This window comes from Halanaerobium sp. MA284_MarDTE_T2 (genome assembly GCF_003337245.1).
Classification (GTDB): Bacteria; Bacillota; Halanaerobiia; order Halanaerobiales; family Halanaerobiaceae; genus QPJE01.
Genome location: NZ_QPJE01000001.1, coordinates 1 through 57,671 on the forward strand (window position 1 = coordinate 1; position 57,671 = coordinate 57,671).

The 57,671-nt window shown below is 32.6% G+C and carries 51 protein-coding genes, 1 tRNA gene, 2 pseudogenes and 1 other annotated feature (1 of these 55 running past the window's edge); of the genes and pseudogenes, 52 read left to right on the top strand and 2 right to left on the bottom strand.

Going from position 1 to position 57,671, the window contains the following annotated elements; all coding sequences use genetic code 11:
- Window positions 1-98 precede the first annotated feature (98 nt).
- From DFR78_RS00005 to rnhA, 17 genes and pseudogenes are all read left to right on the top strand, one after another.
- Window positions 99-174, top strand: a tRNA-Asn gene (locus DFR78_RS00005).
- Window positions 175-628: 454 nt separating this feature from the next.
- Entirely contained in the window at window positions 629-1,495 is an 867-nt protein-coding gene (locus tag DFR78_RS00010) for a hypothetical protein (protein ID WP_114456799.1), read from the top strand.
- A 63-nt stretch (window positions 1,496-1,558) separates the two neighbouring features.
- Entirely contained in the window at window positions 1,559-3,055 is a 1,497-nt protein-coding gene (gene glpK, locus DFR78_RS00015; protein WP_114456800.1) for a glycerol kinase GlpK, read from the top strand.
- Window positions 3,056-3,246: 191 nt separating this feature from the next.
- Window positions 3,247-4,725: an NAD(P)/FAD-dependent oxidoreductase gene (locus tag DFR78_RS00020; protein ID WP_114456801.1), complete on the top strand. Its 1,479-nt coding sequence runs from the start codon at window positions 3,247-3,249 to the stop codon at window positions 4,723-4,725.
- Window positions 4,718-5,998: an NAD(P)/FAD-dependent oxidoreductase gene (locus tag DFR78_RS00025; RefSeq protein ID WP_114456802.1), complete on the top strand. Its 1,281-nt coding sequence runs from the start codon at window positions 4,718-4,720 to the stop codon at window positions 5,996-5,998. Before DFR78_RS00020 ends, DFR78_RS00025 begins: the two co-directional genes overlap by 8 nt.
- The gene (locus tag DFR78_RS00030) at window positions 5,999-6,373 is read left to right on the top strand and encodes a DUF1667 domain-containing protein (protein WP_114456803.1); all 375 of its coding nucleotides are present in this window, start codon (window positions 5,999-6,001) and stop codon (window positions 6,371-6,373) included. It begins immediately after the preceding gene.
- Between the two features lie 13 nt (window positions 6,374-6,386).
- A complete protein-coding gene (locus DFR78_RS00035) occupies window positions 6,387-6,908 on the top strand; it encodes a type 1 glutamine amidotransferase domain-containing protein (protein WP_114456804.1) in 522 nt (173 codons plus the stop codon).
- 87 nt (window positions 6,909-6,995) lie between these two features.
- Complete coding sequence (gene phnD, locus DFR78_RS00040; RefSeq protein ID WP_114456805.1) at window positions 6,996-8,816, top strand: phosphate/phosphite/phosphonate ABC transporter substrate-binding protein; 1,821 nt, start codon at window positions 6,996-6,998, stop codon at window positions 8,814-8,816.
- A gap of 312 nt (window positions 8,817-9,128) precedes the next feature.
- Window positions 9,129-9,710: a glycerol-3-phosphate responsive antiterminator gene (locus tag DFR78_RS00045; RefSeq protein ID WP_114456806.1), complete on the top strand. Its 582-nt coding sequence runs from the start codon at window positions 9,129-9,131 to the stop codon at window positions 9,708-9,710.
- Window positions 9,711-9,728: 18 nt separating this feature from the next.
- Window positions 9,729-10,721, top strand: a complete 993-nt coding sequence (gene dhaK, locus DFR78_RS00050; protein WP_114456807.1) for a dihydroxyacetone kinase subunit DhaK — start codon at window positions 9,729-9,731, stop codon at window positions 10,719-10,721.
- 50 nt (window positions 10,722-10,771) lie between these two features.
- Window positions 10,772-11,365, top strand: a complete 594-nt coding sequence (gene dhaL / locus DFR78_RS00055; RefSeq protein ID WP_114457019.1) for a dihydroxyacetone kinase subunit DhaL — start codon at window positions 10,772-10,774, stop codon at window positions 11,363-11,365.
- A gap of 13 nt (window positions 11,366-11,378) precedes the next feature.
- Window positions 11,379-11,771, top strand: a complete 393-nt coding sequence (gene dhaM, locus DFR78_RS00060) for a dihydroxyacetone kinase phosphoryl donor subunit DhaM (RefSeq protein WP_114456808.1) — start codon at window positions 11,379-11,381, stop codon at window positions 11,769-11,771.
- Between the two features lie 132 nt (window positions 11,772-11,903).
- Window positions 11,904-12,185, top strand: a complete 282-nt coding sequence (locus DFR78_RS00065) for an HPr family phosphocarrier protein (protein WP_233486918.1) — start codon at window positions 11,904-11,906, stop codon at window positions 12,183-12,185.
- Between the two features lie 7 nt (window positions 12,186-12,192).
- Entirely contained in the window at window positions 12,193-13,899 is a 1,707-nt protein-coding gene (gene ptsP / locus DFR78_RS00070) for a phosphoenolpyruvate--protein phosphotransferase (RefSeq protein WP_114456809.1), read from the top strand.
- Between the two features lie 73 nt (window positions 13,900-13,972).
- A complete protein-coding gene (locus DFR78_RS00075) occupies window positions 13,973-14,851 on the top strand; it encodes a hypothetical protein (protein ID WP_114456810.1) in 879 nt (292 codons plus the stop codon).
- A gap of 166 nt (window positions 14,852-15,017) precedes the next feature.
- A pseudogene (locus tag DFR78_RS12350) lies at window positions 15,018-15,278 on the top strand (carboxymuconolactone decarboxylase family protein); the annotation flags it as partial.
- Between the two features lie 18 nt (window positions 15,279-15,296).
- Window positions 15,297-15,761 (top strand): ribonuclease HI, encoded by a 465-nt coding sequence (rnhA, locus tag DFR78_RS12355; RefSeq protein ID WP_369834872.1) that lies wholly within the window; start codon window positions 15,297-15,299, stop codon window positions 15,759-15,761.
- Window positions 15,762-15,824: 63 nt separating this feature from the next.
- On the opposite strand, the gene DFR78_RS00085 is transcribed toward rnhA, so the two are convergent.
- A complete protein-coding gene (locus DFR78_RS00085; RefSeq protein WP_114456812.1) occupies window positions 15,825-16,217 on the bottom strand; it encodes a transcriptional repressor in 393 nt (130 codons plus the stop codon).
- Window positions 16,218-16,616: 399 nt separating this feature from the next.
- Here DFR78_RS00085 and trpS point away from each other — a divergent pair, with 399 nt between their 5' ends.
- From trpS to lnt, 29 genes are all read left to right on the top strand, one after another.
- On the top strand, window positions 16,617-17,609 hold the full coding sequence (trpS, locus tag DFR78_RS00090; RefSeq protein WP_199505509.1) for a tryptophan--tRNA ligase: 993 nt from the start codon (window positions 16,617-16,619) through the stop codon (window positions 17,607-17,609).
- 48 nt (window positions 17,610-17,657) lie between these two features.
- The gene (locus DFR78_RS00095) at window positions 17,658-18,695 is read left to right on the top strand and encodes a D-alanine--D-alanine ligase family protein (protein ID WP_114456813.1); all 1,038 of its coding nucleotides are present in this window, start codon (window positions 17,658-17,660) and stop codon (window positions 18,693-18,695) included.
- A gap of 59 nt (window positions 18,696-18,754) precedes the next feature.
- Window positions 18,755-19,939, top strand: coding sequence for a DNA polymerase IV (locus tag DFR78_RS00100; protein ID WP_114456814.1), 1,185 nt, complete (start codon window positions 18,755-18,757; stop codon window positions 19,937-19,939).
- A 159-nt stretch (window positions 19,940-20,098) separates the two neighbouring features.
- On the top strand, window positions 20,099-20,530 hold the full coding sequence (gene mraZ, locus DFR78_RS00105) for a division/cell wall cluster transcriptional repressor MraZ (RefSeq protein WP_114456815.1): 432 nt from the start codon (window positions 20,099-20,101) through the stop codon (window positions 20,528-20,530).
- A gap of 11 nt (window positions 20,531-20,541) precedes the next feature.
- Window positions 20,542-21,474 carry a 16S rRNA (cytosine(1402)-N(4))-methyltransferase RsmH gene (gene rsmH / locus DFR78_RS00110; RefSeq protein WP_114456816.1) on the top strand — a complete coding sequence of 311 codons (933 nt, stop codon included), beginning with the start codon at window positions 20,542-20,544 and terminating at the stop codon, window positions 21,472-21,474.
- A 17-nt stretch (window positions 21,475-21,491) separates the two neighbouring features.
- Window positions 21,492-21,968, top strand: coding sequence for a septum formation initiator family protein (locus tag DFR78_RS00115; RefSeq protein WP_114456817.1), 477 nt, complete (start codon window positions 21,492-21,494; stop codon window positions 21,966-21,968).
- Between the two features lie 11 nt (window positions 21,969-21,979).
- Window positions 21,980-24,055 carry a PASTA domain-containing penicillin-binding protein gene (locus tag DFR78_RS00120; protein WP_114456818.1) on the top strand — a complete coding sequence of 692 codons (2,076 nt, stop codon included), beginning with the start codon at window positions 21,980-21,982 and terminating at the stop codon, window positions 24,053-24,055.
- A gap of 53 nt (window positions 24,056-24,108) precedes the next feature.
- Entirely contained in the window at window positions 24,109-25,581 is a 1,473-nt protein-coding gene (locus DFR78_RS00125) for a UDP-N-acetylmuramoyl-L-alanyl-D-glutamate--2,6-diaminopimelate ligase (protein WP_114456819.1), read from the top strand.
- A 1-nt stretch (window position 25,582) separates the two neighbouring features.
- Complete coding sequence (murF, locus tag DFR78_RS00130; RefSeq protein WP_114456820.1) at window positions 25,583-26,977, top strand: UDP-N-acetylmuramoyl-tripeptide--D-alanyl-D-alanine ligase; 1,395 nt, start codon at window positions 25,583-25,585, stop codon at window positions 26,975-26,977.
- Complete coding sequence (mraY, locus tag DFR78_RS00135; protein WP_114456821.1) at window positions 26,977-27,930, top strand: phospho-N-acetylmuramoyl-pentapeptide-transferase; 954 nt, start codon at window positions 26,977-26,979, stop codon at window positions 27,928-27,930. Before murF ends, mraY begins: the two co-directional genes overlap by 1 nt.
- 15 nt (window positions 27,931-27,945) lie before the next feature.
- Window positions 27,946-29,310 carry a UDP-N-acetylmuramoyl-L-alanine--D-glutamate ligase gene (gene murD, locus DFR78_RS00140; RefSeq protein WP_114456822.1) on the top strand — a complete coding sequence of 455 codons (1,365 nt, stop codon included), beginning with the start codon at window positions 27,946-27,948 and terminating at the stop codon, window positions 29,308-29,310.
- A gap of 33 nt (window positions 29,311-29,343) precedes the next feature.
- Window positions 29,344-30,441: a putative lipid II flippase FtsW gene (gene ftsW / locus DFR78_RS00145; protein ID WP_114456823.1), complete on the top strand. Its 1,098-nt coding sequence runs from the start codon at window positions 29,344-29,346 to the stop codon at window positions 30,439-30,441.
- 8 nt (window positions 30,442-30,449) lie between these two features.
- Window positions 30,450-31,565 (top strand): undecaprenyldiphospho-muramoylpentapeptide beta-N-acetylglucosaminyltransferase, encoded by a 1,116-nt coding sequence (gene murG / locus DFR78_RS00150; protein WP_114456824.1) that lies wholly within the window; start codon window positions 30,450-30,452, stop codon window positions 31,563-31,565.
- 11 nt (window positions 31,566-31,576) lie between these two features.
- Window positions 31,577-32,941, top strand: a complete 1,365-nt coding sequence (gene murC / locus DFR78_RS00155; protein ID WP_114456825.1) for a UDP-N-acetylmuramate--L-alanine ligase — start codon at window positions 31,577-31,579, stop codon at window positions 32,939-32,941.
- Window positions 32,941-33,651 carry a cell division protein FtsQ/DivIB gene (locus tag DFR78_RS00160; RefSeq protein ID WP_158531677.1) on the top strand — a complete coding sequence of 237 codons (711 nt, stop codon included), beginning with the start codon at window positions 32,941-32,943 and terminating at the stop codon, window positions 33,649-33,651. Before murC ends, DFR78_RS00160 begins: the two co-directional genes overlap by 1 nt.
- Window positions 33,652-33,772: 121 nt before the next feature.
- Window positions 33,773-35,050 carry a cell division protein FtsA gene (gene ftsA / locus DFR78_RS00165; RefSeq protein WP_114456827.1) on the top strand — a complete coding sequence of 426 codons (1,278 nt, stop codon included), beginning with the start codon at window positions 33,773-33,775 and terminating at the stop codon, window positions 35,048-35,050.
- 47 nt (window positions 35,051-35,097) lie between these two features.
- A complete protein-coding gene (gene ftsZ / locus DFR78_RS00170; RefSeq protein ID WP_114456828.1) occupies window positions 35,098-36,186 on the top strand; it encodes a cell division protein FtsZ in 1,089 nt (362 codons plus the stop codon).
- Window positions 36,187-36,317: 131 nt separating this feature from the next.
- Window positions 36,318-37,124 (top strand): peptidoglycan editing factor PgeF, encoded by an 807-nt coding sequence (pgeF, locus tag DFR78_RS00175; RefSeq protein WP_158531678.1) that lies wholly within the window; start codon window positions 36,318-36,320, stop codon window positions 37,122-37,124.
- A gap of 35 nt (window positions 37,125-37,159) precedes the next feature.
- Window positions 37,160-38,065 (top strand): HlyD family efflux transporter periplasmic adaptor subunit, encoded by a 906-nt coding sequence (locus DFR78_RS00180; protein ID WP_369834868.1) that lies wholly within the window; start codon window positions 37,160-37,162, stop codon window positions 38,063-38,065.
- A 3-nt stretch (window positions 38,066-38,068) separates the two neighbouring features.
- A complete protein-coding gene (locus tag DFR78_RS00185; protein WP_114456831.1) occupies window positions 38,069-38,776 on the top strand; it encodes a YggS family pyridoxal phosphate-dependent enzyme in 708 nt (235 codons plus the stop codon).
- A 17-nt stretch (window positions 38,777-38,793) separates the two neighbouring features.
- On the top strand, window positions 38,794-39,063 hold the full coding sequence (locus tag DFR78_RS00190) for a YggT family protein (RefSeq protein ID WP_114456832.1): 270 nt from the start codon (window positions 38,794-38,796) through the stop codon (window positions 39,061-39,063).
- Between the two features lie 12 nt (window positions 39,064-39,075).
- The gene (locus DFR78_RS00195; protein ID WP_114456833.1) at window positions 39,076-39,864 is read left to right on the top strand and encodes a photosystem II S4 domain protein; all 789 of its coding nucleotides are present in this window, start codon (window positions 39,076-39,078) and stop codon (window positions 39,862-39,864) included.
- A 13-nt stretch (window positions 39,865-39,877) separates the two neighbouring features.
- Window positions 39,878-40,378 carry a DivIVA domain-containing protein gene (locus DFR78_RS00200; RefSeq protein ID WP_114456834.1) on the top strand — a complete coding sequence of 167 codons (501 nt, stop codon included), beginning with the start codon at window positions 39,878-39,880 and terminating at the stop codon, window positions 40,376-40,378.
- A gap of 32 nt (window positions 40,379-40,410) precedes the next feature.
- Window positions 40,411-40,616, top strand: a binding site (T-box leader).
- A gap of 52 nt (window positions 40,617-40,668) precedes the next feature.
- The gene (gene ileS / locus DFR78_RS00205) at window positions 40,669-43,467 is read left to right on the top strand and encodes an isoleucine--tRNA ligase (RefSeq protein WP_114456835.1); all 2,799 of its coding nucleotides are present in this window, start codon (window positions 40,669-40,671) and stop codon (window positions 43,465-43,467) included.
- A gap of 304 nt (window positions 43,468-43,771) precedes the next feature.
- Entirely contained in the window at window positions 43,772-44,203 is a 432-nt protein-coding gene (gene lspA, locus DFR78_RS00210; RefSeq protein ID WP_158531679.1) for a signal peptidase II, read from the top strand.
- Between the two features lie 9 nt (window positions 44,204-44,212).
- The gene (locus DFR78_RS00215) at window positions 44,213-45,124 is read left to right on the top strand and encodes an RluA family pseudouridine synthase (protein WP_114456837.1); all 912 of its coding nucleotides are present in this window, start codon (window positions 44,213-44,215) and stop codon (window positions 45,122-45,124) included.
- 120 nt (window positions 45,125-45,244) lie between these two features.
- Window positions 45,245-46,447: an FprA family A-type flavoprotein gene (locus tag DFR78_RS00220; protein WP_114456838.1), complete on the top strand. Its 1,203-nt coding sequence runs from the start codon at window positions 45,245-45,247 to the stop codon at window positions 46,445-46,447.
- A gap of 164 nt (window positions 46,448-46,611) precedes the next feature.
- Window positions 46,612-48,669 (top strand): elongation factor G, encoded by a 2,058-nt coding sequence (gene fusA, locus DFR78_RS00225; RefSeq protein ID WP_114456839.1) that lies wholly within the window; start codon window positions 46,612-46,614, stop codon window positions 48,667-48,669.
- Window positions 48,670-48,753: 84 nt separating this feature from the next.
- The gene (lnt, locus tag DFR78_RS00230) at window positions 48,754-50,226 is read left to right on the top strand and encodes an apolipoprotein N-acyltransferase (protein WP_114456840.1); all 1,473 of its coding nucleotides are present in this window, start codon (window positions 48,754-48,756) and stop codon (window positions 50,224-50,226) included.
- On the opposite strand, the gene DFR78_RS00235 is transcribed toward lnt, so the two are convergent.
- Window positions 50,223-51,980, bottom strand: a complete 1,758-nt coding sequence (locus tag DFR78_RS00235) for an NFACT family protein (RefSeq protein WP_114456841.1) — start codon at window positions 51,978-51,980, stop codon at window positions 50,223-50,225. The two genes, lnt and DFR78_RS00235, sit on opposite strands and share 4 nt — an antisense overlap.
- Window positions 51,981-52,551: 571 nt before the next feature.
- On the opposite strand from DFR78_RS00235, the pseudogene DFR78_RS00245 reads away from it, so the two are divergent.
- From DFR78_RS00245 to DFR78_RS00270, 6 genes and pseudogenes are all read left to right on the top strand, one after another.
- Window positions 52,552-53,873 (top strand): annotated as a pseudogene (locus DFR78_RS00245) (transposase).
- 305 nt (window positions 53,874-54,178) lie between these two features.
- Entirely contained in the window at window positions 54,179-54,427 is a 249-nt protein-coding gene (remA, locus tag DFR78_RS00250) for an extracellular matrix/biofilm regulator RemA (protein WP_114456843.1), read from the top strand.
- A gap of 19 nt (window positions 54,428-54,446) precedes the next feature.
- The gene (gene gmk / locus DFR78_RS00255; RefSeq protein ID WP_199505519.1) at window positions 54,447-55,028 is read left to right on the top strand and encodes a guanylate kinase; all 582 of its coding nucleotides are present in this window, start codon (window positions 54,447-54,449) and stop codon (window positions 55,026-55,028) included.
- Window positions 55,018-55,233, top strand: coding sequence for a DNA-directed RNA polymerase subunit omega (gene rpoZ / locus DFR78_RS00260; RefSeq protein WP_114456845.1), 216 nt, complete (start codon window positions 55,018-55,020; stop codon window positions 55,231-55,233). The genes gmk and rpoZ overlap by 11 nt, the downstream gene beginning before the upstream one ends.
- Before the next feature lie 15 nt (window positions 55,234-55,248).
- Window positions 55,249-56,445, top strand: a complete 1,197-nt coding sequence (coaBC, locus tag DFR78_RS00265; protein ID WP_114456846.1) for a bifunctional phosphopantothenoylcysteine decarboxylase/phosphopantothenate--cysteine ligase CoaBC — start codon at window positions 55,249-55,251, stop codon at window positions 56,443-56,445.
- Between the two features lie 267 nt (window positions 56,446-56,712).
- A protein-coding gene (locus DFR78_RS00270; protein ID WP_114456847.1) for an ABC transporter substrate-binding protein crosses the window boundary here: on the top strand, window positions 56,713-57,671 show its 5' portion. It continues 613 nt past the right edge of the window; 959 of the gene's 1,572 nt are visible here — the first part of the coding sequence; it begins with the start codon at window positions 56,713-56,715; its stop codon lies off the right edge, out of view.

Sequence of the window (57,671 nt, forward strand, 5' to 3'; positions counted from 1 at the left end):
GGGCCCATTTCGAACACAAAAGTTAAGTCCTCAAGCGCCTATGGTACTGCACTGGTAACGGTGTGGGAGAGTAGGTCACTGCCGGATCCTTTTTTTGTTCCCCGATAGCTCAGTTGGTAGAGCAGATGGCTGTTAACCATCGAGTCGCAAGTTCGAGTCTTGCTCGGGGAGCCATTTTTATTTTAAGACCTTTATTGGTCTTTTTTTATTTAATATTATTTTTACTTCATTTTGTTCAAAATTTTACATATCTCTATTATATTTTATTACTATGTAATATTGCTTTGAATTATTCTCCTGAGTTACTTTTAGATGATCATATATATTAAATATACTAAATAGATGTTTTTGTGAAAATTGTTTGACAAATTTGAAAACTAATGATATAATTTTCTTGAAAAGAAGTTTAAAAAAGAATATAACAAGGTGGAGACTTGGAGAAAGCCTTATTGATGACTAAGGGGAATAACTATGCTATAATAAATATAAGTTATTTATTTTTAGTTTTCAATAGGGCTTTTTCTGTGTTTAAATCTAAAATATATGAAAGGAGGCAGTAGGTAAAGAAAGCAGGTAGTAGTTAGGTTAATCATTTTAAAATAAAATATTAACTAGGAGGAGACTAAAAATGGCTGGATTATTTAATTTAGGACTTATTTTATCAGCATTTGGTGGCGGTGTTTTTGGTGCAGCTTTAGGGGCTTTGAATTCATTTATCTTTTGTGGATTTTTAGTTATTGCTGGTGAAGCTATCTCTGTTGCGAGTGGAGTAGGATCTTTTACAAACGCAATTGGCTTTGGTACCTGGTTTGGACCTCACATTGGATTTGCCGCTGGTGCAGCTGCAGCAGCATATGCAGCTAGAAAAGGTTATGTAGAAGGAAGAGATATTATAACACCACTGATGAAATTTAAAGATCCCAGTGTACTTTTGGTAGGTGGACTTTTTGGTATATTAGGTTATTTTGTAAATGGTATTATAGCAGGTGTTGGGACTCCTACTGATACAATTGCTTTAACAGTTGTTATTTCTGCAATAATTAAACGTGTTATGTTCAGTGATACCGGGGTAATTGGTACATATAACCCCGAACATGGAGATTCCAGATGGTCACCAAGTGAAGATATTGCCTGGCTTCCTTTCCAGATGCATGCTGGAGAATTGTTAATGATAGGACTTGGCGTAGGATTAGTATCAAGTAAGATTTCATTAATTACAGGTAGTTCTTTTATTGGTTTTGGTATTGCAGCTGCTTCTCTAATTATATTATCTACTATTGGTGGATCTCCAGTAACCCACCATATTGCTTTACCTGCTGCTTTAGCGGCTATGGCTACAGGTAGTGTAATTGTAGGAGGTATTTTTGGCATTTTAGGAGCTTTTCTGGGTGAATTTTTTGCAAGGCTATTTTATGACTGGGGAGATACACATATTGATCCTCCTGCAGCCACTATAGCAACTTTAACTACTGTTGTTATGCTTTTCCTTCAGTAATTAATATCAAAATATATTAATATTAATATAGATCGACAAATATTAAAAAAGGAGTTGATCATTTTGGATAAGTATATTTTAGCTATTGATCAGGGGACCACCAGTTCGAGGGCAATGATTTTTAACCATGAAGGTGAAGTTGTTAATGCAGCTCAGAAAGAGTTTACACAGTATTATCCAAAGCCTGGCTGGGTGGAACATGATCCGGATGAAATCTGGGGTACTACTTTAGGTGTAATTGCTGATGCTTTAGGAAAAGCAAATATTAAGCCAGCACAAATTGCCGGTATTGGAATCACAAATCAGCGTGAAACTACAGTAGTCTGGGATGCTGAGACAGGCAAACCTATTCATAATGCAATAGTATGGCAGGATAGAAGAACAGCTTCTATCTGTGATGATCTAAAAGATAAAGGACTGGAAGAAAAGATCAAAAACAAAACAGGACTTGTTGTTGATGCATATTTTTCCGGCACAAAAATAAAGTGGCTTCTTGATAATGTGGAAGGAGCCAGAGAAAAGGCTGAGGCTGGTAAACTTCGTTTTGGTACTATAGATACCTGGTTGATCTGGAAACTTTCAGGAGGAGAAACACATGTAACAGATTATTCTAATGCTTCTCGTACTTTAGTTTATAATATATTTGACCTTAAGTGGGATGAGGAAATGTTAGAAATTTTAGATATACCAAAATCAATGCTGCCAGAAGTGAAAGCTTCCAGTGAAGTTTATGGTAAAACTATAGACTACCATTTTTTCGGAGAAAATGTACCGATAGCAGGTATTGCCGGTGACCAGCAGGCAGCAACATTTGGCCAGGTATGTTATGAAAGAGGTATGGCAAAAAACACTTATGGTACAGGCTGTTTTATGCTGATGAATACAGGAGAAGAAGCAGTAAAATCAGAACATGGGCTTTTAACAACAATTGCCTGGGGTCTTGATGGTAAAGTAAACTATGCGCTGGAAGGTTCAATCTTTATTGCTGGAGCTGCAATTCAGTGGTTAAGAGATGAACTGAATATTATTGATTCTTCACCTGATTCAGAATATTTTGCTCGTAAAGTAGATGATACAGGTGGAGTATATGTTGTACCTGCCTTTGCAGGTTTAGGTGCTCCATACTGGGATATGTATGCAAGAGGAACAATTGTTGGTCTAACAAGGGGATCATCAAAAGAACACTTAATTAGAGCGACACTTGAGTCAATAGCATATCAGACAAGGGATGTACTTGAAGCTATGGAAGCTGATTCAGGAATAGAACTGAAGACACTGCGTGTAGATGGTGGAGCAGCCATGAATGATTTCTTAATGGAATTTCAGGCTGATATACTTGGTGTGGAAGTAGAAAGGCCTGTTATAAATGAAACTACAGCTTTAGGAGCAGCCTATCTGGCCGGACTTGCAGTTGGTTACTGGGATAATTTAGATGAACTTGTAGCCAAATGGGATAGAGATAAACTGTTTGTACCAAGTATGGCAGAAGAAAAGAAAGAAAAGCTCTACTCAAATTGGAAGCGCGCTGTAGAAAGAGCTCAGGGTTGGTCAGAAGAATAAAATAGTTTAATATACAGCAAAATACATTAAATTAGAATAAAATACACTTAATTACGGTTTAGGCTGGAGAAATGGAGAAAGCTCAATCCGGATAGCATAGGATATCTATGTCTATCTGGTTGAGTTTTTTTTACTCTCAATTTTTAATAAATATAAAATAATTATGTAAGTAGTTTAAGGAGGTTATTTAATTGAGTAATAAAAAATATGATATAATAATTGTTGGAGGAGGTGTATCCGGGTGTGCAGTTGCCTGGAAACTTTCAAGATATAATTTGAATGTTTTACTTTTAGAAAAAGAACCTGATCTTGCATCCGGTACAACAAAGGCAAATACAGCAATAATACATGCTGGATACAATGCAGATCCGAATAAACTAAAGGGGCGTTTAAATGTTAAAGGAAATGTGGAAATCAAACAAATAGCTAAAGATTTAAGTATACCGTTTAAAGAAATTGGTTCACTTGTTGTAGGTGTTAAGGGTGATGATTTAAGCATACTTGATGAACTTTTAGAAAAAGGAAAGAAAAATAAAGTTGAAGGTTTAAAGATTGTAGATAAAGAATGGCTGCGGGAAAATGAGCCACATTTAACTAAAGATGCCGAAGCAGCTCTTTGGGCGCCAACTGCAGGAATAACTACTCCCTGGGAATTTGCACTTGCAATGGCTGAAAATGCTGTGGCAAATGGAGTTGAAATAGAATTAGAAACAGAAGTTTTAGATGTTTTAACAGAAGATGGTAATGTTGTTGGTGTAAAAACAAACAGAGGTAATTTTGGGGCTAATTATGTTATAAATGCTGCCGGTTTGTATGCAGATGATGTTGCCAGAATGGTTGGAATTGAAAAAATTGAAATACGCCCGCGCAAGGGTGAATATTATATTTATGATAAGGCTAAAGATTTTGATGTTAATCATGTTATTTTTCCAATACCAACACCTATTTCAAAGGGAATTGTTGTTACAAGGACAATAGAAAACAATTTATTAATTGGACCAACTTCAGATCCGATAGATGATAAAACTGATTTATCAACAACACCTGAAGGGCTGGAAAAAGTTTATAATGGTGCTAAAAAGCTGTTCCCTGATTTAACATTAAAAGATACTATACGGGTATTTGCAGGTCTAAGAGCTGCTGATAAAACTGAAGACTTTGTAATAGAAGCTGCTGACAATGTACATGGATTTATCAATGTGGCTGGAATTCAGTCTCCAGGTCTATCATCTGCTACTGCCATTGCTGATATGACTCTTGATATTCTGGAAGATGAAGGTCTTAAACTGGAAGAAAAGAAAAATGTTATAGAAAAAAGAGAAGAGCCAGTAAGATTTTACGAAATGAGCAATGAAGAAAGAGCTAAAATGGTAGAAAAAGATAAAAAGTATGGAAAAATAATCTGCCGCTGTGAAACAGTTTCATATAAGGAGATACTGGATGCAATACATGGTCCAATTGGTGCAAGAACAGTAAATGCTGTTAAAAGAAGAACAAGAGCCGGTGCAGGAAGATGTCAGGGTGGGTTTTGTGGCCCAAGAGTGTTAGAAATTCTGTCTGAAGAATTAGGAATCGACCCTACAGAGGTTAAACAGGAAGAAACTAATTCGCAAATTATTGAATATAAAATTAAAGAGCTACTTGGAAGCAAGGTGATGGATAATGCTTAAACTTAAAAAAGATGTTGTAGTAATTGGTGGAGGTCCAGCAGGACTGGCTGCAGCAGTTAAAGTGTTTGATAATGGTGTGGAAGATGTAATGATTTTGGAAAGAGATTTTGAGTTGGGAGGAATTTTACCCCAGTGTATTCATAATGGTTTTGGACTTCATCATTTTAAAGAAGAATTAACAGGGCCAGAATATGCCCAGAGATTTATAGATGATGTTGAGGACAGAGATATTGAGGTTAAATTAGATACCATGGTGCTGGATGTCAGTCCGGATAGAAAAGTATATGCCATGAATAGAGAAGATGGTTTTCTAGAGATTGAAGCTGGTGCAGTTATACTTGCCATGGGGTGTAGAGAAAGAACTGCTGGTGCGATTGGAATTCCTGGCACCAGACCTGCAGGTGTATTGACAGCCGGTACAGCACAGAGATATACAAATATAGAAGGTCTGCTGCCGGGTAAAGAAGTTGTAATACTTGGTTCTGGAGATATTGGATTAATCATGGCCCGAAGAATGCGATTAGAAGGAGCTGATGTAAAAGCAGTTTGCGAAATTCTTCCTTATACTGGTGGTTTAACCAGAAATGTTGTTCAGTGTTTACAGGATTATGATATACCACTTTTATTAAATCATACAGTAACCAGAATTGAAGGTAATGAAAGGTTAGAGGCAGTCGAAATATCAGAAGTAGATGAAAATTTGAAACCAATACCAGGTACTGAGGAGAGAATAGAAGCCGATACACTTCTGCTGTCTGTAGGTTTAATACCTGAAAATGAGCTTTCTAAAAAAGCTGATGTTGTTCTGGATGATAGAACAGGCGGAGCTATTGTCAATGAAGGTAGAGAGACTAATGTTGAAGGTATCTTTGCCTGTGGTAATGTTCTGCATGTACATGATTTAGTTGATTGGGTTACCCAGGAAGCAGAAATAGCCGGTGACTGGGCTGCAAAATATGTTAAAGGTGATATGAGAAGATCTGATAGTAAAATAAAAATAAATGCAGGAAAGAATGTTTCATATGTTATACCGCAAAATATTGAACTGGAAGATAAAGATAGAAAACGTATACCGCTCTATATGAGGGTAACAACTCCTCTTACTGCCTGTGAAATTAAATTATCAGCAGATGGAGAAGAGCTTTATTCTTTTAATGAACCATTTGCAAAACCTGGTGAAATGCTGAGTGTTCCATTAGCACAGAAAACACTTAATGATCTTGGAAAAATTGAAGAGATAACTGTAGATATAATTGAAAAGGAGGGAGAATAAATGAGTGAAACTAAAACTCTCACCTGTGTTGCCTGTCCAAAAGGATGTGAAGTGACAGTTAAATATGAAGGTAATGAAATATTAGATATACAAGGTAATGCCTGTCCCCAGGGAGCTGACTATGCAAGAGAAGAAATAATTGCACCAACGAGAATATTGCCGACAACAGTAGCTGTTAAAGATGGGGCTTTACCACTTGTTCCTGTCAAAACTACAAAACCTATTTCTCTGGAAATTATTCATGATGCAATGAAAATTATAGGTAAAACCAAAGTAAAGGCTCCTGTAAAGATTGGCCAGGTGATTATAGAAAATATTTTAGAAACAGGTGCTGATGTAGTAGCAACTAGAGATCTTCCTAAAAAAGCAGGTTGAGGAGGAAATAATAATGAAATTAAAAGGTAAGAAGCTTGCAATGATGGTAGGACCTGGATATGAAGATTTAGAATTTTGGGTTGTATATATGAGGATGATTGAAGAAGGTGCTGAAATAGATGTAATTGGTATGGAAAAGGGTGCTGAATATACAAGCAAACACGGATGTTTGAAAGCTAAAGCAGATTATACAGCTTCCGAAGTTATGGATAAAGATTATGATGGAGTTCTAATACCTGGCGGCTGGGCTCCTGATAAAATAAGAAGAGATGAAGATATTGTAAAGCTGGTTAAAAATAATTATGATAACGGGAAAATAATAGGTTTAATATGTCATGCAGGTCTTGTTGGAATTTCAGCAGGTATAGTTAATGGAAAAGCCACAGGGTCAAGAGGAATTAAAGATGATATAGAAAATGCAGGAGGAAGTTGGGTAGATAAACCTGCCTTTAGAGATGGTAATATTGTTTGGGGAAGGGTGGTAAAAGATATTCCGGACTACTGCCGCGAATTAGTTAAAGCCTTAGCTGAATAAATTTCAATATAAAAACAAGCTAAATCAGATTTTTAGATAATTAGAATCTGATTTAGCTTCTTAATAAATACAAAAGGGAGTAAATTTATGGAAATGTTTAACGAATTCCATTTTATTAGTTTTGGTATAGGCGTAATTGTTTCCCTAATTGTTTTTTATTTTTTATATCCCAAAAAAGATATTGATAAAAATAAAGATTTAAATAAAAATATTGAATCAAAAAAACAAACTTCAAATAAACTATTGAATTTATCACAAGAGGTATCTTTTAAATCTCAAGATTTAATCTGGTTAATCAATGATAATAATAAAAAAGCTGAAAAATTAGTAAAAAGATTTGAAAATATTACAGAATCAGTTGAAAATAATGCAGCTGCTGCTGAAGAAATTTCTGCAACTATTGAAGAATTATCTTCTTCATCAAATGTTATTAAATCAGAAATGGATAAACTAGAAGAATTATCTCAAAAGTTAATGTCAGATTCAGAGAAAAATCAAAATTGGATTAAAGAATCTAACAATACATTACTTGAATTAGCATCAAATGTAAAAAAATCTGGTAATTCAATTGAAAGTGTAGAAAAAGCATTGGTAAATAGTAATGAATTACTTGAAGGTATTATAGATATTACGGATCAAATTAATTTGCTTTCTCTAAATGCTTCTATTGAAGCAGCACGAGCTGGTGATGCTGGAAGAGGTTTTAATGTTGTAGCTGGAGAAATAAAAAGTCTTTCGGAAGAAACTGAGCAATTAACCACAAAAATAAGAGAATCTATCAACAACATTAATATTGAAATCAAAAATACTGATCAAATTATTGAAAATGGGCTTAATAATATTGAAGGAGTTGAAGAGTTAGCTGGAAAATCAATTGAATCATTTAATATGATGAATAATAATCTTCATAATGTTATTGATTCTATATCAAAATTATCAAGTAGTACAGATAGTCAAGCTTCTGCTACAGAACAAACTACCAAAGCTGTTGAATCTATGACTCAAGAGTTTATAAATATATCAGAAAATGTTTCAGAAGTAGATAAAAATATTAAAGATCAAAAAAGTAATTCTGAAACCCTGATTAATTATTCCAATAATCTTAATACAATAGCTTATGATCTTCATAAAATTTCAGTAGATAATAAAAGTGAGGATATGTTAATTTTTGGTGTAAATCCTTTTGCAAAGCCTGAAAAAATAGAAGAACTATATGTTCCAATAATTGAAAAATTATGTAACAAAATAAATAAAAATGCTAAAACAGTTATTGTTTCAGATTATGAAGAATTAACTAATTATATAAAAAATGGTTTAATAGATATTGGATGGTTTTCTCCAATGGCTTATGTTAAGGCAAAAGATGAAACCAATGTTATACCAATGGTAACTCCTTTAATTAATGGTAAGGATAGCTATCGAGGCTATATATTTACTAAGAAAAATAGTAAATACAGGAAATTAACAGATTTAAAGGACAGTGTTTTTGCATTTGTAGATCCATTATCAACATCGGGTTATGTATACCCGAAACAGATGTTGAAAGAAGTTGGTATTGATGTCAATAAAGATTTAAAAGAAACTTTATTTTTAGGTAATCATGATAATGTAATTAAAGCAGTATTAGACAATAAAGCTGAAGTTGGAGCAACATATAATGAAGCCTGGGAAAGGGCTGCTAAAACATTAAACTTAGATAGTTTAAATATATTAGCAAAAACAGATCCTATTCCAAAAGATGTTATTGCTGCTCGAGCAGGTTTAGATAAGAATATTTTGGAAGAAACACGAAATATTTTCTTAAAAGCTGATCAAGAGATAAAAGAAATATTAAACCAGACCAATATAACTGGATTTATTGAAAGTGAAGATCAAAAATTTGATATTATAAGAAAATATAATAGTTAGAAAAATTGTATAATTAAATGCACGCGGTGATTTGATAATTCAAAATATTAATGATAAAATTATATTGAAATGAAAGCATAATTTTTAACTTAGTTATATTATTTCACCGACCTGTACAATAAACAGTTTTTAGGATTTTCTTTTTTAATCAGCTTGAGAACGATTATAGTTAATATACTTTAATATACTCCTGACTGTGTCAGGAGTATTGAAATATTAATAAATTGTATAATTATATAATAAAGTATAGTGTATTATTAAAAATACTATAATTATAATTATGATTATGTATTAATCAGGGAGGCAGCAAATTTGAGACATCTTTCAAAGTATTTTAAAAAACATCCAATAATACCATCTGTTAGGGATATGAAATATCTTGAACAGGCTATGAAAACAGAAAAATCAGTAGTTGTGTTTTTGCTGGCAGGCTCTATTTTTGATCTTGAAGAAGCAATGTCAAAAGCTGAAAAATATGATAAATTATTAATAATTAATGTTGATCTGGTTCAGGGTATTTCACAGGATGCAAAAGGTATGGAATATCTGGCAGAAAAAAATCTTTGTGATGGAATAATATCAACCAGAAATCACCTAATTAAAGCAGCAATAAAGTGTGGTTTGATGACAATTCAGAGAATATTTTTGCTTGATTCGGGTTCTTTTAAAACAGGAAAACATATGTTGGGTGATGAAAATATAGATTCAGTGGAGATTTTACCAGGTATTGCAGCTCCATATTATATTTCCCATCAGGAAAAATATCAGATCAAATATCCTGTAATTGCAGGAGGACTTATTGAGACAAAAAAAGAAGTTGATAAATTGGTAGAAGCAGGTGTTCTTGCAATTTCTACAAGTCAGAGAAGTTTGTGGACAACAGATTTTAATTAATTAAAGGAGGTAATAAGTATGAAGAAGAAATTAGTTAACAATCCAGATCATGTTGTAGTGGAAATGGTAGAAGGAATTGTAATGGAGAGGCCAGAAAAAATAGAAAAACTGGATGATTTTAATGTTGTTGTTAGAAAGGACGCTCCTTTAGAAAAGGTTGCACTTGTAAGTGGTGGAGGTAGTGGTCATGAGCCTTCCCATGCTGGATATGTTGGGGAAGGAATGTTAGATGCTGCTGTAGCGGGTGATGTATTTACTTCTCCAACTCCTGATGCAGTTTTTGAAGCAATAAAAGCTGTAGATGGTGGACAAGGAGTACTGCTAATTGTAAAAAATTATACCGGAGATATTATGAATTTTGAAATGGCTGCAGATATGGCTGAAGCTGAAGGTATTGAGGTTGATCATGTGGTAGTTAATGATGATGTTGCGGTTGAAGATAGCCTTTATACAACTGGACGCAGAGGAGTAGCCGGTACAGTATTTGTACATAAAATAGCCGGCGCAAAAGCTGCTGCAGGTGGAAAACTTTCGGAGGTTAAATCAGCCGCAGAAAAAGTTATTGCAAATGTGAGAACAAAAGGAATGGCGTTATATCCATGTCGTGTTCCTTCTGCAGATGAATCAACATTTAAACTTGAGGAAGATGAAATGGAACTTGGTATAGGAATTCACGGTGAACCGGGAACTGAAAGAACAAAAGTTAAAAAAGCTGATGAAGTCGTTGATGATTTATTAGGTAGTGTACTTTCTGATATTTCTTTTAAAAATGGAGATGAAGTTGCATTAATGGTAAATGGTATGGGAGGTACTCCTTTAATGGAACTATATATTGCAAACAGACGTGCACATCAGATTTTGGAAGATAAGGGTATTAAAGTATACAAAAATTTTGTTGGCGAATTCATGACTTCATTAGAAATGGCAGGAATGTCAATAACTCTGCTTAAACTTGATAAAGAATTAAAAGAACTTCTGGATGCACCAACTGATATAAATCTTATGAAATAAATGCAGACAGGGAGGATATTTCAGTGACAGAAAAAATTAAAGATATATTTATGAAAATTTCAGATGTGATAATTGAAAATAAGAAGTATTTGACAGAATTAGATTCTGCTATCGGTGATGGAGACCACGGAATTAATATGTCACGAGGGTTTAAAAAAGTTAAAGAAAAACTCAGCAGTAATGATTATGAAAAGAACTCTGATTTGGTAAAAACAGTTGCAATGACATTAATATCAACTGTTGGAGGAGCTGCTGGTCCACTTTATGGAACTGCTTTTTTAAATGTGAGTAAAGTAATACCTGAAGCAGAATTTGATATTGATGCAGCTATAGAGATAGGAGAATCAGCAATAAACGGTATTCAAAAAAGAGGTAAAGCTGAGCAGGGAGAAAAAACAATGCTTGATGCAATTATGCCAGCAGTGGAATCTCTGCGGGAAAGCAAAGAGAAAAATTTAGAACTCAAAGATGCACTTGAAGAATGCAAAAAAGCTGCTGAAGAAGGAATGAAAGCTACAATTCCGATGCAGGCAACAAAAGGTCGAGCCAGTTATCTTGGGGAAAGAAGCAAGGGACATCAGGATCCTGGAGCCACTTCAAGTTATTTAATTATAAAAACTATAGTTGATGAAATAAATAAATGAATGGAGTGAGCAGATGGTAAGTATTTTAATTGTTTCTCACAGTAGAGAGATTGCTGATGGAACCAAAAAATTGGCTGAACAAATGAAGCAGAAAGATGTAGAAATTAAAGCTGTTGGTGGAACTGCAGAGGGAGAAATAGGTACTGACCCTGATGCAATTAATACAGCACTTGAAGAGATAAATAAAGAAGATGGTGTAATAATTCTTGCAGACCTAGGTAGTGCTATTATGAGTGTAAATATGGTAATGGACTGGCTTGATGAAGATATAAAAAAAAGAGTTGTACTGGCAGATGCCCCAATAGTTGAAGGTGCAGTATTTGCAGCAGTAGAAGCAGGTCTTGGTAATTCTATTTCTGATATATTATCTTCAATTGAGTCTTTAGACATTATTAAGAAAAATTAATTTAAAGCCGGGCTTAAACCCGGCTTTCTTTTTGATGTTAAATTTATAACAATAAAATGTTAAAAAAAGATGAAATTCACCATTATTTTATGATAAAATATATAAGTGAATAAAAAAGAAAGGATGATCAGATTGGCAGAAGAAAAGAAAGTAATAATTAAGAATAAGACCGGTCTGCATGCCCGGCCTGCAGCACAATTTGTACAGAAAGCAGGTAAATTTGATTCAAAAATAGAAATTGTTTTTGAAGAAAAGAAAGTTAATGCAAAAAGCATTATGGGAGTTATGAGTTTAGGAGTTGGAAAAGGCAATGAAATATTATTGAGAGCTGATGGTGAAGATGCAGAAGAAGCATTGAAAGAACTGGAAGAATTTATTACAGTTGAAATGCCTAAAGAAGATGAAGAGGAGTGATTTTTAGATGAAAGGGATCGCTGCCTCACCTGGTATTGCTATTGGAAAAGCGCTGGTAAAAAGAGAAAAAGATATTAAAATATCTAAAGATAAAATATCTGAAGATAAAATTAATGACGAAATTGAAAAACTTCATACTGCTCTTAAAAAAGCTAAAAGTGAATTGAAAACTATCAGAGATAATACAGCTGAAAAAATGGGGGAAGAGAAAGCAGAAATTTTTGATGCACATCTGATGATTCTGGATGATCCAGAATTAATACCTGCATTTGAAAATAAAATAAAAGAAGATAAGCTTTCTTCTTCAGCTGCAGTAAAAGAAGTTATTGATCAGTATGCATCCATGTTTGCTGCTATGGAAGATGAATATCTTAAAGAGCGGGGAACAGATATAAAAGATGTTGGAAAAAGAATTATAAAAATTCTTCTCGGCAGAGAAGATATTGCTGAAAAACTAGATGAGGAAGTTATTATAATTGCTGAAGACTTAACTCCATCTGATACAGCACAGCTTGATACATCTAAAGTGCTGGCATTTTTAACAAGGGATGGTTCGAGAACTTCACATACTGCAATAATGGCCAGATCACTAGGTATTCCAGCCGTAGTTGGTCTTGGAGATAAACTTATGAATAAAAATGTAGATGATGCTGTTCTTATCGTTGATGGAAACAGTGGAAATGTTTATTTTGATCCTGATGAAGCTACTATGAAAAAATATGAGCAGAAACTTGCTGATTATGAAGCTGAACAGGAAAGATTGGCTGCTTACAAAGATAAAAAAGCTAAAACAAAAGATGGTGAAGAAGTAGAAATAGCTGGTAATATGGGTAATTTTGCTGATCTTGATCCGGTACTTGAAAGAGGTGGAGAAGGTATCGGTTTATTTAGAACTGAATTTTTATATATGGACAGAGATGAGATGCCTTCTGAAGAAGAACAGTTTGAAGTATACCGAAAAGTAGCCGAAAAAATGGGCGATTATCCTGTAGTTATAAGGACTCTGGATATTGGTGGAGATAAAGAACTGCCTTATTTAGATTTGCCTCATGAAATGAATCCCTTTTTGGGGTATAGAGCTGTTAGAATGTGTCTGGATCGTCCGGATATTTTCAAACCTCAGCTGAGGGCTATTTTACGTGCCAGCAAATATGGAAATTTAAAAATGATGTTTCCAATGATTTCTTCATTGGAAGAGCTTAATAAAGTTAAAAATATGTTAAATGAAGTAAAAAGTGAACTGAATAATGAAAAAATAGAATATAATAAAGATATAGAAGTTGGTATTATGATTGAAATACCGGCTGCAGTAATGATAGCAGATTTGCTTGCAAAAGAAGTAGATTTTTTCAGTATTGGAACAAATGATTTAATTCAGTATACAGTTGCAGTTGATAGGACAAATGAAAAAATAGCTGAAATGCATACCCCATATCATCCTGCTGTCTTAAGATTGATTAAAAAAACAATAGATGAAGGACACAAAGCAGGTATTTGGGTAGGTATGTGTGGAGAAGCTGCCGGGGATGAACTTCTGCTTCCATTTTTACTTGGAGCTGGTCTTGATGAATTCAGTATGAGTGCTGTTTCAATATTAAAAATAAAAGAATTATTGGAAAAATGGACCAGAAAAGAAGCAGAAAAGGAAATGGAATCTATTCTTAAGCTAAAAACTGCAGCTGAAGTAAAAGAGTATCTCGAAAAAATAAATTAAAAATTTATCCGGATAGCAGAAGCTATCCGGTTTTAAAAATATAGTCTTTCTTAAAGTAGGGGTAAGATATATAATGCGTAGTCAAATAAAAAATACTTTAATTTATGAGATTTATCGACTTTCATTACCGGAAATCTGGCTGGAAATTATTTTGCCGCTTGTTGTAGGAGCTGCAGCAGCTTTAAAATACAGTGGTTCTTTCAATCTTGGCTGGTTTTTTGCTAATATAGTCAGTCTTTTTTTAGTAGTTACTGCTGTAAATAGCTGGATAATAATAATTGACCCTGAAACTAACTTTTATCAGCTTTTTTATTATCACAGATATTATCCTTCTGAAAAGGATTATGATAGAGATATTAAAATACTTAAAGGTAAAAAACTTTTTTTGGTTGCTGTTTTATCAACATTGTTTTCTGTGCTGACAATAATTTTAATTGCCTGGTTTCGCTCCGTATTTCTAATTTGGGTTGTGATAATAACAGCTTTTTTTCTACTGCTTTATATCTATCTGCAGTTGCAGATGGTAGAGAGTCTTTTTGATGAATTTTTGGTAGGATTGATAAATGGTCCGTCGTTAGTTTTAATGAGTTTTATCATTCAGGCCAAAGAAATATCAATTATTCCTCTAATTGTGTCACTGCCATTATCAATTTTAATTGTCAATATACGCTGGTTATATCAGCATAAAGAAAAACATTTATTAAAAGGTCTGCAGATACTGCTGCTGGCCGCATATGCATCATTTGCACTTATTTTTGCTTATTTTAATAGTATAATATATCTGCTGTTGTTTTTAACCTTTCCATATACTTTTTATAATATAAAATTAAATAAAAAATTCTATCTTTATTATTCACCTGATTTTCGGATTGAAAATTATGCTCTAAAATTGTATTATATTAGTGCTGTGCTGCTTGCTTTTTCTATGTTATTGGACTATTTGGTTTTTTAGTATTTATAAATTAAAAGTTATAGATTTTATTAAAAGAAAATCCGATGGGCTTGCCCTCGGGATGAATTTTAATATTTTTAATATGCAGTGCTTGAGATAAATTTTTTTAACTGGAGGTAGATTGATGAGTGATAAATTAGATGATTTTCAGGAATTTAGAGAAAGAATGAATGAAATTATATTTTCTAAAGATGATTTGAATATAAAAAGATTTTTTAATTTAGATACAAGAATTTACAGTGATAATAAACTTTCTTCGGAATTGAAAGAAATGCTTGGGTTAGTTTCTTCTCTTGTTCTGCGCTGTGATGACTGTATTAACTATCATATTATACAGTGTAAAAAGAAAGGGTGGACAAATGAAGAAATACTAGAAGCTATGAGTGTAGGATTGATTGTTGGGGGTTCTATTGTTATACCTCATTTGAGAAAAGCTGTAAATTTTATGGAAGAATTGGATCAAAATAAGGATTATGAAGGCACAAGAAATTATAAAATATATACTGATGGAGCCTGTTCTGGTAATCCAGGTCCTGGCGGATATGCAGCAGTGATAATTTTTGATGGACAGGAAGAAAAGATTACCGGTTCTGCAGAAAATACAACTAACAATAGAATGGAACTTAAAGCAGTTATAGAAGCTTTAAAAACTATACCTAAAGGTTCCAGTGTTGAATTATATAGTGATTCTACCTATGTTTTAAATGGCTTATCTAAGTGGATTAAATCATGGAAATCCAAAGGCTGGAAAACAGCTGCCAATAAAGAAATTGCAAATAAAGATCTCTGGTCAGAGCTGGATATGCTGACATCAAATTTTAAAATAGATTATTTTAAAGTTGAAAGCCACAGTGGTGATTATTATAATGAAACCGTAGATTCACTGGCAAAAGAATCCATTCCTCAATAAGAGAAGTACTGAGATTAATGGCGCAGAAACAGTTAAAAATATTATAGAAGGTATAATAAAATTTTAATTTTCATTCTGACAGATTGGACATAAACCTGTAAATTCAAGTCTGTGCTCATTAACCTGAAAAGCTGTTTTTTCATTAACAATTTTATTTATATCGTCAAATAAATCTATATGAATATCATATACTCTACCACATTTTTCACAGCGAAAATGATAATGATTTTTTGGATTTCCATCATAGCGGCTGTAAGTGCTTCCATAATCTAGAATTTGAATTTTACCAAGTTCAGATAAAACATTTAGATTTCTATAAACAGTGCCTAAACTGATATTTGGGATTTCTTTTTTTACCTGTTCATAGATCCAGTCAGCTGTAGGATGTGATTCAGTATTTTTGAGAACTCTTAAAATTGCTTTACGTTGTTTTGTCATTCTAGTATTTTTAGTCATAATATCCTCCTGAAATAATAATAGTTATTAATACTATTTAATCTAATTTTAACAGACTTTATTATAACATTCAAGTCAAAGTACATAAAGTATTTTCCTTATTTTATGTTATAGAAGTTAGGCACTAGAAAACCTGACGGGTTTACCCGAATTTACGCTTTTGGAGAAAACGCAAGACCTAACTTATCTACCATTTGGTTTGCTTTGAGTGGGCAATTTTCTATCAATAAGGAATCCACGTGGTCCTGCCCAGTGGAGCGTCAAAATGTAAAAAAAAGGATGATTCAGGAATATTGGAATTTTAAATATATTATTCTTAAAGAGATATTTCTTATTGTAGTTGTAAAATTAATTTTAGTGAATTCCTTAAAATCTATAAAATATGTGAAGGTGATAATAATGAGTGATAAAAAAAGAATTTTGACAGGTGATAGACCTACTGGCAAACTTCATTTAGGTCATTATGTAGGCAGTCTGAAAAATAGAGTTGAGCTGCAGGAAAAATATGATACTTTTTTAATAGTGGCAGATGTGCAGGCTTTGACCACTAACTTTGATAGACCTGAACAGCTGAGTGAAGATCTCAGACAGGTTGTTAGGGATTATTTAGCCGCAGGTATTGATCCTGAAAAAACTATAATTTTTGTACAGTCAATGGTTCCAGAAATAGCTGAACTTACAGTTTATTTTTCAATGCTGGTTACAGTAAATCAGCTCCGACATAACCCGACTATAAAAACAGAAGCTGCCCAATATGGTTACAGTGATATGACATATGGATTTCTTGGGTATCCTGTCAGTCAGACTGCTGATATAACTTTTTGTAGAGCACATCTGGTACCTGTTGGTGAAGACCAGATACCGCATATAGAACAGGCAAGAAAAATTGTGCGTAAATTTAATAATTCTTACGGTAAAATTTTTCCAGAACCTGAGGCATTAATAAGCGATTTTCCAAGATTAATGGGACTTGATGGAAAAAGTAAAATGAGCAAAAGTTTGAATAATGCTATTTATTTATCAGATTCCAGTGATGAAATAAATAAAAAAATTATGCAGGCTAAAACCGATCCGGCCAGAATTCATAAAGATGATCCAGGTCATCCCGAAGTCTGCACAGTATTTCATTATCATCAGGCTTTTAATAAGGAAGAGGCAGATGAAATAGAAACACTCTGCAGGGCTGGGAAAATAGGCTGTGTTGAATGTAAAAAGAATCTGGCCGATAAATTAAATCAGCTTTTAGATCCGATGAGGGAGCGGAGAAAAAAATATATTAACAATCCAGAATTGGTGGATCAAATTTTATTGAAAGGAACAGAAAAAGCTCGAATGGAAGCACAAAAAACCCTGAAAAAAGTGAGAAAAGCAATGAAAATTGATTATTTTTAATTAATATAAGAATATTGGTTTAGATAATAAAGAAGGGAGAATTTTTAAATGGCAGATTCTAAAAAAAATATAGCTTTAGTATTTGGTGGTAAATCTGCTGAACATAGAGTTTCTATACTTTCTGCTAGATCAGTTTTTAATGCTGTAGATAAGAGTAGATACAGTATAATACCTTTTGCTATTTCAAAAGAAGGAAAATGGATGTCTGAACATGATTCTTTTAATATTTTAGATTCAGATATTATGGAAGCTGTATCAGATAGCCAGGAAAAAATAATTTCATGTGAAATTATAAGTCGTCTGCAGAATGACATAGATGCTGTATTTCCTGTGCTGCATGGACCATTTGGAGAAGACGGACGAATACAGGGGTTTTTTGAAATTTTAGATATTCCATATGTTGGATGTGGTTTAACATCTTCAGCAGTTGGGATGGATAAGGAAATGATGAAAAAAATATTTTCGTATCAAAACCTTCCTCAGACAGATTATATGGTGATAAGAGATTATGAATTTAATAAATTAGATAAAAAAATACTTTTTCAAAAAATCAGCAAAAAACTTGGACTGCCTTTTTTTGTAAAACCGGCCAATTTAGGTTCCAGTATTGGAATTTCTGTAGTAAAGCATAAAGGTGATTTTTTGGGAGCTTTTGAAGAAGGATTCAAATATGATAAAAAAATTATTGTAGAAAAAAAAGTTTCCGGAAGAGAAATTGAATGTGCTGTTTTAGGTTCTGCTGATAATATACAGGTATCTTCACCTGGAGAAATAATTTCTAAGCACAGCTTTTATGATTATAATGCTAAATATGAAGATTTTTCTACTTCATTAATTATACCTGCGGAGTTAGAAAAAAATTTATATGGTCAATTAAAGAGTGCGGCTGAACAGGCTTTTAAAGCCATTGATGGTAAAGGACTGGCAAGAGTAGATTTTTTTATAGAGGATGGGAATATATTGATAAATGAAATAAATACAATGCCTGGTTTTACAAAATATAGTATGTATCCAAAATTATTTGAACATGATGGGATTTTGTATAAAGATTTAATAAGCAGGTTGATAGAAATCTCATTTACATAAAACTCTAAAATTTGATCTAATTTCAATATTATTAACTATATTATATGAGGAGAATAAAAATGAATAATCTCCATATTATCCATGCTGATATGGATGCATTTTTTGCAGAAGTAGAAAGAATTGATAATCCCAAACTTGAAGGAAAGGCAGTTATTATAGGTGGTGTAGGATTAGGTGACAGAGGAGTTGTTTCTACAGCTTCTTATGAAGCTCGCAAATATGGTGTTCATTCTGCAATGCCAATTGCAGCTGCTAAAAAGCTCTGTCCTGATGGAATATATTTACCTGCCAGACATAAAAGGTATTCTCAGATGTCAGCAGAAATATTTGATATTTTAACTAAATATACGCCGCTGATTGAAAAAATATCTATTGATGAAGCATTTCTGGATATAAAAGGCTGTGAGAGATTATACGGGAAACCTCTGCAGATTGCAGAAAAGATAAAAAAAGAAGTTTACAGTCAGACAGGTCTCAAAATTTCTATTGGACTTTCAGTAAATAAATTTTTGGCCAAATTGGCTTCAGATTTTGATAAACCTGATGGTTTAACTGTTGTTTCAGATGGGGATATAAAAACCTTTTTAAAAGATCTTCGTATTGACAGTATCTGGGGGGTTGGCAGCAAATTCAAAAAAAGCCTTAATGAAATTGGGATTAATTATGTGAAAGATATCTGGCCTTATTCTTTAACTGAGCTTGAAAATTTATTTGGAAAATCCGGGGTAAAACTATACTATTTATCCAGAGGGATAGATGAAAGAAAAGTAGAGGTAAGAAATGAAATTAAATCAGTCAGTCATGAAGAAACATTTTTTGATAATGTAAGTGATTATTCGGAAATAATGGCATATTTATTTAAATTAAGTGAAAAAGTTTCTTTTAGATTGAGAGAAAATAATTTTTATGGGAAAATTATTTTTGTAAAAATTAGATATGATAACTTCAGTACTGTTAGCAGACAGATGAGTTTTAAGAGATCTTTTAATAGTACTGATGAAATTTATAAATTTTCCAAAAAATTAATTGATGACAATAATCTGGTGGATAAAGAAATTCGACTTTTAGGTGTTGGAGTAAGCGGTTTGGTGGATGAGAATAAAAGGCAGTTAAATTTGTTTGAAAATAATAAAAAAAACAATGAGAAACGGGATTTAGATAAAATTGTTGATGATTTGAAGCGTAAATATGGTTTTAATAGTATTTCTAAAGCAAGAAAACTTTTTATAAAAGATAAAAAATAATAATTTTTTCATCTATTGCCACCTGTAGACAAAAACAGGTGGTTTCTTTTATGTTTAAAAAAATTGTATTTTCATAAAGGAATAATTTGTTTTATGTAGAATAAAGTTATTAAGTGGTAGATAGTGGTGTTAAAGGGTGTAAAGTGGGGAAGTGATATTATGTTTATGGGTGAATATACTCACAGTATGGACACTAAAGGAAGATTAATTATTCCTTCAAAACTGCGGGAAGATCTTACAGAAAAGTTTGTTATCACAAGAGGTCTTGATAACTGCCTGTTTTTATATCCTCTTCCTGAGTGGAATACTCTTGAAGAAAAATTAATATCACTACCTATGACAAGTAAAAACGCCAGAAATTTTGTTAGATTTTTCTTTTCTGGTGCTAGTGAATGTGAGCTGGATAAACAGGGGCGGATTTCCCTTCCCTCAAATTTAAGAGATTATGCGGATTTTGAACATGAAATTGTTATAATTGGACTTGCAAATAGAATAGAGTTATGGGCAAAAGAAAAATGGGACAGCTATATGAATGAAGTGGAAAACTCTTATGAAGATATAGCAGATGCAATGGAAGAACTCGGAATTTAAAGGAGCTAAATATGGATTATATACACAAACCAGTACTGTTAGAAAAAAGCATTGAGCTTTTAAATATAAAAAAAGATGGGATATATTTTGATGGTACACTTGGAAGAGGTGGCCACAGTAGAGAAATTTTAAAGCATCTTTCAGATAAAGGCAGACTGATTTCTGTTGATAGAGACTTAACAGCAGTAAAGGCTGTTAAAGAAAAATTTATAAATGAAGATAAAATAATTATTGAACATGGAAATTTTTTGGATATAGATCTGATATTAAAAAAAAATAATATTAAAAAAGTTGATGGAATTTTACTTGATTTGGGAGTTTCTTCACCACAGCTGGATAATGCAGATAGAGGCTTTAGTTATAATAAAGATGGACCACTTGACATGAGAATGAATAAAAATCAGAATAAAACAGCAGCAGATATATTAAACAGCTATAGTGAAGATAAACTCAGCAAAATTATCAGCAGATATGGTGAGGAAAATTGGGCAGCAAGGATAGCTGAGTTTATTGTAAAAGCAAGAAAAAAGAAAAAAATCGAAAGAACATCAGAACTGGTAGAAATTATAAAGGCTGCTGTACCGGCATCTGCAAGGCGAAGTGGAGGCCATCCAGCAAGAAGAACGTTTCAGGCAGTAAGGATTGAGACTAATAATGAACTTAAACAGCTGGAAAAAATGATAGAGAAATCTATCTTATATTTAAATAAGAAAGGCAGAATCTGCATTATTAGTTTTCATTCTCTAGAGGACAGGATTGTTAAACATACTTTTAGAGAATTAGCAAAAGACTGCACATGCCCGCCGGATTTTCCAATTTGTGTTTGTGATAAAAAATCCGAAGTAAAAGTAATAACAAAAAAACCAGTTACTGCAGATAAAAGTGAATTGGAAGAAAATCCTAGAGCGAGAAGCGCAAAATTAAGAGCTGCAGAGAAGAAGTGAGATAAGGAGCTGATAAGATGTATAATAGTGCAGAAAATTTTTATAATTCGAATAGTGGTTCCAAATCTTCATCGGGAAATAAATTATATGCGAGCTCTGATTTAAGGAAAAAAATATTTGCAGGTATTTATATATTTACATTATTTCTAGTTGGTACAATGTTCATTATTTATATTGGGCAAATTTTAAAAATAAATCAGTATAATTATCAAATTTTGGAACTGGAAGATAAGCTTTCACAGCTGGAAGAAAATAATGAAGAACTGCAGATTAAATTGGCTTCGGAAACTTCTCTTGATAAAATTGAGAAAACAGCCAGAAACAGATTACATATGGTTGAGGCAGAAAAAAGAACTATTGTTTTTTATAATAATAGACAGATTGAAAAAACACAATTTGTTGCAAATATTCCAGAAGAAAGGTTTTTTATTGCTAGAATATATGATAAAATTGTAGAAAGATTAGTTAAAGTACAGGCTAAATCACCTGAATAGGGGGATTAAATTTGCTTCAAGAAAAAAATACCATTCGAAATAGAATTTTATTTTTCTTTATTTTTCTTTTTATAATTTTTATCCTGCTGTCTTTGAGACTGGTCTGGATACAGGTTATTAATAGTGCTGAATATCAGCATAAAGCTTTAAACCAGCGTGTTAAAGAATCAATTGTAAATGCAAAAAGAGGTATAATCTATGATAAATCCGGCAGAAAATTGGCAGTTACCCTTCCGGGTAAGACTGTGGTTGCTCTGCCGGATAATATTATCAATCCGGAAAAAACAGCAGAAAAACTTTCTGAAATGCTCAATGTAGAATATAAAACAATCTATCGAAGAATTACCGGTGATGCAAGTGCAGTTTTTTTAAAAAGAAAAATAGATGAAAATCTATATAAAAAATTATTATCAGAAGATATTAAAGGTATTACATTTACTGACGAAAATCGTAGATACTATCCGGAATCTGAATTTGCATCACACATTGTGGGGTTTGTCGGGATAGATAACAATGGCTTGAATGGTATAGAATTATCTTATGATAAGTATTTAAATGGAAATCCAGGTAAAGTTTTAATTGAAAAAGATGCTACAGGCAAAATAATCCCAGATGGAATTATCGAAACAGTACCTACCAGAGATGGATCAAATATAGTTTTAACTCTTGATCATGTTATTCAGTATATTGCCGAAAGAGAATTAAAAAATGCTGAAAATCAGTTTGATTTTTCCGGGGGTTCTATTATAGTTATGAATCCCAATAGTGGTGATATACTTGCAATGGCAAACACCCCCAATTTTAATCCAAATAATTTTTCCAAATACCCTCAAAAAAGCTGGCGAAATAGGGCTATTACAGATGTTTTTGAACCAGGATCAACTTTTAAAATTATTACAACTGCTAGTGCACTTGAAGAAGGAGTTGTTTCTGAAAATGATAATTTAACATGTCCGGGCTTTGTATATGTGGGTGGAGAAAAAATAAACTGCTGGAAAACATACGGACACGGAGAGGAAACTTTTGCTGAAGTTGTTAAAAATTCCTGCAATCCTGGCTTTGTTGATGTTGGATTGAAATTGGGAAAAAATGATTTTTATTCATATATACGTGCTTTTGGATTTGGAAGTCAGACAGGTATAAAACTTCCTGGTGAAGCTTTTGGAATTATTCCTGACTACAGCAGGATAAATTCTGTAGAACTGGCTACTTTTTCATTTGGGCACGGTCTTTCTGTAACACCCATACAGCTGATATCAGCAGTTTCTGCTGTTGCAAATGGGGGAAAACTAATGCAGCCAAGGCTGGTAAAGGAGATTTTAGATGAAGATGGTAATATAATTTTAAAAAATGAGCCTGCTGCTGTTAGAAGAGTAATATCAGAAGAAACCTCAAGAAAAACGAGAGAACTTTTAACACAGGTTGTAGAACAGGGTACGGGAAAACAGGCTGCCATAGAAGGATATAAAATTGCAGGAAAAACAGGTACAGCAAAGCATTACAATAAAGATATTTATGATTCTTCTTTTATTGGTATGCTTCCCGCGGAGAAGCCTGAACTTGTTATTCTTGTTGTACTTTATGATGTAGATGGAAAGACTTATTATGGAAGCCAAACTGCTGCACCAGTTTTTAAAAATTTGACTGAAGACATAATAAGATATTTAGACTTAAAGCCAAATAAAGACGAAAATATAAAAGAAATAAATAAAAATAAAAAGAGAGTTATTTTACCAGATGTTAGAGGTATGAACTTTAACTCCGCGGAAGAAATGTTGAGAAATAAAGGATTTAATGTTAAACTTATTGGTGAAAATAATATTGTTAAAGACCAGCTTCCTAAAGTGGGAAGTAATGTTAATTCTGCTTCCACAGTCTGGCTGTTTGCTGGTGAAGTACCCGAAGAATATTCTCATCCGATAACTGTGCCAGATTTTAGAGGTTTAAATGCGTCTGAAGCTGTGAGGCAGGCAGAAGAACTTGGCCTTAATGTTGTTCTCAGTGGATCAGGTAAAGTAATTGGTCAATCTGTTTATCCAGGCAGAAGAATAGAGATAGATAGAAATATTAAGTTGAAATTGAGATAATAAATCATAAATTTGTAAAATAGTAAAAATAATTTAATATTATGGAGGTTAAAATGAATTTAAAACTATTAATTGATGACATAAAAGTTGAATTTATAAAAGGTAATCTAAATAAAGAGATATCCGATATTAAATATGATTCCAGAGCTGTAAAAAAAAATGATTTATTTGCAGCCATTAGTGGATTTAAAACAGATGGACACTTTTATATTGATGATGCTTTAAATAATGGTGCTACAGCTGTGCTGATAGAAAAAGAATTACAGCATTATCATACTGGTATAACATATATAAAAGTAGATAACAGCAGAAAAATTATGGCTCTGCTGGCCAGAAAATTATTTAATAATCCGACAGATAAGATTGATTTAATCGGAATAACAGGAACTAATGGCAAAACAACTACATCTTTTATAATATATAACCTGCTGAAAGATGCTGGGTATAAAGTTGGCCTGATTGGAACTATTAAAAATATTGTATCTAGCTCACTGGTATTGGAATCGGAACATACAACTCCAGAATCTGTGGACCTTTACAGATATTTTAATGAAATGATTTCAGATGGATTTGATAAGGCTGTAATGGAAGTTTCTTCACATGCTATCGATTTATTTAGAATAGAAGGTATGAGATTTAAAACTGCTGTTTTTACTAACTTAACCCCAGAACATCTTGATTATCATATTAATCTTGAAAATTACAGAGAAGTAAAGAGCAGGTTGTTTACCATGCTTAAGCCAAATGGATTTGCTGTGTTAAATAAAGATGACAGTACTTCGGATTATATTCTTGATAAAATAGAAGGTGAATCTTTTACTTATTCAATTAATGACAGCAGCAGTGATCTTTATACAGAAAACTACTCTTCTGATCTGGAGGGATTAAGTTTTACAACAGCAGGACTTTTTATGGGACAATTTAGCTTAAAATTGAGCGGTATTTTTAATATATACAATTCACTTGCTGCTATTTTGAGTGTTAGACAGCTTGGAATAGATACAGATATTATTAAACAATCACTAAAAACAATGGAAGCAGTACCTGGTAGATTTGAAAAAATTATTGAAGGACAGAAATTTGATGTTGTAGTTGATTTTGCACATACTCCTGATGGGATGGAAAATGTTCTTAGGGCTGTAAGTAAAATGGCAAAAAAAAGAATAATTGTTGTTTTTGGCTGTGGTGGGGATCGTGATAAAAGCAAGAGACCTGTTATGGGCAGTATTGCTGCTGAATATGCTGATATAGTTATCATTACAAATGACAATCCAAGAAATGAATCTGCTGGTCAGATAATCGATGAAATTGCTGGCGGATTTTTAGAGAAAGAAAAGGTAGATTATTACAAAATTCAGGATCGAAAAAAGGCAATTTATAAAGCAGTTGATCTGGCTGAAGACGATGATTTTGTAATTATACTGGGGAAAGGGCATGAAAACAGACAAATTTTTTCTGACAGAGTAATAGAACTTGATGATAGAAAAGCTGCTCGAGAAGCTATTCGATATCTGAAGGGAGTTTAATATGCAGGAATTAAATATACGGCAGATAAAAGAAGCTGTAAATGGTAAGATAATACAGGGGAATCCTAAATCACTTATTACTGATATATCTATTGACAGCAGGGAAGTTATGCCTGGAGATCTATTTATCCCTATCATTGGTAAAAATAATGATGGTCATAATTTTATAGAAGAGGCTGTAGATAATGGAGCTGAGGCGGTAATTGTAGATAGAGCAGTGAAATCTTATCCTCATTTAGCAATAATTTTAGTTAAAGATACTACATGTGCACTGCAGGACCTGGCTCATTATTATAGAATGAGATTTTTTGATTTAGAGGTTATAGGAGTTACTGGAAGTGCGGGTAAAACTACCAGTAAAGATATGATCGCGGCAGTTATCTCAGAAAAATATGACGTTTTGAAAACTGGAGGCAATTATAATAATCACATTGGCTTACCGTTAACTTTATTTAAATTAAGTGGAAAAGAAGACTTTGCTGTTTTGGAAATGGGTATGAGTGGTCTTGGGGAGATAAAATTATTATCCAGTATTGCTTTCCCTAAATACGGTGTTGTTACAAATGTTGGGCCAGCACATTTAAAACAGTTAGGATCAGTTACAAAAATTGCTGAAGCCAAAAGTGAACTTATAGAATCTCTGCCTAAAGATGGAATTGCTTTTTTAAATTATGATGATAATAATACAAGAAAAATGGCAGCAAATTTTTCAGGCAGAACTGTATTTTTTGGCTGTCAGGCTGGTGCTGATTATCAGGTAATAAAATCAGAATATATTATTAAGGAAAGCAGACATTATTTTACTGTACTAAACTCCAATAAAAAATATATTTTTTATTTAAGAAAACCGGGCCAGCATAATATATATAATGCTCTTCCTGCTGTAGCAATTGGTTTTGAGCTGGGCTTAAGTAAGAAAGAAATACAAAATGGATTAAATAGGGTTAAATATTCTCCTTTGAGAATGGATATTTTTGAACTGAAAAATAAATCAATAATTATTAATGATACATATAATGCCAATCCCCTTTCTATGCGGGCTGCACTTGATGTATTATCTGATTTAAAGGGAAAAAGGAAAATTGCTGTGTTGGGTGGAATGCTGGAGCTTGGAGAAAGAACCCGTTCAGCACATCTAAGAATTGGCGATTATCTTTACCAGCAGAATTATGATATACTACTGACTGTTGGACACCCTGCTGATATTATTGCTGAAGGAGCTTTAGAAGCAGGCATGTATGAAGATAATGTTATCTTATGTTCTGGAAATAGAGAAACAGCCGAACATCTTCTGCACATTATATCAGCAGATGATTTAATTCTTATTAAAGGATCAAGAGCAAATAAAATGGAAGAAATTGTTGATATATTGAGAGAGCAGGAGGAGCAGAACTGATGGTCTATATTACTGCATTTTTGATTCCACTTTTTTTGATGCTGTGTTTTGGGAACCCATTTATTTCATTATTAAAAAAAATTAATTTTGGACAGCAGATAAGAGAATTTGGACCCAAAAACCATTTAAAAAAATCTGGCATACCTACTATGGGCGGAGTTTTAATATTATTAATTTTTGTTTTTTCATTACTGTTATTTGCTGAGCTGAATTTAAAAATTGCTGTAGTTTTAGTATCCTCATTAATAATGGCAGCTGCTGGTTTTATGGATGATTTTTTAAAAATAAAACTGTCTCGATCACTGGGGTTAACAGCAGTACAAAAAATTGGTCTGCAGTTTATATCTGCACTGGTAGTGATTATCTATCTTTACTTTAGAGCAGAGCCATATTATGTTTTAATTCCTTTTGTTGGTTCCTACAGTATACCGTTTTATCTGACTGCTGTTCTTTCTTTTTTTACTATTATAGGTGCAGCTAATGCAGTTAATTTAACAGATGGTCTGGATGGTCTGGCAGCGGGTACTACTTTAGTTGTTTCATTAACTTTTGCTGTTATTTTTTTCTCCTTTTCGAATGATTATTTTACAGTAATGATGCTTATATTGGCAGGTAGCTGTCTGGGATTTTTGTGGTTTAATGGAAATCCGGCTCAGGTTTTTATGGGAGATGTTGGGTCTCTGGCTATCGGTGGAATTCTTGGTACAGCAGCCGTTATTACAGGGACAGAATTTTATTTATTAACTGCAGGGGGAGTATATGTAGCTGAAACTGTTTCAGTTATGATACAGGTACCTTATTTTAAACTAACTGGCGGAAAAAGAGTTTTTAAGATGACTCCTATCCATCATCATTTTGAACTTGCAGGGACTGCAGAAAATAAAGTTGTAATTAGATTTATTATTGTAAATGTTATTTTATCATTATTAACTATTTATTCACTTTATGTTTAAAGGGGTTTGATTATTTTGTATTTGAAAAACAAAAAAATTGCAGTAATGGGATTCAGCAGTAGAACCGGAATTTCTCTTGTTAAATTTTTAAATAATAAGGGTGCCAAAATTATTATTTCTGACACTAAAAACAAAAAAGAACTTGACAATTTAATAAAAGAAATTGATGGCATTAATTGTGAATTTGATTTTGGTGGACACAGCAAAAAAATTTTAGAATCTGAATTAATAGTGATGAGTCCGGGTGTACCGCTGAATATTCCAATTTTAAACCAGGCTAAACTGCTGGATATAGAAATAATTAGCGAAATAGAACTTGCGTACAGATTTTGCAGAGCTAAAATTATAGCTGTCACAGGTACAAATGGCAAAACTACAACTGTAGATCTTCTTGGTAAAATGCTGCAGGGAATGGACAATAAAAAAGTAAGGACAGCAGGGAATATAGGTATTCCTCTTATTTCGGTAGTGGATGATTTAAATAAAGATGATATCATTGTTGTCGAAGTAAGTTCTTTTCAGCTGGCAGCGGTAAAAGAATTTAGACCCTGGATTTCTATATATCTTAATTACAGTCCCGATCATTTAGATCGACACATTAATGAAGAAGCCTATAAAAATGCTAAACTTAAAATATTTTCTAATCAGACTAAAGATGATTATGCCTTAATTGATATTGATGATGTATATCTTAATTCAATACGAGATAATATTCCAGCCAGAACGCTGTATCTTTCTCAAAATAATAAGGATGCTGATTTATTTATTGAAAACACAAAACTGATGCTTAAAAAAAATAATAGAGAAATAGAAATTTTAGATTATCGCTATATGGATTTACCTGGAGATCATAACAAAAAAAATTCAGCTTTTGCAGCCGCAGCAGCATATCTTTGTGGTCAGAATAGAACAAAAATCAGAAATGTTTTAAAAAATTACTCTTTAAAAGAACATAGGATGGAATTCATACAAAATAATAGTGGTTTTATATTAGTGGATGATTCAAAAGCAACCAATCCTGCTGCAGCTGTTAAAGCCGTTGAAAGTTTTAAACAGCCTGTAGTTTTAATTGCAGGTGGACAGGACAGAAATGCAGATTTTAGTGAATTAATTGATGTAATTGATAAAAAAGTTAAATTTTTAATTCTGCTTGGAGAAACAGCGGATCAAATTTATGATTTAACTGTTAAAAAAACTTCTGTTGCTGCTGTTAAAGTTTCTGATATGCAGGAAGCTGTTGTAACAGCATTTAAAAAAATGAAAGAAGGAGATTGTCTGCTCCTTTCACCTGCCTGTCCGAGCTGGGACATGTATGAAAACTATAAAGTAAGAGGTAATATTTTCAAAAAAGAAGTACAAAATATACTTAATTTTAAGTAGTATAGTGTAAAATATGAGTAGGGTGTTTTAAATATGCGCGAAAAAAAATTACCTGATTTAATGTTGATCTTTGTGGTAATGACTCTGATAGTAATTGGGTTAATTATGATACTTTCTGCCAGTTCTATAAAAGCTCAGGATTATTATGGGGATAATTTTTATTTTTTTAAAAATCAAATTAAATATTTAATTATAGGGTTATTATTTATGTTTCTGACCATAAAAATTGATTATAATGTTGTCAGAAAAGCTGCTCCCTTAATTGTTTTATCTGCAGTTTTTTTACTAGTTATAGTATTAATCCCTGCTGTGGGTAAAATGGTTGGTGGTGCACGAAGATGGCTTTCTTTAGGGCCTATCAGTGGTCAGCCTTCTGAATATGCAAAACTGGCAGTAATTATTTATCTTGCTGCATATTTTGATAATGAAGATAATGATATAAAAAATTTTACAAGTGGTCTGCTTCCTGCTTTGATCATAATTAGTATAATATTTTTATTAATTTTATTAGAACCGGATCTGGGTACAGCTATAATGATTGCAGCTATCTCTGCCATAATAATTTTTTCAGCAGGTATAAAGATGAGACATTTTTTTACTCTGATACTGATTACTGTACCCATGTTGTTCTATTTCATTTATTCAAGTCCATATAGGAGGGAAAGGATGTTTGCATTTATTGATCCCTGGAAAGACCCACTGGACACAGGTTACCATATTATTCAGTCTTTACTTGCACTTGGATCAGGCGGTATATTTGGAGTTGGACCAGGAGGCAGCCATCAAAAATTTCTCTATCTTCCTGAACCAGGTACAGATTTTATATTTGCAGTTTTGGGAGAAGAATTTGGCCTGATTGGTACCTTGACTGTTCTGGTGTTATTTTTTCTTTTTGCCTGGAGGGGTTTAAAGATAGCTGTTAATGCTCAGGATGTATTTTCCTCACTGCTGGCGGTTGGTATAACATCATTTATTGTACTACAGGCAGTATTAAATATAGGTGTTGCAATAGCAGTTTTGCCGGTAACCGGTATTACTTTACCTTTCGTAAGTTATGGAGGCTCTTCACTTATTATTATTTTGTCATCTCTCGGACTGTTGTTAAATATATCCAGATATACAAAGAAATGAGGTTAAATATGAAAGCAGTAATTACTGGTGGTGGTACAGGTGGACATATTTATCCTGCTCTGGCAGTTGCAGATAGGCTTAAAAAATTGGGGTGGGAAGTTTTATATATAGGTTCTAATTTTAGATTGGAATCTGAGATTGTTCCTGAAGCAGGTTTTAAATTTGAGTCAATTCCTGTTATGTCACTGCCCAGAAAAATTTCATTTGACATAATATATTCTATAAAAGAAAATTTAAAAGGACTATTTAAAGCTTATCAAATAATAAAAAAATATGATGCAGATATTGTAATTGGGACAGGAGGTTTTGTTGCTGGCCCTGTTGTTCTGGCAGCATATTTTAATAATATTTTTACTTTGATACATGAACAAAATGCATATCCAGGTATAACAAATAAAATTTCATCATTTTTTGCTGATATAATCTGTTTAAATTTTTCTGAAGCTGACCAGTATTTTCCAAAGTCTGTCAGAAAAAAAACAAAATTAACTGGTAATCCAGTAAGACAGGAGATTATAGATAGAACAAGAATGGAAGGAGCTTTAGAACTGGGGCTTAACTACGATTGGAAAACTATTTTAATTGTTGGCGGAAGTCAGGGAGCTGAGAGTATCAATCAGGCTTCAATTTCACTGTACAGATATATAAGTAATAACCCTAAAAAAAAGATTCAGCTGCTTCATATAACAGGTAAAAAAAATTACCAGTCTGTTCTTGAGATGCTGGAAAATTACAAGATAGATATTGAAAATGACAGCAGAATAAAAATCTTTTCTTACCTATCAAATATAGAAAATGCTCTTGCAGCATCTGATCTGGTAATTTCGCGTGCTGGGGCAACAGGTATTTCTGAAATTACAGTTAAGGGATTAGCAGCTCTGCTGATACCTTTTCCTCATTCTGCTGAAGATCATCAGCTGTATAATGCATCTTCTCTCTGCAGTAATGGTGCAGCTTTGATGATTGAAGAAAAAAATTTAAATGGAGAGATTTTACTCAGAAAAACTCTTGAGATTATTGAAAATGATAGAAGATTAAAATATATGAAACAAAAGAGTAAAGCTGTGGCAAGAGAAGATTCACTGGATAAAATAATAAATATAATAATAGAAAAGATTAATTAGGGGAGATTTTTGTGCTAAAAAAAGGTGCTCATATTCATTTAATAGGAATTGGTGGAGTTTCAATGAGCGGTATTGCTAAGATATTATTTAAAAGGGGATATAAAGTAAGTGGTTCTGATCTAAAAAAAAGCAAATATCTTAAAGATTTAGATGAAAACAATGTAAATATTATTATCGGACACAAAAAAGAAAATATTATAGGTGCTGATTATGTTGTTTATTCCAGTGCTGTGCCTGAAGATAATGTTGAAATTAAAGCAGCAAAAAAGCTTAATATTCCTATTTTTAGGAGGGCTGAGATGCTTGCTGAACTAATGAAAGAGAAGAAAACAATAGCAGTTGCAGGAACACATGGGAAGACAACCACAACAGCTATGCTTGCTGCTATTTTTAAAAATGCTGACAAAGATCCAGCTATCATGGTAGGAGGATATCTTCCGGAAATAGGTGGGAATGTATCTGATGGAAAAGGAGAATTTTTTATTACAGAAGCTGATGAAAGTGATGGATCATTTCTGTATTTTGATCCATATACTGTATTGTTTACCAATTTGGAGCTTGATCATGCTGATTTTTATAAAGATATTGATGAAATAAAATATGTATTCAAACAGTTTTCTGATAAAGTAAATAATAAAGGCTTTATTATTTATAATAGAGATGACAAAAATCTTGCCAAATTATTTAAAAATAATCAGTTTAAATTCGGCATAAAAGATGGCGATTATATATCAGCTGACATTAAATATTGTAAAGAGAGAAGTAGTTTTAAGTTTTATAGCAGTAGTCAATATATTGGAGAAATACAATTAAAGGTGCCTGGTGAATATAATATTTATAATGCTCTTGCAGCTGCATCGTGTGCATTTCAGCTGGGTATTGATTTTGATATTATTTCTACTGCATTAAAAAATTTTAAGGGTGTTGGAAGAAGATTTGAATTTAAAGGCAAATTATTAGATAATAAAGTTGATGTGGTAGATGATTATGCCCATCATCCATCTGAAATAAAATCTCTACTTAAAGCTGCACAAAATATAGGTTATAAAGAAGTAATTGTTGTATTTCAGCCTCACCGCTACAGCCGAACTAAAAAGTTGTTCAATGAATTTTCATCAGCCTTTGGTGATGCTGATACTTTATATCTTACAGATATTTATTCAGCTGAAGAAAAAAATGATTTTAATATAAGTTCTCAGGATTTACAAAAGGCTGTTGAAAAAAATTCTGATGTTGATGTCAGATATTTTTCCTCTTTCTCTCAAATAAAAGCAGATATTTTAAACAATCTTAAAGAAGGACAGCTTATTTTAACTGTTGGAGCCGGAAATATTTATAAACTGGGGGAAGATCTACTTTCTGACAGGAGGAAATGATGAATAAAAAGCCTTTAACAATTTTATTAATTATATTTTTTTTAATAACGGCTTCAATATCATTTTTGTTTTCTCCTTTTTTTAAAGTAAGGGAATTCAGCATTCATTCCCGTCAGGAAATTGACAAAAAAGCTCTGCAGAGGGCACTGCTGGAATTATATGATTATAATATTTTGCTGTTAGATAAAGATATTATAAAATCTAAGCTGGAGAGGTTTTCTTTTATTTCTTCAATAGAAATAAAAAAAACTCTTCCGTCAAAAGTACATATTATAATTGATGAAAGGACACCAATTGCCTGGATTGATAATAAAAAATCGAGAATAATTTTTTCTGCAGACGGGATAATACTGAATGAAGTTACAGATGATAGAATAATTGATCTTCCAGAGTTAGCCGGAGTAGCTTATAAATTTGATAATAATAAATTGAAGTTTCCTGATTATACAGACGTTTTATTTTCAGCATTATTAAAAATTGATCAAAATTTACTGCATAAAATAAATAAAATATTGTATACAGATGATGGCATTTATAAACTTTATTTAGATACCAATACAGGTGTTAATTTAGGAACTAAAGAAAATATAGAGAAGAAATTTAATATACTGGCTTCAATTTTACAAAAAATCGAGTCTGAGAATAAAAAAGCTGACTATATAGACCTTAAAGTTGTAAAACATCCTGTAATAAAACTTAAAAGTGAATAATATAATTGAATAGTAATAAAGGAAAAAAGATATTTATATTGAAATATTAAAATTAAGTGTGCAATTTACTGTTTTGAATATAAATAAAGAAGAAAAATGAAGAGAAAGGGGGTAGACTGTTATGAAAAGAAGAAAAAAAATTATAACAGGACTAGATATTGGAACTACAAAAATATGTGCTCTAATTGCAGAAATTGGTGGAGAGGGTAATATAGAGATAATTGGAATCGGACTTTCCCCTTCAAATGGACTCCGTAAAGGAATAGTTGTGGATATAGATAAAACCAGCCATGCAATCAAAAGTGCAGTACAAAAGGCTGAAAGGATGGCAGGTATAAAAGTTGACTCTGCATATGTTGGTATAGCTGGTTCCCATATTCAATCTATCAATAGTCATGGAATTGTTGCAGTTACAGGTGATGAAAAAGAAATAAAAAAGAGTGATATAGAGAGGGTACTTGATGCAGCCAAAATTATACCTTTATCTGCAGAAGAAGAGATACTGCATGTTTTAGCACGAGAATTTATTGTTGATGGGTGCCCGGGAATAAAAGATCCTCTGGGAATGTCAGGTGTCAGACTTGAGGTTGAGACTCATATTGTTAAAGGAGCTTCTACTTCTATTCAAAATTTAGTAAAAAGTGTTTTGAGGGCTGGTTTAAGTGTTGATGATGTTGTTTTAGAGCCACTTGCTTCCAGTGAATCGGTTTTATCTGATGATGAGAAAGAACTGGGAGTTGTACTTGTTGATATTGGTGGTGGAACAACAGATTTGATTGTATTTCATGAAGGAAGTATCACACACACTTCTGTTTTACCTGTTGGCGGCAACCATGTTAGTAATGATATTGCTGTAGGCTTAAGAACACCTGTATCGGAGGCTGAAAAGATAAAAATACTTTATGGCTCTGCAATTGCTGAAAAAATTGATGAGGAAGACTTCATAGATGTTCTTTCTGCAAGTGGTAGAGAAAGAAAAAAGATACCAAGGCGTATTTTGGGTGAAGTAATAGAGCCCCGTATGAAAGAAATTTTTAGTATGGTTAAAAAAGAGTTGAAAACAGTTGGACCGGCTGATTTAACTCCAGCTGGAATGGTGATTACAGGTGGTGCATCACTGCTGGAATATTCAGGTGATCTTGCTGCACAGGTAACAGAACTTCCCGTAAGAGTTGGAGAACCTGATTATGTAAGTGGGCTTTCTAATATTATTGATAATCCTGTATATATAAAAAAAGGTGATACTGTGCCTAAAGCCATTTTTTCTACCTCAGTAGGTTTAGTACAGTTTGGAATTAAAGATGATGATAGGGGTGAAAGCAAAAAAAGTAGTAATAGTAAAACAATTGTTAATAACTTTTTTGGTAAATTAAAAAATTGGTTTAACGAATTTTTTTAAATCACAGCAAAATAAATAATATCCTTATAATAGAGGAGGGAAAATGAGTGTTTGATATTGGTACAGAAATTGAACAGTTTGCAAATATAAAAGTTGTTGGAGTAGGTGGTGGCGGCAATAATGCCGTAAACCGCATGATACAGGAAGGGTTAGAAGGTGTAGAATTTGTTGCAGTAAATACAGATGCTCAGGCATTAATGTCTTCAAATGCAGGCATTACAATTAGAATAGGCGAAAAAATGACTAAAGGTTTAGGTGCTGGTTCTAATCCACAGATTGGACTAGAAGCGGCTCAGGAAAATAAAGAAGAAATCAGTCAGGCAATACAGGGAGCTGATATGGTATTTATAACTGCAGGTATGGGTGGAGGTACCGGTACTGGAGCTGCTCCAGTTGTTGCTGAAGCTGCAAAAGAAGTAGGAGCTCTGACAGTGGGAGTTGTTACAAAACCATTTACTGTTGAAGGAAAAAAACGAATGAATAATGCAATTCAGGGAATTAATGAATTAAAAACTAAAGTAGATACTTTAATTGTTATTCCAAATGACCGCCTGTTGGAAGTGGCTGAAAAGCAGACCAGCTTAATGGAAGCTTTTAAAATAGCTGATAATGTTTTGCGCCAGGGTGTACAGGGGATTTCGGATCTTATTACAATTACAGGTATTATCAATTTGGATTTTGCAGATGTAAAAACTATTATGACAGAAGCTGGTTCTGCTCTAATGGGAATAGGTAGAGCTAGTGGGGATAATAGAGCTTCTGAAGCAGCAAAGCAGGCTATTGCTTCACCACTGCTGGAAGCTTCAGTAGATGGTGCAAGAGGAGTGCTGTTAAATATAACTGGAGGACTTGATCTCGGTATACATGAAGCAAATGAGGCAGCCAGAGTTATTCAGGAAGTAGCTGATCCAGAAGCAAATATTATATTAGGTGCTGTAATAGATGAAGAGCTGGAAGATGAAATTAAGGTTACTGTAATAGCTACAGGTTTTGATACAGCTAGATCTGCAAAAAAAAGCAAAAAATTTGACAGTACTCCCGAAGCAGAAGATCTATCAGATAGTGATTTTGAAATGGAAAGTTTTTCTGGTGATGATCTGGATATTCCGGCTTTTTTGCGAAAAAAACAAGACTAATATAAATCCTGATATATAACATATCAGGATTTATATTAGCAGTTTTTGATAAGCAGCTCTTGGTACTTATATACTTTAGCGCTATCAGTATCAATAAAATTTAGTTATTTTTGATGAGTTTGGTGATTTTTATGTTTAAATATGTTAATGATACCTGTGATTATCTGCAGTTTAAAAATGGCACAGATAATCTATTTAAAATAATTTTTTCTACCCGCAGAGGTGGAATTAGTGATTTTCCATATAATTCTTTAAACCTTGGTCTGCATGTGGGAGATAAAAAAGACAATGTAATAAAAAATAGAGATATTTTATTCAATGCGGCCGGTATAAACAAAAAATCTGCTGTAGTTGTAGAACAGATACATGGCAGCAGAATTGCTGTGGTTGATAAAAAAAATTCTGGCTGTGGATATTTTGCACATTCAAATGCTCTTTCTGGGTTTGATGGTATGATTACCAAAGAAAAAAATCTCCCTCTTTTTGCCTTTTTTGCTGATTGTGTTCCTATTATTTTATTTGATGATAAAAATCGTACTGCAGGTATTGCTCATGCTGGATGGAGAGGGACTATAGAAAAAATAGCAGCTAGAATAGTGGATAAAGCTGTAAAAGAATTTTCTTCAAAACTGGCGGATATTAATATCATTATTGGTCCATCAATTTCAATGAAAAATTATGAAGTTGATAAAAAACTGGCAGATTTATTTTTACAGGAATTTAATAACAGGGATAATTTTATTATAAAGTTAAATAATAGTTATTATCTTGATTTAAAAAAAGTGAATAGGAAAATACTGCTTGATTTAGGAATAAAAAATGAAAATATTTTTGTCGAAAATAAATACTGTACATTTGAAGATGAAGATTTATTTTATTCTTATAGGAGAGATGGTAGAAGCACAGGAAGAATGGCTGCTGTTATTGAGATTATTTAATCTGTTAGCTGCTGAAATGTTAAAGGATGATTAAAGTGAAAAGAAAATCTTTCAAAAAAAGATTTTTGCCATATGTGATATTTTTTATAGTTTTTGTTTTAATTATTATTATTACCCAGATTTTGGATTTTTCTGATTATGATATAATTACCGCTGCTCATGGAGAAATTATTGATGGTTTTGAGACTAAAGCGTTAATTATAAGAGATGAAAAAAATATAAAATCTCCTGCAGCCGGGAAAGTGAATTTGTCTTCACTAGAAGGAGATAGAATTTCTACCGGCACAAAAGTTGCTGAAATAAGTTTAGAAAATGGGAATTTGAGTATATATAATAAAATTCCTGGTATTTTAAGTTATGCTACAGATGGTTTGGAATCTACGGTCATTCCTTCTAATATGAATAAACTTGATTTAAATAACATAGAAAAATATAAAGGCAATTACCGCCATTTAATTTCTGGAAATAAAATTGAACAAGGGAAGACTCTCTACAGAATAATTAATAATTTCCGTTTATTTTTAATTGTTCCTGCTGAAAAAGAAGAAGCGGAACGTTTTAGAATTAATGAAATTATTTTTCTAACAGAACAGAAGAAAACAGATTTAATCAGAGGTAGAATTATTGATATTACTGAAGGAATAGATAAATCTTTTATATTTGTTAAAATGGACATATTTGTACCAAAATGGATAAATATCAGGTGGATTGACATAAATTTTATTAAAAATATTTATAGAGGTATAAAAATTCCCAGGAGTGCTGTGTTTACTCAACCATCCGGTCAGGGAGTTTTGAAATTAAGTGGATATAACAAACATGTTTTTCAGGAAGTAATTGTGGTAGATGGTGATCAGGAAAATGTAATAGTTAAAGGCTTAGAAGTTGGAGTTCAGGTTATTGTAAACCCTGAAGACTTTAATTATGGTATTGAGGAGTGAATTATGTTGGAAAAAGAAGATTTGATTTCCAGATTGAATAAAGTTAAGAAAGAAATTAAAGAATCTGCTGAAAAAGCTGGCAGAAAATATGAAGAAATTAATCTTATAGCTGTCAGTAAAAATCATCCGGTCGAATCTATAAAAGTTCTCAAAAATACAGGTGTAAAATTATTTGGAGAAAATAGAGTACAGGAACTGGAAGAAAAAGATAATAAACTTAAAAAAATTAACATAGAAATAGACTGGCATTTTATTGGACATTTGCAGAGAAACAAAGTAAAATATTTAATGAGGATGCCAAATTGTAAGATGATTGAATCACTTGACAGCTGGCGTCTTGCCAAAGAAATTGATAAAAGAGCCAAAAAAAATAATAGAAATATACCGCTTCTAATTGAAGTTAATATAGCAGAAGATGAAAATAAATATGGAATTAAACCTAATAAAGTTGAAACTTTTTTAAAAAAAGTTATTAAATTAGATAATATTGAAATAAAAGGATTAATGACTATTGCTCCTTATAATGAAAATCCTGAAGAAGCTCGTCCTTATTTTAGAAAGATGAAAAAAATACAGCAGGATTTAAATGACAGAGTGTACCCACTTCCCGAATTGTCCATGGGTATGAGTAATGATTATAAAATTGCGGTTGAAGAAGGAGCTACAGCTGTTAGAATAGGTACTGCAATTTTTGGAAAAAGAAATTATTAGAAGCAGGAGGCGGATAAATGTACACACTTATCAGAGGAATAAATTTATTTTTTGAAATTGTAACATGGTTGATTATAGCAAGGGTTATTTTATCCTGGATTAGACCTAATGTTCAAAATATGAGCTGGAGAAAAATTATTATATTTATTTATAATGTTACTGAACCAATCCTAGGTCCAATAAGAAACATTCTGCCAACAACAAATATTGGGATTGATTTTTCTCCTCTGGTTGCAATATTTGCTCTTTCAATAATCAAAAATTTTATTATAAGAATTCTAATTTAAGGTGGTATTTGAATGCTGAATAAAGAAAAATTATTAAGTCACCTTTATGAAGAAGACGAAAAACTTCTTGGTTCTCAGATTATAGATAAAATAGAACAGGTGCTTAGATATAATAAAGAACAGTCAACTGATTTTTTAAATCCCTATCAGCGGGAAATAGCTACAAGTTTATTAATTCAAATTTCAGATATTAATTTTAAAAAAGAAGGTGGTTATAAATCAGCAGAAAGAAAAAGAATAGTTATTTTCCCGGAGTATTTATTTCCAGATCTTGTTGATAACTTTATTACTATATATGAAATTGAAGGAAATTTTTCTTTTCAGAACTTGAGTCATAGGGATTTTCTTGGAGCTTTAATGGGGCTTGGTATTCAGAGAAAAATGATTGGTGATATATTAATTAATCAGGATACAGTTCAGTTTATTACTGCTGAAGAAATAAAAGATATAATAGAGATAAAACTAAAAAAAGTGCATGAGGTACCTGTTGAAATAAGAGAAATCAAAGAAGATGATTTAATTATTCCTGCTAAACATGTTAAGAAAATTTTAACCACTGTACCTTCAATGAGACTTGATGCAGTTGCCAGTTCTGGGTTTGGCTATTCACGCAGTAAAATGTCAAGAGATATAAAAAACGGCAGAATTAAAGTGAACTGGAAACAGGTAACTGATCCTGCCTTTGACATAGAAATAGGTGATTTAATTTCTGTTAGTGGTCGAGGAAGAGTTAAAGTTTCTGAAGACAGAGGACTTTCAAATAAAGATAGAATAAAATTAACTTTAAAAAGGTTTACTTAAAGGAGGCTTGACTTTGAAAATTACACCACTTGATATTTATAATAAAGAGTTTAAAAAATCTACTTTTGGTTATAATACAGATCAGGTAGATGAGTTTATGGATGATATAGGTGTAGCCTACGAAAGGCTGCTGAAGGAAATGAACAACCTAAAAGATGAAAAACAGTCACTGCAGGAAAAGCTCAGCAGTTATAAAGATATTGAAGAAAGACTGGAAAACACCCTGCAGGTCATGCAGGATACAGTTGATAAACGAATTGAACAGGCTAATAATGAAGCTAGAATGATAGTTAAAGAAGCTGAGTTGAAAGCACAGCAGATTAAAGATGATGCAGAAAAAGCAGTTGCTCAGGAAAGAAGGAACTTTGAACAGCTGAAAGAAAAGAAAAACTTTTTTAAAATTCGTTTTCAGACACTTCTGGAAAGTCATTTAGAAATGCTGAAAGAAGATGATGACAGAGATTATGCAGGAACAGAGGATAGTCCTGATAATAATTTGACTAATAACGATTAATAGTTTATAATTGTAAGAAATGTATTTATAATATTAATGCTTTGATCAGGATAGTAACTATTGGCATATTTAAAGCGAATCGGGTATGGTGTGAGCCGATAATATAAAAATAGTGAAGATCACCTGTGAGCTGATATTGCGAACACAAGTAGCAATATCCGTATTTCTGCGTTAAAGAATCTGAGATGATATTTTTTAATTATCAATTAGGGTGGTACCGCGGTCCTTCGCCCCTTTCCAGGGTAAGGACTTTTTTTAATTTTATATATTTTTAGGGAGGTAATAATTAAATGAGTTATAAAGAAACCATCAATTTACCAGATACAGAATTCCCAATGAGAGCTAATTTAAGTGAACGGGAAAATGATTTTCAAGCTTACTGGGAAAAGAATAATATTTATGAAAAAGCTGTTAAAAAAAGAGAAGGTAATAAACCATTTATTCTTCATGATGGGCCACCATATGCCAATGGAGATATTCATATCGGTCATGCACTAAACAAAATATTAAAAGATTTTGTGACAAGATATGCCACTCTGAAAGGTTATTATTCACCATATGTTCCAGGTTGGGATACCCACGGTCTTCCTATAGAACATCAGGTTACAAAAGAAATGTCAGATGAAGAAAGAGATAAACTTACTGTTGGAGAGCTGAGAGAAAAATGTACAAATTATGCCCTTAAATATATAGATCGTCAGAGGGAGCAGTTTAAGCGTCTGGGTGTTTGGGGAGAATGGGAAAATCCTTATTTAACACTGGCACCAGAATATGAAGTTAAACAGATTGAAGTTTTTGGGGATATGGCTAAGAAAAATCTTTTTTATAGAGGGAAAAAACCTGTTCACTGGTGTCCACACTGTGAAACAGCTTTAGCAGAAGCTGAAGTAGAGTATGGTGAAGAAAGATCACCCTCTATTTACGTTAAATTTCCTTTAAAAGATAAAGTAACTGTTGGTGGAGTAGATCTGAGTCCAGAGGACAGTTATGTTGTAATATGGACTACAACTCCCTGGACTATTCCTTCAAATATGGCTATTACATTTCATCCAGATTATTCATATGTGGTTGTAGAAGTTGATGGAGAAAAACTTGTTATGGCAGAAGAATTAGTAGAATCTGTTATGGCAAATACTGATATTAAAGATTATGAAGTAACTAGTGAACCTTTTAGTGGAAAAGAACTGGAAAACAAAAAATGCGTTCATCCACTTATTGATAGAGATTCGCTGCTTATAATAGGGGATCATGTAACTTTAGAACAGGGTACAGGGTGTGTTCATACAGCTCCAGGTCACGGTCATGAAGATTTTGTTGTTGGCCGAGAATATGGATTAGATGTTTATGCCCCAATGGATAACAAGGGATATTTTACAGAAGAAGCTGGAGAGTTTGCCGGCAAACATTTTGATGAAGTAAATATTATGGTTACTGAAAAACTCAAAGAAAAAAACCTGCTTATGGATTTAAGTTTTATAGATCATCAGTATCCACACTGCTGGAGATGTAAAGGGACTCTGCTGTTTAGAGCTACAGATCAGTGGTTTGCTTCCATAGATGCCATAAAAGATCAGACTTTAAAAGCAATCAGTGATGTTAAATGGTTTCCATCCTGGGGAGAAGAAAGAATGAGAAACATGGTTGCAGAGAGGTCAGATTGGTGTATCTCCCGTCAAAAAAAATGGGGAGTACCTATTCCTATTTTTTACTGTGATGACTGTGGTGAAACTGTAATTAATGATGATACTTTAGAGGAAGTTAAAAGGCTATTTGCTAAAGAGGGATCAGGTGCATGGTATGAATATTCTGCTGAAGAGCTTCTTCCTGAAGGATATAGCTGTCCACACTGTGGTGGAGATAATTTTACAAAAGAAGAGGACATAATGGATGTTTGGTTTGATTCCGGCTCCAGCCACAAGGCAGTTATGGAAGCAAGAGATTATTTAACCTGGCCTGCCCAGATATATCTGGAAGGTACAGATCAGTATAGAGGCTGGTTTAATTCTTCGCTTCTTACAGCAGTAGCTACTTATGGAAGAGCCCCTTATAATGAAGTCATTACAAATGGATTTACCGTTGATGATAAAGGTATTAAAATGTCAAAATCTCAGGGTAATATTGTATCACCACATACAGTTATTGATCAGTATGGGGCAGATATTTTGAGATTGTGGGTGGCATCTTCTGATTTCAAAAATGATATTAAGGTATCAGATAATATTTTAAAACAGAATTCGGAAGTTTACAGAAGAATAAGAAATACATTCAGATTTATACTTGGCAATATAAGTGACTTTAATTATGAAGATAATTATGTTGAATTTAAAGATAGGCCGGAATTTGATCGCTGGATTATGAATAGGCTGCAGGATTTAATAGCAAAAACTACTGCTGCTTATGATGTATATGAATACCACAGAGTTTATCATGATGTTCATAATTTCTGTACTATAGAGATGAGTTCGCTGTATGTCGATATAACAAAAGATAGACTTTATACAGATGGAACAGATTCTTTAAGCAGAAGGGCTGCACAGAGTACTCTGTATGATATTTTAATGGCTTTAGTTACACTTATTGCTCCAATTTTACCACACACATCAGAAGAAGTATGGCAGTTTTTACCTGATGAAGTAAAAACAGAAGAAAGTGTATTTTTAACTGACTGGCCTGAATGCAGAGAAGATTATTATGATGAATCTCTGATGGAAAAATGGGAAGCGCTGCTTAAGATTAGAAAAGATGTTGGAAAAGCACTTGAAATTGCAAGAGCAGAAAAAGAAATAGGTAATTCTCTGGAAGCAATGGTTGTTTTAAAAGCAGATAGTCAGCCTCAATTGGATCTTTTAAACAGCAACCAGGGGCTTTTAGCTGATCTGTTTATTGTTTCCCAGGTTGAACTTAATTCTGAACTTGCTGATGATAAAATTCATATAGGGAGTGAGACAGGTATAGGCGTAAAAGTACAGCCTGCTAAGGGAGAAAAATGTGCACGCTGTTGGAAATATAGTGAGACTGTTGGAGATGATAAGGAACATGAAGATATCTGTGAAAGATGTTCGACAGTAGTAAATGAAGAAAGTAGTTAATATAAATTATAATTATAAAACTCAAAGCGGCCTAAAAAGGCCGCTTTTTTGTTTTAATTGTAATAGTTATTTCTATTCATATTTATTCTTTATATGTCTAATAAAATAATAAGAGCATAAAATTATGTCAGAGGAAAGTTTTGTAAAATAATTTATCACTAGTTATATTATGGCTTCTGCAGCTAATTATTTTTTGATCGTTATATTCTAATTTTGTATTAAAATCTTGTTGGGGAAAACCATTTGTTTTTAGTGATTGTTCTTTTTTTTACATTATGTTAAAATGATAATGGAGCTGAAAAAAATGCTGTTTTTAATTATAATTATAACTGCTGTATTTGATCAATTGAGCAAATATATAATATCAGTACTGCTAAAGACAAATCAGGAAATTGTAATTATTAAATCATTTTTTAAAATAGTTAATTTAAAAAATTCAGGGGCTGCTTTTGGAATTTTAGAGGGTAGAAGAATTCTATTTATAATTGCTGCTGTCTTATTTCTTTTTTTCAGTATATATTTATATAAAAATATTTTTACAGATAATATGATGACAAAAATAGGACTTGGCCTTACAGCTGGAGGCACTATTGGTAATTTAATTGATAGAATTTTTTATGGATATGTTGCAGATTTTATCGATCTATCATTCTGGCCTGTATTTAATTTTGCTGATTTATTTATTACTGCTGGTATTATTATTTTGGTACGGGAAATTTTACTAATCAATTACTGAGGTGCTTATATGGAAGAAAAAATTATAACAGTGAATGCTGAAGATTCACAGAAAAGAATTGATAAATTTCTTGCCGAAAAATTGGAAGGGAAATCGCGTTCATATATACAGAAGCTGCTAGAAAACGGTAGTATAACTGTTGATGATAAAGAGGTTCAGAACAGCTACAGAATTAAAGAAAATGAATTAATTAGAATTAAAATTAAAAAAAACAAGAAAGCTGATATTAAACCAGCTGCAATGGATCTTGATATAATCTATGAGGATAAAGATATTTTAGTTTTAAATAAAAAGGCTGGAATTGTGGTACATCCAGCACCAGGTCATTATGATGATACCATTGTAAATGCACTGATGGCCTATACTGATGATCTTTCCGGTATAAATGGTGTTAAACGTCCGGGTATAGTTCACAGGCTTGATATGGATACTTCAGGTGTTCTGATTGTTGCTAAAAATGACCACAGTCACAAATCTCTTGTTGAGCAGTTTAAAATGAGAGAAACGCAAAAATATTATTTGGCACTTCTGAAGGGTAATATTCCTTATCAAAAAGGAAAAATTGATGCTCCTATTGGTAGAGATCCTAGCTCTCGGAAAAAAATGGCTGTTAGAAAAAGACATAGTAAGAAAGCAATCAGCCATTTTAAAATAAAAGAAGAGTTTAAAAATCATACTTTAGTTGAAGTAAAAATTGAAACAGGGAGAACACATCAAATTAGAGTCCATTTTTCTTATATGGGATACCCTGTTGCAGGAGATAAAAAATATGGGAATGGTGAGGAAAAATTATCTATAAATCGGCAGATGCTTCATGCATATAGGCTGATAATTACTCATCCTGTCTCCGAAAAAAAAATGGAATTTAAAGCAGAGCTGCCTGATGATTTTTCAGATATACTTAAAAAGTTGAGAAACTGATGTTTAGACTTTTCGGTTAAATATTTGTTTTTAATTAATATATTTTTCTATTTATAGCCTAATTTTAAAGAAGGATTTACAGCAGTTAAAAAGAAAATATAATACGAGGAGGTATTTATTATGTATAATTCTATAAAAATGACCGATGATGTTTACTGGGTGGGAGTGAATGATAGAGAGACAGATATTTTTGAGTCACTCTGGCCGCTTCCAGAAGGAATCTCCTATAATTCTTATTTAATAGATGATGACAAGGTAGCTTTAATTGATACAGTGAAAATCAATTACAATAATTCTTTTTTAGATAAGATTAAAAATGTTATTGGAGATAAAAAAGTTGATTATTTAATTGTTAATCATATGGAGCCTGACCATTCCGGTTCTATAAAATCTCTATGTGAGGCATATCCAGATATGAAAATTATCGGGAATCAAAAAACCATGAATTTTTTAGAAGGTTTTTATGGAATCACAAAAGGTACGAAAGTGGTTTCTGATGGAGATCAGATTGATTTAGGCACCCACAGACTGACATTTTATCTTACACCAATGATTCACTGGCCTGAAACGATGATGACATTTGATGAACATGATCAGATATTGTTTTCTGGTGATGCTTTTGGAGGTTTTGGTTCATTAGATGGATTTTTATTTGATGATGAACTAAATATAAATTTTTTTAAGGATGAGATAAGAAGATATTTTTCCAATATAGTTAGTAAATATGGAACAGTGGTCCATAACACTATTAATAGGTTGAGTAAAATACTTGATATAAAAATGGTGGCATCAACACATGGTCCTGTATGGAGAGAAAAAACGAATTATATCATTAGTGAATATGACAGATGGAGCAAACAGGAAACAGATGAGGGAGTTGTAATTGTTTATGGTTCAATGTATGGAAACACAAAAGTGATGGCAGAAGCTGTCGCCAGATCTCTTTCCGAAAATGGTATTGAAGAAATTAAGATATTTGATGTTTCCAGAAAAAACGTTTCTTTTATAATTAATGATATATGGAAATATAATGGACTGATTATGGGTAGCTGTACTTATAATAATGAAATTTTCCCACCAATGGATTATCTGCTTAAGAGTCTTGAAAGCAGAAATATTAAAAAGAGAGTTATGGGTATTTTTGGCTCTTACAGCTGGAGTGGGGGAGCGGTGGATAGATTAAAAGATTTTAGTGAGAAAGTCAGCTGCTGCACGGCTGAACCTATAGTAGAATCAAAATTTGCCCCAGATAGAAAAATACTCGAACAGTGTTATGAACTTGGTAAAAATGTTGCCCAAAAAGTTAAGAAAAACAATCAGTAGCAGTACAATAATGAATTTTTTTGGATAAAATTCATAAAATTGCAGGAATTTAAACAACTATTATAGAATAGTTTAAAAGCAATTATTAAAATCTTCAAATAAATATACTTTAAGATTTGAAGCAGAAACATACGATAATAATTATTGAAAGGCTGGTGTAAAAATTGAGTAGTGTTGAGACCAAAGATATCCGAAATTTCTGCCTTATTTCCCATGGAGGGGCGGGTAAAACAACATTAACAGAGATGATGCTTTTTAATACAGGCCAGATTGCTGAACCTGGTAAAGTTGAAAAAGGAAGTACACATTCTGATTATACAGCTGTCGAAAAAGATCATCAATATTCAGTAACTAACAGTTATTTTTCTTTTTCCTGGAAGAATAGACTTATTCATTTAGTCGATACACCTGGTTATGCTGATTTTAGGGGGGAGGTAGCCAGTGCACTAAGAATGGTAGAAAGTGCTGTCTTATTAATTGATGGAAGTTCAGGTATTGAAGTAAATACAGGATATGTGTGGAAATCTGCTGTAAAAAATAATCTTTCAAGGGCTATATTTATTAATAAACTTGATAAAGAAAATTCTAAATTTGATGAGGTTGTAGAAGAACTTGAAAATGAGTTCAATACAAGTTTAGCAGTTATTTCAATACCTGTAGGAAAAGGTGAAAATTATGAAGGCATTATAGATCTGCTGGATGAAAAATTTTACAGGCTGGAAAATGGCAAAGAAATAGCTGCTGATATTCCAGAATCTGAAAAAGATAGGGTTGAAGAATACCGCACCAGACTTGTTGAATCAGTAGTTGAATTAGATGATGAGTTGATGATGAAGTATCTTGAAGATGAACCTATTTCAGATAAAGAGCTGACCAAAGCTTTTGTTAAAGGTGTTGAAATGAGAGAAGTTGTACCTTTAATGGCAGGATCAGCTTTAAAGAACTCCGGGGTAGACAGGCTGCTTGATCATTTAATAAAAATTTTCCCATCACCAGACAGCGAAAATTTGGACGAAATGGTTTCAGATGGAAGTGCTCCTGAAATTAGCATAGATGCACCATTTAGCGGCCTTGTATGTAAAACAATGGTGGATCCCTATATAGGTAAGTTGTCTATCTTTAGAGTGATTTCAGGTACTTTATCCAGAGATGATATAGTACATATTCCCAGAATTAATGATGAAATAAAAGTTACTAAGCTTTATAAATTGAATGGTTCTGAACAGGAGACTGTTGAACTGCTTTCTGCAGGAGAGATTGGGGCTGTTGCAAAACTGGATGAACTAGAAACTTCAGATACTATTAGAAATCCTGAACTTGATGTTGTTTATAAAGATATTGATTTTCCAAAACCTATGTATACAAAAGCAGCATATGCAGCAGATAATAATGATGAAGAAAAAATGGCTTCTGCTCTGCAGAGATATAGTCAATCTGACCCAACATTTAAAGTTGAATATAATAAAATAACAAAAGAACTTTTAATTACAGGTATGGGAACAGTTCATTTTGCTGTTGTAAAGGATGAGTGTAAAAGAAAATTTGATGTTGAATTTGAAACATCAGATCCCAAAGTTGCATATAAAGAAACTATTCAGACTAAAACTGATGTTGAGGAAAAATACAAAAAACAATCTGGTGGGCGAGGCCAATATGGACATGTATTAATGAAGATAGAACCTTTATCAAGAGGCGAAGGTTTTAAGTTTGAAGAAGAAATATTTGGTGGAGCAATTCCCAGTCAGTATATACCGGCAGTAGAAAAAGGTATTGTAGAAGCTATGGATGAAGGAGTTCTTGCTGGTTATCCTGTTGTTGATTTTAAAGTTGTGCTTTATGATGGTTCATATCATGATGTTGATTCATCTGAAATGGCATTTAAAATCGCAGCTTCTAAAGCTTTCAAAAAGGGAATTGCACAGGCAAAACCAGTATTGCTGGAACCTATTATGGAAGTTGAAGTTACAGTTCCACAGGATTTTATGGGAGATATTATAGGAGATTTTAATTCCAGGCGCGGTCGAATATTAGGTATGGATCCAAAAGATGGTGTTCAGATAATTAAAGCCAAGGTTCCGCAGTCAGAAATGTTCAGCTATGCTGTTGATTTGAAATCAATCACCGGTGGTTATGGAACATTTGATATGAAATTCTCTCATTACGACAAAGTACCATCAGATATCAGTGATAAGATTATAAGTGCAGCACAAAAAGAAGATTAATATAAAAGGCCAGCTGTAAAAAGGCTGGCCTGCTTTAATAAATAAATTAATATATAATTGATTGGGTTATCTGGAGGAATAATTATGGTTTTTTTATTAATAATATTAACAGCAGTATTATTTTCTATCCCGGCATATTTCCCCTCACTATTTTTTTTCAGCTGGCTTGCATTTATACCTCTTGTGATTGTTATTTTTGGGGAAAAACCACAAAAAGCTTTGATTAGAGCCTGGACAGCAGGTTTTTTTATTTCTCTTTTGAAAAATTATTGGATTTATCAGCCGCTGAAAGATTTTACCTCTATTTCTGCAGTTTTTATAATTGTTCTTCCACTTATATATTTTATTATAAGCGGCTTATGGATGGGGATATGGGCTTTTGTAAATAATTTTATGCAGTCTAAATATGAATTTAGTCCATTTATAGCAGCTTTTATTTGGAGTACAATTGAGTTTTTTCGTTTAAACTGGATAAAATTACTTCCTTTCAATTATTTGGCTTATTCTCAATACAAATTTAATCCACTGCTGCAGCTGAGTTCGGCAGGTGGTATCATTTTAACCGGTTTTATAACAGTACTTCTGGGAGGGTATCTTGCAAAAATTTATTTAAAACCTTCTTTTAAAAGAGCAGTACCCTTTTTAATAATTATTTTTTTAATAGTTACTTTTCCTTATTTTTATATGTCAGATATTACAAGCAGCTATAAATTTACAGAAGCAGAGATTATTTCAACCAAAATTTTGCAGAAAAATAAATGGGATTTTGAAAATACAGAAAAAATTATTGATGAAATTACTGCAAAGATAAACAGCAGTAAAAATGATTTAATCTTTACCCCTGAAACATCCTTAACTTTTGATTTTAATAGAAATGGATATTATAGAAATCTTTTTAAAAAGAAAATTAATATTCAGGATAAATATATTCAGATTGGCAGCAGATCTTCTGGAAATGATAAAAAAAAAGAGAATATATATAACAGCCAGTTTTTAATTAACAGTGAGCTGGATATTTTGGATAGATATAATAAAAATGAATTATTTATTTTTGGAGAATATATGCCTTATCCTGATCTTGTTGGTTCACTGACAGGCTATTATGTTGAAGATATTAGTTCTGGAGAAAAAAGAGAACCTTTTCAATTAAATGATCTGTCATGGCTTAATTTAATATGTTCAGAAATATTTTTTCCAATTAAAAATCAGCAGCAGGAGTATGATTTTATTGTTAACCCAAGCAATGAAGCCTGGGTTAGGTCAGAGGTTTTAAAAAATATGATCTGGTCAACAGCTGTCTATAGAGCTGTTGAAAATAGAAGATCAGTTGTTAAAATCAGTAATATGTCGTATTCGGGTTATATTTCTCCAATCGGAAGAGAAATTAATAAAAATTATAAAAAGAGTGAGAAAATGCATTTAAAAATTGCACTAACTGATATAACAAGTTTTTATCAGCGAAACGGAGAAATTGCTGGAAAGACAATTTCTTTATTTACCATTTTTCTATTAATGATAAAAATTACAGCAGCAAAAAAGAAAAAAAGCAGCAGTTAATCTGCTGCTAATCTTTCGACCAGTTTTTCATCTGGGTCTGTATATATAGTTTTGTAATCATCATAATAAACAAGGCCAGGTCTGGCTCCTTTTGGCTTATTTACATTTTGAACTTCTGTAAAATCTACAGGTACATTTTTAGACTGCCGCGCTTTGCTGTAATATGCTGCAAGTACAGCAGCTTCATTTAGGGTTCTTTCAGGTACATCTTTATCTGTATCACGCTTAATAATTACGTGGGAGCCGGCAATAGTTTTTGTATGAAGCCAAATATCACCAGGATTTGCTATTTTTTTGGTTAAGTTATCATTCTGCCTGTTATTTCTGCCAACTAGAATAGTATAGCCGTCACTGGAGAAAAATTTGCGCGGACTACTTTTATCTGGTCTGCTGTTTATTTTTCTTCGGCTGCTGTTTTTTTCTTTTATATATCCTTCAGATTTTAGCTCTTCTTTTATTTCTTCTAATTCTTCTTTTTTTTCTGCCTGTTTAATATTCAGACTTACCTGATCTAAATATTTTTCTTCATGTCTTAGTTTTGCAATTTCTTTTTTTATATAATTTACACTTTTTTTAAGTTTATTATATTTTTTGAAATATTTTTGAGCATTTTCTGATGGAGTTAAAGAAGGGTCTAAATCAATGTTTATATTATTTTGTTTTTCGCTGTAAAAATCTGTCAGCACGGCTTTTTCCATTCCTTTTTCTAATTGATATATATTAGCTGTGATTATTTCGCCTATTTTTTTGTATTTTTCGGCATTTTTGCTTTCTTTTAGTTTTTTATATAATTTTTTTTGTTTTTCTTTATTATTATTTAAAAAGGAGCCGGTAATTTGTGACAGCTGTTTTTTTAATTTGTTAAGTTCTTTTTCTTTGATGAAGAATCTATAATAATAGTCCAGCATTTCTCCTGTGTTTTCAAATGTTTTGTGTTCTGCTGCCTGTCTGTGTTCTAATGGAAAGGCAGAAATATAATCTATCTCAAAATTTTCTTTTATTCCCAGAGTCGGTTTGAAATTTTTATTTTTAATATTTTCAGTTAATGATAAAAATTCGTCTGCAAGTGCATTTTTTTCGGCTTTGTTTAAATTTTGATAGCTTTTATTATAATCAACCTCAGCCTGATAGGCAATTTCTTTTGCAGAATAAGGCCCTATTCCTCTAAAATTATACATAATAGATTTAAAAGCAGATTGTTCCAAATCTTTTTTAACAGCAGAAAAAATGTCGGTCTTTGATCTTACTTTAATGGGATTAAATTTATTCTGTCCTGGAGGATATTCATATTTTATTCCTGGATACAGCTGTCTTTTTCGGCTTATCTTTTTACCAATTCTTTTTAAAGAATCAAGTACTATACCTTTATCATCAACCAGGATAATATTGCTGTATTTTCCCATCAGTTCTGATATTAATTTAAATTTATTATTCCGTTTTTCTATAATGATTTCTATAATACGCTCAAAATCAGGTTGAATAATTTCTTTTATATAGGTATCTTTAAGATGTTTTCTTAAAAGCATGCAGAAATCAGGTGGATAAGGTGGAAAATCATAATTTAATTTTGTTAAATGCATTCTGGCATCCTGTGAATCAATAGAGACAGCTAAATTTAGATTTTTACCGGTTTGACGCAGATTAAAGACAAGCAGTTTATTTTCTATCTGATAAACTTTTTCAATTCGTGCTCCAATTATTTCCTGTTTAAGGTCACTTTTTATAGCAGAAAGCATTATACCATCAAGTGCCATATTTTATCACTCCTATCTTTTCTATACTTTAGTATAAAAGAAAGATGATAGTTAGTCAATCAATTAAAGATAGGAGTTTCCCCAAAATTTATTTTTAAGCTGCAAAAAGGGGGCTTTAGTCATCAACGAAATTTTTAGATTTATCTAAAACTCAATTCGGGTGTGAAATAGGGCACACTAATCAATGAGTCCTCCTGACTCATGATTAGCTCACTCCATCCTGCAGTTCAACCCTATTTTTTCCTTCATTTCGTTAAGATTCATTGACTAAAAATTTCAATATTCCTGCATCTCCCCTTTTTGCAGCAGTATATAAAAAATGGGGAAAGTCTATTTGAGTAAATTGCGAAGCAAATGAGGCTTTTAATAACAGTAAGTACAGAGGGTGATAATTTTTCTTTACCCCAGAAACAGGGTATATAAGGGTATTATTCAGGGAAAAAGCATTAAAATAAATAAATTGACCCCAGATCGTAAAAAAATGCATAAAAAAGGGTGAAACCCCTTGGTATAAGTGATATAATGGTAGTTAAGAAGAACAACCAAAATACTTAACAAGGAGGTTTCACCTGTGGCTATTATACCACAAATGAGTCTGTTTGACTACCGTGAAATAGAATCTTTAGGAGATTTAGAAAGATTACGTCTTGTTCTTGAATATTTACCCGATGAAGAATTTATGCAGCACCTGGAAAATGAACGGGGTAAAGGCAGAGATGATTATCCCATAAGAGCCATGTGGAATTCGATACTGGCAGGTATAATCTTTGAACATAAAACAACAGCAAGTTTAAGGCGTGAGCTTTCGCGTAATGGACAGTTAAGGAGTATGTGTGGATTTAAGAATTGTAAGGTACCACCGCCCTGGGTTTATAGTCGTTTTTTTAATAAATTACTGGAAGATGAACATCAAGAATATATAGAAGGAATTTTTAATAAATTGATAGAAGAATTAAAAGAATTACTTCCGGACTTTGGAGAAACACTGGCTGTAGATGGTAAAGCAATAGATAGCTTTGCTAATTCTCATGATTACGATAAAAAGGAAGAATTGAAAAATGATAGAAGACGAGATTTAGATGCCGATTATGGCAGTAAAACGTATTGCTATGAGGATGAAGAAGGTAATAAATACAAAAAGGTAAAAAGCTGGTTTGGTTACAAACTCCACCTGATAGTGGATGCAGCATATGAACTGCCGGTAGCATTTAAAGTAACCCCGGCCTCAAATGCAGAGCAGCCGGCAGCTCATGAACTAATAGATGAGCTTGATGAAACACATCCGGAGATAATGGAAGACTGCAATTATTTTCTTGGAGACAGGGGTTATGATGATGGAAAATTAATAGCAAAATTATGGGAAGAATATAAAATCAAACCGGTTATTGATATTCGTAACATGTGGAAAGATGGAGAGGAAACTAAACTGGTTGAAGGCGAAGAAAATGTAGTATATGACTATTGTGGTAATGTGTACTGCCATGATCCTGTAACAGGAAAAAGAAGAGAAATGGCATTTGGAGGATTTGAAAAAGACAGAAACACCTTAAAAGAGAGATGTCCTGCCGAGCATTATGGCTTAGAATGCAGGGGAAAAGATAAATGTCCGGTGGCAATGGTACAAGAATTTCACTGGAGGAAGATCCCCGTGTATTTACTCCTGTAGCCCGTCAGAGCTATAAATGGGACAGAATATATAAAGCCAGAACTTCAGTAGAAAGAGTAAATAGTCGTCTGGATGTTTCTTATGGATTTGAGAATCATACAGTAAGAGGCATAGATAAGATGGAACTTAAATGTTCTCTTTCTTTAATGGTTATGCTGTCAATGGCAGTGGGACGAATAAAAGAAAAACAGAAAGATAAGATGAGAAGCCTGCTGCAGCCTGCATAACAAAAAAATATCAGAATAAATTAATTTTAAAAGATTAAGCTGCTTTATAGGGGTTAGTATACCCTTTTTGAAGTAAATTAATGGAAAAGAACTGCCAAAAATGTTTATGTGACTGAGATGAAAAGTTTTAATTATTATTGGAGATATTTACTGCAGATTTTCTATTCTTTTTTAAGAAAAAACTGTACAAAGCAAAAAACTCTTTATTTATCACCCTTGTCAAATTTATATTGCTGTGATATTATAATTAAATATAAGCGAGGTAAAGCTAATCAATTATAAATAAGAATCTGGGAGGTTTTTTAATGAACGTTAATTTAATCAATATAGGTTTTGGCAATATTGTTGCTGGAAACAGAGTTATCGCAGTGGTTAGTCCAGAATCAGCTCCAATTAAGAGAATAATTCAGGAAGCACGCGAAAGAGGTATGCTGGTTGATGCAACATATGGGCGCAGAACAAGAGCTGTTATTATTACTGATAGTGACCATGTAATTTTATCTGCTATTCAGCCGGAAACTGTTTCTCACAGATTAGAAGATAGTAAAGAATAAGGTCGAGAATATGATGAGTATGGGGAATGGTATATTATTTGTGCTTTCGGGTCCCTCAGGTGTTGGTAAAGGAACTGTTTTAGAAAAATTAATGGAAGATTATAATGGTGTTTCCTATTCGGTATCAGTCACTACACGCAAACCACGCAGTGGGGAAATCGACGGGGAAGATTATTTTTTTGTTTCAGAAGAAGAATTTAAAAAGATGAAAAAAAATGGTGATTTTATTGAAAGTGCTAGAGTTCACGGAAATTGCTATGGTACTCCAAAAAAATTTGTAGATAGAAAGATAAGTAAGGGAGAAGATATTATTCTGGAAATAGATATACAGGGTGCTGTTCAGGTTCGAGAAAAGTATCCTGATGCTGTATATATTTTTTTAATTCCTCCCTCTTTAGAAGAGTTAGAAAATAGATTGAATAAAAGAGGATCGGAAGATAGTGAAGCAAAGACTTTAAGACTAAAAAATGCAAAATCAGAACTGCAGGAAGTACATAAATACGATTATGAAATCTTAAATGATAATCTAGAAGATGCTGTTGAAGATTTAAAATATATTATTGAAGAAGAAAAAAAAAGGAGAGATAAAAATGATTACTGAACCTTCTGTTGATCAGCTGCAGGATAAAGCGGATAGTATTTATACAGTTGTAATTCTTGCTGCAAAAAGGGCCCGTCATTTAAATATGGGCGGCAGAGATCTGCTTTCTAATTATAAAAGCAATAAACCTGTATCCAAAAGTTTAGAAGAAATTGCTAAAGATAAAATTTCTTATAGGAAAAAGTCGAAAAATACTATTAAATAAAAAGGAGATTAAAAAATGTCAGCCAATATTATTTTGGGAGTAACGGGAGGAATAGCAGCTTATAAGCTGCTGAATGTTGCCAGCAGTCTGACAAAATCAGGTTTTAATGTTTACACAATTATGACTGATTCTGCAGCTGAATTTGTTAGCCCATTAACCTTTCATTCAATTACACATCTGCCAGCTGAAAAGGATTTGTTCAGCAGCTGGAATAGTGGGGGGGTAAAGCATATAGAGCTGGCCGACAAAGCAGATCTGTGTTTAATTGCGCCAGCTACAGCTAACTTTATTGGCAAAGCAGCTGGTGGGATTGCAGATGATCTTCTCACAACTGTTATACTTGCTGTACAGTCTCCTATTTTAATTGCCCCATCTATGAATGTACATATGTATGAAAATAAAATTGTACAGAAAAATTTAAAATTTCTTGAAGAAGAGTTGGATTATAAAATCATTACCCCTGAATCGGGCTATTTAGCCTGTGGTTATGAGGGCCGGGGCAGACTTCCAGAACCTGAAATTTTAGTTGAATCTGTAAAAATGTTTTTAAACAAGAAAGATTTAAAAGGAAAAAAAGTTATGATATCTGCCGGCCCAACCAGAGAAGCAGTTGATCCTGTAAGATATATTTCCAATTATTCAAGCGGGAGAATGGGTTATGCACTTGCCAGAGCAGCGGCTTTTAGAGGAGCTGAGGTTACTCTTATATCTGGCCCGGTGTCTTTAGAAAAGCCTCTGGGGGTAGACTTAATCAATGTAGAATCTGCAGAGGAAATGAAAAATGCTGTTTTTCAGAATTTTTCTGAACAGGATATAATTGTTATGGCAGCAGCAGTAGCTGATTACAGACCTAAAGAGAAAAAAAATAAGAAAATAAAAAAATCCGATTCTATAATGACTTCTAATTTAAAGCTTGAAAGAACAGATGATATATTATTTAATTTAGGTAAAGAGAAAAGAAAAGATCAAATATTGATTGGATTTGCTGCTGAGACTGAATCTCTGTTGAAGAATGCTAGGAAAAAACTAAAAAAGAAAAATGCGGATTATATAATTGCTAATAATATAAGTAACAAGAAGTTAGGATTTGGCAGCAGAGATAATAAGGTTACTATATTAAGTGTAGAACGTGTTAGCGAGTTTCCAATTATGGATAAAGAAGAACTTGCAGATGAAATATTTGATTATATTATTGGTGCAGAAAGGAAATAAGTTAATAAGATTTTTTTAATGTCAAGGAAATTATACCAGTTAGTAAGCCTTTTTTTAATTTTAAAAATTGACTTTCCCCATTTTTGCAACTTTAAAAATAGTTTTGGGGAAACTCTTATTTAATCTTTAAAATTGACTTTTATTTCCTTATAGCATATAATTAAATAATAAATAAATTCAATTATCTTTTCTGGGGGGTGAAAAAAACAGAATAGGACAGTTTGGCAATTTTTGATAATTTTAACAACGAGGAGGTAGAAGTTTAGAATGAAAAAAACACGAATATTTGTATTTTTTGTTATTTTAATAGTATTTATGGCCAGTTTATCAGTATCGGTTCTGGCCCAAGTTGTAGAAAAGGGAGGAACTTTAGTATTTGGTCGTGGTGGTGATTCTGTTGGTCTTGATCCAATTCAGGTTACAGATGGAGAATCATTTAAAGTAACACAGCAGATTTATGACACACTTGTTGATTATAAGCCCGGGACAACAGAAGTTATACCTGCACTGGCTACAGATTGGGATATTTCCGATGATGGACTGAGATGGACTTTTCACCTTAGAGAAAATGTGGAATTTCATGATGGAAATCCATTTAATGCAGAAGCAGTAAAATGGAATTTTGACCGCTGGCGTTTGGAAGATCATCCCTATCATATAGGTGGAGAATTTACTTATTATGGCTATATGTTCCAGGGTTTTCCAGGGATTATAGATGAAGTTAATGTTATAGATGAATATACTGTGGAATTTATACTCACAGAAAAACAGGCTCCTTTTTTAAACAACCTTGCTATGGTTCCTTTTGGGATTTCAAGTCCAGAAGCAGTTAAAAAATGGGGTGAAGATTATTTTAAACACCCAGTAGGAACAGGAGCATATAAGTTTGTAGAATGGAATCAGGGAGATAGAGTTATTGTTGAGGCAAATGAGAATTACTGGAGAGAAAGGGCTTATCTTGATAAAATTGTATTTCGATCAATTCCAGATAATGCAGCACGTTTTATGGAACTTCAGGCAGGTACAATTGATATGATGGATGGCCTAAGTCCGGAAGATGTTGATGCAGTTAAAGATTCTTCTGAATTGAAACTTACACTTCGCCCTAGTATGAATGTTGGTTACCTTGCCATGAATTTTAAATTTGAACCATTTGATGATGTTAGGGTAAGGCGTGCTTTTAATCATGCTATTAATAAAGAGGCTTTAATTGGAGCATTTTATTC

Bases quoted from the DNA above. Each gene is read 5' to 3' on its own strand.
- DFR78_RS00010 (WP_114456799.1), top strand. From the start codon at position 629: ATGGCTGGATTATTTAATTTAGGACTTATTTTATCAGCATTTGGTGGC.
- lnt (WP_114456840.1), top strand. From the start codon at position 48,754: ATGGTTTTTTTATTAATAATATTAACAGCAGTATTATTTTCTATCCCG.
- DFR78_RS00030 (WP_114456803.1), top strand. From the start codon at position 5,999: ATGAGTGAAACTAAAACTCTCACCTGTGTTGCCTGTCCAAAAGGATGT.
- phnD (WP_114456805.1), top strand. From the start codon at position 6,996: ATGGAAATGTTTAACGAATTCCATTTTATTAGTTTTGGTATAGGCGTA.
- DFR78_RS00025 (WP_114456802.1), top strand. From the start codon at position 4,718: ATGCTTAAACTTAAAAAAGATGTTGTAGTAATTGGTGGAGGTCCAGCA.
- DFR78_RS00035 (WP_114456804.1), top strand. From the start codon at position 6,387: ATGAAATTAAAAGGTAAGAAGCTTGCAATGATGGTAGGACCTGGATAT.
- lspA (WP_158531679.1), top strand. From the start codon at position 43,772: ATGCTGTTTTTAATTATAATTATAACTGCTGTATTTGATCAATTGAGC.
- ileS (WP_114456835.1), top strand. From the start codon at position 40,669: ATGAGTTATAAAGAAACCATCAATTTACCAGATACAGAATTCCCAATG.
- DFR78_RS00160 (WP_158531677.1), top strand. From the start codon at position 32,941: ATGAATAAAAAGCCTTTAACAATTTTATTAATTATATTTTTTTTAATA.
- gmk (WP_199505519.1), top strand. From the start codon at position 54,447: ATGGGGAATGGTATATTATTTGTGCTTTCGGGTCCCTCAGGTGTTGGT.
- remA (WP_114456843.1), top strand. From the start codon at position 54,179: ATGAACGTTAATTTAATCAATATAGGTTTTGGCAATATTGTTGCTGGA.
- dhaL (WP_114457019.1), top strand. From the start codon at position 10,772: ATGAAAATTTCAGATGTGATAATTGAAAATAAGAAGTATTTGACAGAA.
- rpoZ (WP_114456845.1), top strand. From the start codon at position 55,018: ATGATTACTGAACCTTCTGTTGATCAGCTGCAGGATAAAGCGGATAGT.
- dhaK (WP_114456807.1), top strand. From the start codon at position 9,729: ATGAAGAAGAAATTAGTTAACAATCCAGATCATGTTGTAGTGGAAATG.
- DFR78_RS00215 (WP_114456837.1), top strand. From the start codon at position 44,213: ATGGAAGAAAAAATTATAACAGTGAATGCTGAAGATTCACAGAAAAGA.
- coaBC (WP_114456846.1), top strand. From the start codon at position 55,249: ATGTCAGCCAATATTATTTTGGGAGTAACGGGAGGAATAGCAGCTTAT.
- mraY (WP_114456821.1), top strand. From the start codon at position 26,977: ATGGTCTATATTACTGCATTTTTGATTCCACTTTTTTTGATGCTGTGT.
- rsmH (WP_114456816.1), top strand. From the start codon at position 20,542: ATGGATTATATACACAAACCAGTACTGTTAGAAAAAAGCATTGAGCTT.
- DFR78_RS00125 (WP_114456819.1), top strand. From the start codon at position 24,109: ATGAATTTAAAACTATTAATTGATGACATAAAAGTTGAATTTATAAAA.
- DFR78_RS00095 (WP_114456813.1), top strand. From the start codon at position 17,658: ATGGCAGATTCTAAAAAAAATATAGCTTTAGTATTTGGTGGTAAATCT.
- murG (WP_114456824.1), top strand. From the start codon at position 30,450: ATGAAAGCAGTAATTACTGGTGGTGGTACAGGTGGACATATTTATCCT.
- DFR78_RS00085 (WP_114456812.1), bottom strand. From the start codon at position 16,217: ATGACTAAAAATACTAGAATGACAAAACAACGTAAAGCAATTTTAAGA.
- dhaM (WP_114456808.1), top strand. From the start codon at position 11,379: ATGGTAAGTATTTTAATTGTTTCTCACAGTAGAGAGATTGCTGATGGA.
- DFR78_RS00195 (WP_114456833.1), top strand. From the start codon at position 39,076: ATGCTGAATAAAGAAAAATTATTAAGTCACCTTTATGAAGAAGACGAA.
- ftsW (WP_114456823.1), top strand. From the start codon at position 29,344: ATGCGCGAAAAAAAATTACCTGATTTAATGTTGATCTTTGTGGTAATG.
- murF (WP_114456820.1), top strand. From the start codon at position 25,583: ATGCAGGAATTAAATATACGGCAGATAAAAGAAGCTGTAAATGGTAAG.
- DFR78_RS00190 (WP_114456832.1), top strand. From the start codon at position 38,794: ATGTACACACTTATCAGAGGAATAAATTTATTTTTTGAAATTGTAACA.
- DFR78_RS00220 (WP_114456838.1), top strand. From the start codon at position 45,245: ATGTATAATTCTATAAAAATGACCGATGATGTTTACTGGGTGGGAGTG.
- ftsA (WP_114456827.1), top strand. From the start codon at position 33,773: ATGAAAAGAAGAAAAAAAATTATAACAGGACTAGATATTGGAACTACA.
- DFR78_RS00075 (WP_114456810.1), top strand. From the start codon at position 13,973: ATGCGTAGTCAAATAAAAAATACTTTAATTTATGAGATTTATCGACTT.
- trpS (WP_199505509.1), top strand. From the start codon at position 16,617: ATGAGTGATAAAAAAAGAATTTTGACAGGTGATAGACCTACTGGCAAA.
- DFR78_RS00100 (WP_114456814.1), top strand. From the start codon at position 18,755: ATGAATAATCTCCATATTATCCATGCTGATATGGATGCATTTTTTGCA.
- DFR78_RS00115 (WP_114456817.1), top strand. From the start codon at position 21,492: ATGTATAATAGTGCAGAAAATTTTTATAATTCGAATAGTGGTTCCAAA.
- pgeF (WP_158531678.1), top strand. From the start codon at position 36,318: ATGTTTAAATATGTTAATGATACCTGTGATTATCTGCAGTTTAAAAAT.
- DFR78_RS00185 (WP_114456831.1), top strand. From the start codon at position 38,069: ATGTTGGAAAAAGAAGATTTGATTTCCAGATTGAATAAAGTTAAGAAA.
- ptsP (WP_114456809.1), top strand. From the start codon at position 12,193: ATGAAAGGGATCGCTGCCTCACCTGGTATTGCTATTGGAAAAGCGCTG.
- mraZ (WP_114456815.1), top strand. From the start codon at position 20,099: ATGTTTATGGGTGAATATACTCACAGTATGGACACTAAAGGAAGATTA.
- rnhA (WP_369834872.1), top strand. From the start codon at position 15,297: ATGGAAGAATTGGATCAAAATAAGGATTATGAAGGCACAAGAAATTAT.
- DFR78_RS00235 (WP_114456841.1), bottom strand. From the start codon at position 51,980: ATGGCACTTGATGGTATAATGCTTTCTGCTATAAAAAGTGACCTTAAA.